This window comes from Inquilinus sp. NPDC058860 (assembly GCF_042743185.1).
Lineage (GTDB): Bacteria > Pseudomonadota > Alphaproteobacteria > DSM-16000 > Inquilinaceae > Inquilinus.
The window spans coordinates 1-48,163 of record NZ_JBHYMS010000055.1 but is presented as its reverse complement, the minus strand read 5'-3'; the positions used below and the strand labels follow the sequence as shown (position 1 = coordinate 48,163).

At 69.3% G+C, this 48,163-nt stretch carries 46 protein-coding genes and 1 tRNA gene; 24 read left to right on the top strand and 23 right to left on the bottom strand.

Annotated elements, in window-relative coordinates; translation table 11 throughout:
* Nucleotides 1-73 precede the first annotated feature (73 nt).
* From ACFW16_RS28700 to ACFW16_RS28690, 3 genes are all read right to left on the bottom strand, one after another.
* Nucleotides 74-880, bottom strand: coding sequence for a type I restriction endonuclease (locus ACFW16_RS28700; protein WP_380311594.1), 807 nt, complete (start codon nucleotides 878-880; stop codon nucleotides 74-76).
* 112 nt (nucleotides 881-992) lie between these two features.
* A complete protein-coding gene (locus ACFW16_RS28695; protein ID WP_380311592.1) occupies nucleotides 993-1,205 on the bottom strand; it encodes a GIY-YIG nuclease family protein in 213 nt (70 codons plus the stop codon).
* A gap of 148 nt (nucleotides 1,206-1,353) precedes the next feature.
* Nucleotides 1,354-1,446 (bottom strand) — tRNA-Ser (locus ACFW16_RS28690).
* Nucleotides 1,447-1,588: 142 nt separating this feature from the next.
* On the opposite strand from ACFW16_RS28690, the gene ACFW16_RS28685 reads away from it, so the two are divergent.
* From ACFW16_RS28685 to ACFW16_RS28655, 7 genes are all read left to right on the top strand, one after another.
* Nucleotides 1,589-2,368, top strand: coding sequence for an arginine deiminase family protein (locus tag ACFW16_RS28685; RefSeq protein WP_380311590.1), 780 nt, complete (start codon nucleotides 1,589-1,591; stop codon nucleotides 2,366-2,368).
* Nucleotides 2,369-2,440: 72 nt separating this feature from the next.
* Nucleotides 2,441-3,655 carry a glycosyltransferase family 4 protein gene (locus tag ACFW16_RS28680; protein WP_380311588.1) on the top strand — a complete coding sequence of 405 codons (1,215 nt, stop codon included), beginning with the start codon at nucleotides 2,441-2,443 and terminating at the stop codon, nucleotides 3,653-3,655.
* 10 nt (nucleotides 3,656-3,665) lie between these two features.
* Nucleotides 3,666-4,415, top strand: a complete 750-nt coding sequence (locus tag ACFW16_RS28675; protein WP_380311586.1) for a hypothetical protein — start codon at nucleotides 3,666-3,668, stop codon at nucleotides 4,413-4,415.
* A 243-nt stretch (nucleotides 4,416-4,658) separates the two neighbouring features.
* Nucleotides 4,659-5,492 carry a hypothetical protein gene (locus ACFW16_RS28670; RefSeq protein ID WP_380311584.1) on the top strand — a complete coding sequence of 278 codons (834 nt, stop codon included), beginning with the start codon at nucleotides 4,659-4,661 and terminating at the stop codon, nucleotides 5,490-5,492.
* Between the two features lie 389 nt (nucleotides 5,493-5,881).
* Nucleotides 5,882-6,670, top strand: a complete 789-nt coding sequence (locus ACFW16_RS28665) for a hypothetical protein (protein ID WP_380311582.1) — start codon at nucleotides 5,882-5,884, stop codon at nucleotides 6,668-6,670.
* Nucleotides 6,663-7,562, top strand: a complete 900-nt coding sequence (locus ACFW16_RS28660; protein ID WP_380311580.1) for a hypothetical protein — start codon at nucleotides 6,663-6,665, stop codon at nucleotides 7,560-7,562. Before ACFW16_RS28665 ends, ACFW16_RS28660 begins: the two co-directional genes overlap by 8 nt.
* 234 nt (nucleotides 7,563-7,796) lie before the next feature.
* Nucleotides 7,797-8,705 (top strand): hypothetical protein, encoded by a 909-nt coding sequence (locus ACFW16_RS28655; protein WP_380311578.1) that lies wholly within the window; start codon nucleotides 7,797-7,799, stop codon nucleotides 8,703-8,705.
* On the opposite strand, the gene ACFW16_RS28650 is transcribed toward ACFW16_RS28655, so the two are convergent.
* Together ACFW16_RS28650 and ACFW16_RS28645 are read right to left on the bottom strand one after the other, a co-directional pair.
* Nucleotides 8,706-9,719 (bottom strand): mitochondrial fission ELM1 family protein, encoded by a 1,014-nt coding sequence (locus tag ACFW16_RS28650; protein ID WP_380311576.1) that lies wholly within the window; start codon nucleotides 9,717-9,719, stop codon nucleotides 8,706-8,708.
* Nucleotides 9,710-10,432, bottom strand: coding sequence for a glycosyltransferase (locus ACFW16_RS28645; RefSeq protein WP_380311574.1), 723 nt, complete (start codon nucleotides 10,430-10,432; stop codon nucleotides 9,710-9,712). Before ACFW16_RS28645 ends, ACFW16_RS28650 begins: the two co-directional genes overlap by 10 nt.
* Nucleotides 10,433-10,649: 217 nt before the next feature.
* Here ACFW16_RS28645 and ACFW16_RS28640 point away from each other — a divergent pair, with 217 nt between their 5' ends.
* From ACFW16_RS28640 to ACFW16_RS28620, 5 genes are all read left to right on the top strand, one after another.
* Nucleotides 10,650-11,624 carry a lysophospholipid acyltransferase family protein gene (locus ACFW16_RS28640; protein WP_380311572.1) on the top strand — a complete coding sequence of 325 codons (975 nt, stop codon included), beginning with the start codon at nucleotides 10,650-10,652 and terminating at the stop codon, nucleotides 11,622-11,624.
* Nucleotides 11,625-11,711: 87 nt separating this feature from the next.
* Nucleotides 11,712-13,727, top strand: a complete 2,016-nt coding sequence (gene thrS / locus ACFW16_RS28635) for a threonine--tRNA ligase (protein WP_380311570.1) — start codon at nucleotides 11,712-11,714, stop codon at nucleotides 13,725-13,727.
* A gap of 40 nt (nucleotides 13,728-13,767) precedes the next feature.
* Nucleotides 13,768-14,256, top strand: coding sequence for a translation initiation factor IF-3 (gene infC, locus ACFW16_RS28630; protein WP_342234985.1), 489 nt, complete (start codon nucleotides 13,768-13,770; stop codon nucleotides 14,254-14,256).
* An 82-nt stretch (nucleotides 14,257-14,338) separates the two neighbouring features.
* The gene (gene mak / locus ACFW16_RS28625) at nucleotides 14,339-15,244 is read left to right on the top strand and encodes a fructokinase (protein WP_380311568.1); all 906 of its coding nucleotides are present in this window, start codon (nucleotides 14,339-14,341) and stop codon (nucleotides 15,242-15,244) included.
* Between the two features lie 116 nt (nucleotides 15,245-15,360).
* On the top strand, nucleotides 15,361-16,134 hold the full coding sequence (locus tag ACFW16_RS28620) for an adenylate/guanylate cyclase domain-containing protein (RefSeq protein WP_380311566.1): 774 nt from the start codon (nucleotides 15,361-15,363) through the stop codon (nucleotides 16,132-16,134).
* A gap of 6 nt (nucleotides 16,135-16,140) precedes the next feature.
* Here the strand turns inward: ACFW16_RS28620 and ACFW16_RS28615 are convergent, their stop codons facing one another.
* The 4 genes from ACFW16_RS28615 to ACFW16_RS28600 form a co-directional block, all read right to left on the bottom strand.
* The gene (locus ACFW16_RS28615) at nucleotides 16,141-16,935 is read right to left on the bottom strand and encodes an ABC transporter ATP-binding protein (protein WP_380311564.1); all 795 of its coding nucleotides are present in this window, start codon (nucleotides 16,933-16,935) and stop codon (nucleotides 16,141-16,143) included.
* Nucleotide 16,936: 1 nt separating this feature from the next.
* Nucleotides 16,937-17,857, bottom strand: a complete 921-nt coding sequence (locus ACFW16_RS28610; RefSeq protein WP_380311562.1) for an ABC transporter permease — start codon at nucleotides 17,855-17,857, stop codon at nucleotides 16,937-16,939.
* Nucleotides 17,858-18,056: 199 nt separating this feature from the next.
* Nucleotides 18,057-19,022 carry an ABC transporter substrate-binding protein gene (locus tag ACFW16_RS28605; RefSeq protein ID WP_380311560.1) on the bottom strand — a complete coding sequence of 322 codons (966 nt, stop codon included), beginning with the start codon at nucleotides 19,020-19,022 and terminating at the stop codon, nucleotides 18,057-18,059.
* A 124-nt stretch (nucleotides 19,023-19,146) separates the two neighbouring features.
* Nucleotides 19,147-20,649 carry an aldehyde dehydrogenase family protein gene (locus ACFW16_RS28600; protein WP_380311558.1) on the bottom strand — a complete coding sequence of 501 codons (1,503 nt, stop codon included), beginning with the start codon at nucleotides 20,647-20,649 and terminating at the stop codon, nucleotides 19,147-19,149.
* Between the two features lie 186 nt (nucleotides 20,650-20,835).
* Between ACFW16_RS28600 and ACFW16_RS28595 the strand changes: the two genes are divergently transcribed.
* A complete protein-coding gene (locus ACFW16_RS28595; RefSeq protein WP_380311556.1) occupies nucleotides 20,836-21,534 on the top strand; it encodes an iron-containing redox enzyme family protein in 699 nt (232 codons plus the stop codon).
* Between the two features lie 158 nt (nucleotides 21,535-21,692).
* Nucleotides 21,693-22,502 carry a class I SAM-dependent methyltransferase gene (locus ACFW16_RS28590; RefSeq protein ID WP_380311554.1) on the top strand — a complete coding sequence of 270 codons (810 nt, stop codon included), beginning with the start codon at nucleotides 21,693-21,695 and terminating at the stop codon, nucleotides 22,500-22,502.
* Between the two features lie 116 nt (nucleotides 22,503-22,618).
* Here the strand turns inward: ACFW16_RS28590 and minE are convergent, their stop codons facing one another.
* From minE to ACFW16_RS28565, 5 genes are all read right to left on the bottom strand, one after another.
* The gene (minE, locus tag ACFW16_RS28585; RefSeq protein ID WP_380311552.1) at nucleotides 22,619-22,897 is read right to left on the bottom strand and encodes a cell division topological specificity factor MinE; all 279 of its coding nucleotides are present in this window, start codon (nucleotides 22,895-22,897) and stop codon (nucleotides 22,619-22,621) included.
* The gene (minD, locus tag ACFW16_RS28580) at nucleotides 22,894-23,709 is read right to left on the bottom strand and encodes a septum site-determining protein MinD (protein WP_380311550.1); all 816 of its coding nucleotides are present in this window, start codon (nucleotides 23,707-23,709) and stop codon (nucleotides 22,894-22,896) included. Before minD ends, minE begins: the two co-directional genes overlap by 4 nt.
* A 23-nt stretch (nucleotides 23,710-23,732) precedes the next feature.
* The gene (minC, locus tag ACFW16_RS28575) at nucleotides 23,733-24,449 is read right to left on the bottom strand and encodes a septum site-determining protein MinC (RefSeq protein WP_380311548.1); all 717 of its coding nucleotides are present in this window, start codon (nucleotides 24,447-24,449) and stop codon (nucleotides 23,733-23,735) included.
* Nucleotides 24,450-24,751: 302 nt separating this feature from the next.
* Entirely contained in the window at nucleotides 24,752-25,453 is a 702-nt protein-coding gene (locus ACFW16_RS28570; RefSeq protein ID WP_380311546.1) for an RluA family pseudouridine synthase, read from the bottom strand.
* Between the two features lie 148 nt (nucleotides 25,454-25,601).
* Entirely contained in the window at nucleotides 25,602-26,180 is a 579-nt protein-coding gene (locus tag ACFW16_RS28565; RefSeq protein WP_380311544.1) for a histidine phosphatase family protein, read from the bottom strand.
* A gap of 116 nt (nucleotides 26,181-26,296) precedes the next feature.
* Between ACFW16_RS28565 and ACFW16_RS28560 the strand changes: the two genes are divergently transcribed.
* The 4 genes from ACFW16_RS28560 (at nucleotide 26,297) to ACFW16_RS28545 (ending at nucleotide 32,482) form a co-directional block, all read left to right on the top strand.
* Nucleotides 26,297-27,175: a polyphosphate kinase 2 family protein gene (locus tag ACFW16_RS28560; protein WP_380311543.1), complete on the top strand. Its 879-nt coding sequence runs from the start codon at nucleotides 26,297-26,299 to the stop codon at nucleotides 27,173-27,175.
* 7 nt (nucleotides 27,176-27,182) lie between these two features.
* Complete coding sequence (locus ACFW16_RS28555; protein WP_380311541.1) at nucleotides 27,183-28,448, top strand: FAD-dependent oxidoreductase; 1,266 nt, start codon at nucleotides 27,183-27,185, stop codon at nucleotides 28,446-28,448.
* Between the two features lie 42 nt (nucleotides 28,449-28,490).
* Nucleotides 28,491-30,800: a glycoside hydrolase gene (locus ACFW16_RS28550; protein WP_380311596.1), complete on the top strand. Its 2,310-nt coding sequence runs from the start codon at nucleotides 28,491-28,493 to the stop codon at nucleotides 30,798-30,800.
* 92 nt (nucleotides 30,801-30,892) lie between these two features.
* Nucleotides 30,893-32,482 carry an ABC transporter substrate-binding protein gene (locus tag ACFW16_RS28545; protein WP_380311539.1) on the top strand — a complete coding sequence of 530 codons (1,590 nt, stop codon included), beginning with the start codon at nucleotides 30,893-30,895 and terminating at the stop codon, nucleotides 32,480-32,482.
* Between the two features lie 58 nt (nucleotides 32,483-32,540).
* Here the strand turns inward: ACFW16_RS28545 and ACFW16_RS28540 are convergent, their stop codons facing one another.
* The 8 genes from ACFW16_RS28540 to ACFW16_RS28505 form a co-directional block, all read right to left on the bottom strand.
* Entirely contained in the window at nucleotides 32,541-33,563 is a 1,023-nt protein-coding gene (locus tag ACFW16_RS28540; RefSeq protein ID WP_380311537.1) for a GIY-YIG nuclease family protein, read from the bottom strand.
* A 264-nt stretch (nucleotides 33,564-33,827) separates the two neighbouring features.
* Entirely contained in the window at nucleotides 33,828-35,609 is a 1,782-nt protein-coding gene (locus ACFW16_RS28535; protein WP_380311535.1) for a dipeptide ABC transporter ATP-binding protein, read from the bottom strand.
* On the bottom strand, nucleotides 35,606-36,544 hold the full coding sequence (locus ACFW16_RS28530) for an acetamidase/formamidase family protein (RefSeq protein ID WP_380311533.1): 939 nt from the start codon (nucleotides 36,542-36,544) through the stop codon (nucleotides 35,606-35,608). Before ACFW16_RS28530 ends, ACFW16_RS28535 begins: the two co-directional genes overlap by 4 nt.
* A complete protein-coding gene (locus tag ACFW16_RS28525; protein WP_380311531.1) occupies nucleotides 36,534-38,156 on the bottom strand; it encodes an ABC transporter substrate-binding protein in 1,623 nt (540 codons plus the stop codon). Before ACFW16_RS28525 ends, ACFW16_RS28530 begins: the two co-directional genes overlap by 11 nt.
* Before the next feature lie 31 nt (nucleotides 38,157-38,187).
* A complete protein-coding gene (locus ACFW16_RS28520) occupies nucleotides 38,188-39,108 on the bottom strand; it encodes an ABC transporter permease (RefSeq protein ID WP_380311529.1) in 921 nt (306 codons plus the stop codon).
* Nucleotides 39,108-39,956 (bottom strand): ABC transporter permease, encoded by an 849-nt coding sequence (locus tag ACFW16_RS28515; protein ID WP_380311527.1) that lies wholly within the window; start codon nucleotides 39,954-39,956, stop codon nucleotides 39,108-39,110. Before ACFW16_RS28515 ends, ACFW16_RS28520 begins: the two co-directional genes overlap by 1 nt.
* Nucleotides 39,957-39,959: 3 nt before the next feature.
* Nucleotides 39,960-40,559, bottom strand: coding sequence for an ANTAR domain-containing response regulator (locus ACFW16_RS28510; RefSeq protein WP_380311525.1), 600 nt, complete (start codon nucleotides 40,557-40,559; stop codon nucleotides 39,960-39,962).
* A 2-nt stretch (nucleotides 40,560-40,561) separates the two neighbouring features.
* Complete coding sequence (locus ACFW16_RS28505; protein WP_380311523.1) at nucleotides 40,562-41,803, bottom strand: transporter substrate-binding domain-containing protein; 1,242 nt, start codon at nucleotides 41,801-41,803, stop codon at nucleotides 40,562-40,564.
* 165 nt (nucleotides 41,804-41,968) lie between these two features.
* Here ACFW16_RS28505 and ACFW16_RS28500 point away from each other — a divergent pair, with 165 nt between their 5' ends.
* Both ACFW16_RS28500 and ACFW16_RS28495 read left to right on the top strand, forming a co-directional pair.
* Complete coding sequence (locus ACFW16_RS28500; RefSeq protein WP_380311521.1) at nucleotides 41,969-42,208, top strand: hypothetical protein; 240 nt, start codon at nucleotides 41,969-41,971, stop codon at nucleotides 42,206-42,208.
* 76 nt (nucleotides 42,209-42,284) lie between these two features.
* On the top strand, nucleotides 42,285-42,578 hold the full coding sequence (locus tag ACFW16_RS28495; RefSeq protein WP_380311519.1) for a GYD domain-containing protein: 294 nt from the start codon (nucleotides 42,285-42,287) through the stop codon (nucleotides 42,576-42,578).
* Nucleotides 42,579-42,587: 9 nt separating this feature from the next.
* Here ACFW16_RS28495 and ACFW16_RS28490 read toward each other — a convergent pair whose 3' ends face one another.
* Nucleotides 42,588-43,886: an MFS transporter gene (locus tag ACFW16_RS28490; protein WP_380311517.1), complete on the bottom strand. Its 1,299-nt coding sequence runs from the start codon at nucleotides 43,884-43,886 to the stop codon at nucleotides 42,588-42,590.
* 136 nt (nucleotides 43,887-44,022) lie between these two features.
* On the opposite strand from ACFW16_RS28490, the gene ACFW16_RS28485 reads away from it, so the two are divergent.
* From ACFW16_RS28485 to ACFW16_RS28470, 4 genes are all read left to right on the top strand, one after another.
* Nucleotides 44,023-45,546 carry a serine hydrolase domain-containing protein gene (locus tag ACFW16_RS28485; protein ID WP_380311515.1) on the top strand — a complete coding sequence of 508 codons (1,524 nt, stop codon included), beginning with the start codon at nucleotides 44,023-44,025 and terminating at the stop codon, nucleotides 45,544-45,546.
* Nucleotides 45,547-45,612: 66 nt separating this feature from the next.
* Nucleotides 45,613-46,131 (top strand): hypothetical protein, encoded by a 519-nt coding sequence (locus tag ACFW16_RS28480; RefSeq protein ID WP_380311513.1) that lies wholly within the window; start codon nucleotides 45,613-45,615, stop codon nucleotides 46,129-46,131.
* Nucleotides 46,132-46,137: 6 nt separating this feature from the next.
* Nucleotides 46,138-47,031 (top strand): complex I NDUFA9 subunit family protein, encoded by an 894-nt coding sequence (locus ACFW16_RS28475; RefSeq protein ID WP_380311511.1) that lies wholly within the window; start codon nucleotides 46,138-46,140, stop codon nucleotides 47,029-47,031.
* Nucleotides 47,032-47,115: 84 nt separating this feature from the next.
* Nucleotides 47,116-47,985 (top strand): DUF1932 domain-containing protein, encoded by an 870-nt coding sequence (locus ACFW16_RS28470; RefSeq protein ID WP_380311509.1) that lies wholly within the window; start codon nucleotides 47,116-47,118, stop codon nucleotides 47,983-47,985.
* Nucleotides 47,986-48,163 lie beyond the last annotated feature (178 nt).

The window sequence follows — 48,163 nt, the reverse complement described above, 5'->3', positions numbered from 1 at the left end:
GCCGCCATTGCAGCAGGGGCGCGCCCCTGCTGCAATGGCATCACCAAACTGACCTGTCTCTATTTATCGTGTCTCATGTCAGGGGTGCAGTCCAAATCTCTTCGGGTGTCGTTGTCACAGTTTCTTCGTCCGAGCCGTTGTCGGCGACGTCCGGGATCTCGGGAGCCGACGCATTCAGGGCAGAGGACAGTCGCTCATTCACCAGGTCGCGGATCAAATTGGCGACCACTGCCGGCAGTATCTTGCCGAAGCTCTCCTTGATCGCCGGTGTGAGCCGTCCGCCATAAACCCGGGAAGCGAGCATGCGGACAAAATCTTCCGAAGGATCGCTGAATTCCTTTTCCAGCTCCTTCCTGAGCTGCGATTGCGTCTTGAGGTTGACTGCCTCTTGCACGATTTGATCGATATCAAAAGAGGATTTTCCAAATTTCTCGAGAATCTTTGCATCTGACGGTTTGATGGCTTCTATAGAAAATGTATAAAATGGCTTTTCGTCCATTTTGTTAGGGCGATCCACATCGGAGTAGAAGTGGTACACAACGCCATTCGTCAGGACCGCTAACCTGGCGTCCGTGACGCTAAAATATCGGAAGAGCTGGCTGGCGTGGTTGAGGCTCAATTCCGCGCTTGAAGGCTTGCATTCGATCAGGATCGAAATTTTCCCATCCATGCAAATGGCATAATCAACTTTCTCGCCTTTCTTGGTTCCGACATCCGCAGTGAATTCCGGAACAACTTCCCCAGGGTTGAATACGTCATAGCCCAATGATTGGATGAATGGCATGACGAGGGCTGTTTTTGCGGCTTCCTCTGTCAGTAGTATCTCTCTATGAGCGATAACTTTCTTCTGAAGGTCGACGAGGCGAGTGCTGAGATCCATTGGTGCCCCCTATCAAATCAAATTTTTAAATAATAACTGTCCTTCATCACGCAATCGGCGTGCAGTCCTCACCGCACGACGTCAATAGCCGAACGAAGTGGCCGATATGCCCTCATGCTTCGGTCCAGCCATGAGGGATACTACCACAAGCGCTTGCTGGCGAAAGCGTGGCCAGACCCCAACTGAGATAATGCTCAAAAGCTTCTGCCTTGGCTCGATCGCTAAACGCGATATAGGTCGTCAACCGCCATGGCTTGAATTTCGAAGTGTGGATCGACTTTCCTGAATTGTGGTCTTGAAGACGCGGCTTGAGGTCGGCGGTCACCCGACGTAGCGCTGGCTCTGTGTGGAAATGCTTTCAATGAGATAGACATAAAACAACGGCGGCCCTCCTCCGCTGAAGCTACGGAGGGCATCCTGCTTCGATCTGATGCCGAAACCAAATCCTGCGAAGCCCGAAGGGCGAAGCAGGATGGCGGAGGGGAAGGGATTCGAACCCTCGATACGGCTCAACACCGTATACCCGCTTTCCAGGCGAGCGCCTTCAACCACTCGGCCACCCCTCCGCTGGAGGCGCCGACAATAGCGAGGAGGGTCGGGGTCGGCAAGCGGAGTTGTATGCGGCTTCGCACGTCGCTTCCGGCATGGTCGCCCGCCGGGCCGCGCGATAGAGTCGGCGCCGCAAAACAGGGAAGCCGGGAGAAGAAAATGGCCGAGGTGTACCGGTTCGATCGCGCCCTGGCGCGCCAGCCCGCCGGCTCCGCCGTCGATGGGCTGCGCGCCGTCGACCGGGGTGCGCCGGACATGGCCCGGTTCCGGGCCGAGCACGCCGCCTATGTCGCGGCGCTGGAGCAGGCGGGCGTGGCGGTCGAGGTGCTGCCGCCGCTCGAGGGCTTCCCCGATTCCGTCTTCGTCGAGGACCCGGCGCTGACCTTCCCCGAAGGCGCCATCCTGCTCCGCCCCGGCGCGCCGTCGCGGCTGGGTGAGGCGGCGGAGATCGCGGCCGCCCTGGCCGCCCGGTTCGAGCGGGTGCTGGCGCTGGAGGCCGGCTTCGCCGAGGGCGGCGACGTGCTGGTGACGCCGCGCGCCGTGATGATCGGCCTGTCCGCCCGCACCGACGCCCGCGGCGCCGGGGCCTTGGCGGCCCTCCTGGCCGAGCTCGGCCGCAAGGCGGAGATCGTGACGCCGCCGCCCGGCGTGCTGCACTTCAAGACCGCCTGCTCGCTGCTCGACGGCGAGACCGTGCTGGCGACCGAGGCCCTGGCCGGCTTCTTCCCCGGGATGCGCGTGGTCCGGGTGCCGGAGGGGGAGGACGCGGCCGCCAATGCGCTCCGGGTCAACGACGTGGTGCTGGTCGGCGCCGGCTTCCCGCGCACCATCGAGGCGCTCGACCGGCTCGGCCACCGCGTGGTGCCGCTGCAGGTCGAGGAGACCGGCAAGCTCGACGCCGGCCTGTCCTGCATGTCGCTGCGCTGGGGAAGGCCCTGAAATTGGGGCAATGGCGCGCCTGCGGCCGCTGATGTAGGGTGCGCGCCCCGTTCGCCGGTACCATCGGATCCCGTGACCGCTCACCTTCCGCCCCACGACGCCGCGACCGACCCAGCGCCGACCCTCCCGGTCGACCTGCGCGGGCGCACCATCCTGCAGGTGCTGCCGGCGCTCGGCACCGGCGGGGCGGAGCGCGGCTGCGTCGACGTCGCCGCGGCGATTGAGGCGGCGGGCGGCAGGGCGCTGGTGGCCTCGGCCGGCGGCGCCATGCTGCGCGACCTGGCGCGGACCGGTGCGGAGCACATCGCCCTGCCGCTCGCCGGCAAGAACCCGATCACGATCTGGCGCAACATCCGCCGGCTCGAGGCGGTGATCCGCGACCGCGGCGTCGACCTGGTGCATGCCCGCAGCCGAGCGCCGGCCTGGAGCGCGCACGCGGCCTGCCGGCGCCTGGGCATCCCCTTCGTCACCACCGTGCACGCGCCGTACAACCAGCACAACGCGGCCAAGCGGCTGTACAACTCGATCATGGTGCGCGGCGACCGGGTGATCGCCATCTCCGACTACGTCGCGCGCTACATCGCCGACAGCTACGGCGCCGACCCGGCGCGGATCCGCACCATCCCGCGCGGCGTCGACCTGCGGCAATTCGCGATCGAGGCGGTCTCGGCCGAGCGGATGATCAAGCTGGCCCGCGCCTGGCGGGCGCCGGACGACCGGCCGGTGGTGCTGATGCCGGGGCGCCTGACCCGGTGGAAGGGCCAGGCCGTGGTGATCGACGCGCTGGCCCGGCTCGGCCGGCAGGACCTGTGCTGCCTGATCGTCGGCAGCGACCAGGGCCGCAGCGGCTACCGGCAGGAGCTGATCGACCGGATCGCGGCGAAAGGGCTGAACGGGGTGGTGCAACTGGTCGACCACTGCGACGACATGCCGGCCGCCTACATGCTGTCCGACGTGGTCGTGCACGCCTCGACCGACCCCGAGGGCTTCGGCCGGGTGGTGGTGGAGGCGATGGCGCTGGGCCGGCCGGTGATCGCGACCGATATCGGCGCCCCGCCCGAGGTGGTGGCCGAGGGCGAGACCGGCTGGCTGGTGCCGCCCGGCGATCCCGACGCCCTGGCCGCCGCGATCGACCGCGCCCTGTCGCTGTCGCCGGAGGAACGGGAATGGATGGCGGAGCGCGCGATCGCCACGGTCGCGGCGCATTACACCAAGGAGGCGATGACCGGCTCGACCCTGGCGGTCTACCGGGAGCTGCTGGGCGCCCCTGCGGCGGTCGAGGGCTGAGGGAATCGCGATGCTGCCGCTGCTCGCCAAGACCTACGCCCTGGCCGGGGCCCTGGCCGCGCCCGGCCGCACCCGCCGGATCATGGCGCTGAAAGATCGCCATCGCGGCGAACGCTGCTTCCTGCTCGGCAACGCGCCGTCGCTGCTCGACTTCGACCTGTCGAAGCTGGCCGGCGAGCAGTTCTTCGTGGTCAAGAAGGGCTACAAGGCGCTGGAGCACGGGCTGCCGGCGCCGATTCCCTACTATGTGCTCAGCGACCTGCGCGGCTGGGACCGGATCAAGGCCGACGTCTCGACCCTGCCGGTCGGCACCTATCTGGTGCGCGACACCATCGCCGCCCGGCCGGAGTTCCGGCCGCCGGCGGACCGGGTGGTGACCTTTCCCAGCTATCGCGGCGGCCTGCGCAAGCAGGGCTTCCGGCGCCATCCCTGGCAGGGGCTGGGCAATGATTCGACGGTGATCCTGTTCGCCGCCCAGATCGCCTGGTACATGGGATTCGCCGAGGCCTACATCCTCGGCGTCGACCTCGACTACGCCCAGGACACCACCTATTTCTACGCGGCGGGGCAGAGCGAGACGAATCAGTACGCCCGTCCCGAGGACGAGATCTATCGGCAGGAGTTCGGCGCCCTGCGCCGGGCGTTCGAGGCGGACGGCCGGATCCTGCGCAATGCCGGCCGCGGCGGCGCGGTGATGGGGCTGGAACGGGCCGATTACGACGCGGTCCTGGCGACCCCGAGGCCCCTCCGCGCCGGATGACGAGGCGGGAGGCCGGTGACCTGCATAGGAGCGTTTTCAGGCGAGGCAAGCCGGGTCGAGCCGCCGCAATCCCGCCTTGGCGGCGACGCTGATTAGCGGATTACTGACCAGAGCACCGGCATTGTGTGGAAATTGGTATCGCCTATACTTACGAGACCCCCTATGCTGGCCGCAACCAGGGACGTTCATAAAGAATCCAGCAACATGACTTTCGGGCTTGCCGCGGGCGGGCGCAGGTTCGCTGTGGTCACGACCTGCAGCGCCGCAGGATACGAAGCCTATGGGCGGCGCATGGTGGAGAGCTTCGATCGCCATTGGCCCGTCGAGGTGCCGCTTCTGCTGTACTGCGAAGGCTTCGCGCCCAGGCTGCCCGATGGCCGGATCGTGGTGCGCGACCTGATCGACAGCTCGCCGGAGCTGGCGGCGTTCAAGCATCGTCACGCCGACAATCCGCTGGCCCATGGGCTGACCCGGCGCCCGCGCTTCCGGCTGAGCTATGATCTGGCGAAGCTGCGCTTCAAGCTCGGCGAAAAGCGCTGGGGCGAAGGATACCGCTGGAACGCGGTGCGGTTCGCGCACAAGAGCTTCGCCATCTTCCACGCCGCCGCGGCGTCCGATATCGACGTGCTGATCTGGATCGATGCCGATACCCGATTCTTCGCCGACGTCGGCCGGGAAGAAATCGAGGGATTCGTCCCGGCCGACTGCTTCGTCGGCTATCTGCGCCGCCGCATCCATTCCGAGTGCGGCTTCGTCGCCTATAATCTGAGCCATCCGGCGACGCGGGAGATGCTCGCGGAATTCGAGCGGCTCTACACCCGGGACGAGATGTTCCGCGAATACGAGTTCCACGACTCCTACCTGTTCGACCTCGTCCGCAAGCAGACCGAGCGCCGGGGGCACAGGTCCTACGACATCGCCGAAGGCCTCGGCCTCAAGGTCCCGCATGTGCTGATCAACTCCCGTCTCGGCCGGTTCATGGACCACCTCAAGGGCGGGCGGAAGGAGCAGGGCAAGAGCCGCGTCGCCGATCTGGTCCTGGAGCGGCAGGAGGCGTACTGGCGCGAACCCGGCTGATCCGGGAATCGCCTGCGGGGCGCTGCCGCGGCAGGGCCGCGTGAAATCCCCGGGCCTGCCATCTTCGTGCCCTTCTGTTCCGCCATAAGGTGCAGTGCGGGCGGCGGGGCGCAAAGCGGATGTGATGCAGGGCGCAGTGTGGTATTTCTCGTGCCGCGAGCCTGCCGGTGAGTGGTGCTTCGGCAGCGGGAGGTGACAGACGATCGCCGCCGCGTCAAAGGAAACGGGATTTCGGGCAAGACGTCATGAGCGGTCATTCACTCAAGAGATTGTCCCGATGGTTCTTAAGACGATTGTCCTTCTCTGTTCTTCTGGAGAATTTGGCCGACTCTCGGGCGAGATCTGCCGTCAAGGACTATCGACTGAGGATTCGCGGCAATACGCCGGACATGGGGACGCCGGGAGTCCTGTTCTGCGGCTGTGACGACGGCTATTATAATAAATTCGCGTCGAGCTTCCTTCTATCCGCCGAGCAGCTGGCCGAGCCGCTCCACATTCATATCCATCTGTACGGCCCCAGCCAGGAAACCCTCGACCACATCGACCGGATGCGCCGGTCGATGTGTCATGTGAGGCTGTCCTTCACATGGGAGGACGATTCCTACCGGCGGCTGTCCCTGCCCGGGCCGGTCTATTTCTCGGCGGCGCGGTTCCTGGTCCTGCATCACCTGCTGCTGGCCTGCAAGGCGCCGATCCTGTGCGTCGACATCGACGGCATCGTCCGCCGGCCGCTGGGCCAGGTCTTCAGGATGATCGAGCGGGCCGACGTGACGCTGCATTTCCGGCTCGGCGAACGCAGGGTCTGGCGCCGGGTGATGGCCGGCGCCGTCGGCGTCAGCCATTCCAAGGAGGCGCTCGGCTTCTGCGAGAAGCTGGCCGCCGCCGTCTGGCAGGCGCTGCACATGCGGCCCAGCGACCATATCGACCAGCCGGTGATCTACTACCTCTATATCATCCGCCGGCGGCTCAAGCCGCGGATCCGGTGGCAGCACATGCCGGCCGGCCTCGTCGACGTCGCGTTCGGCGAGAACAGCTTCATCTGGTCGGCGAAGGGCGCGCTGAAGGAGGGGGCGGCCTTCTCCCGCGCGACCTCGGCGCTCGAAGCGAACTACGCGCTCGACCTCGATCAGCCCCATGCCATCTATGCCGAGGCTCGCGGCGACGGTACCCGTGGTTAGCCGGCAGTCCCGAATCTTCGTCTTCTGGGGTGTGACGATCGGCAAGCCCGGCGCCGCTCTGGCCGAAGGCGCGGCGCGCCTCGGCACGGTCCATATGAGCACGCCGACCCGGTTCGAGCCGGACGACGTCGCGATCCTCTGGGCGCCGTTCCGCGGCACGTTCCGCAGCGAGATCTATCGCCAGATCCGGGCGGCGGGGGGGCGGGCGATCATCGGCGAGAACGGCTGGCTGTCCCCGATCCAGGGCCGGAAGTACTTCCAGCTCGCGCTGCACGGCTGGAACGGCACCGGCGACTTCCCGGCCGGCGACGGCAGGCGCTGGGAGTCCTGGAGCATGCCGCTGCGCGACTGGCGGCGCGACGGCGACAGCATCCTGGTGGTGGAGCAGCGGCCGAAGGGCATCAATCTCGACCCCCGCGCCATGCCGCCCGGCTGGGCGCAGAGCGTCGCGCCCAGGACCAGCCGCCGGGTGGTGCGGCGGACCCGCTTCACCGAGGCGCCGCTGGACCGGCAGCTGGACGAGGCCTTCGCGACGCTGACCTGGACCAGCACGGTCGCGATCAAATCGATCATCCACGGCATTCCGGCCTTCTATTGCGGGCCGCATATCAATTGCGGCGAGCTGATGCGGCGCGGCCTCGAGGTCGACGATCCGATCTATCCGGACCGCGAGCCGGTGTTCCGCCGCTACGCCTGGATGCAGTGGACCGAGGACGAGATCCGGTCCGGCGAGCCCTTCGCGCGGCTGCTGTCGCTGCCGCATGACGGCCGGCCCGAGATCCTGATGGATCCCGATCCGGTCCCTTCGGCCTGGACCATGGCCGGACGGGTGCGGGCGGCGGTGGCGGGGCACAAGCCGCTGGCCCGCTTCGCCCAGCGCCTGATCGGGTAGGGGCATCGCCAATCGTCGGTCTCGCAGCGGATCGATGTCGGAATCCGGCGCCGTCGCGTCTCCGGCCCCGAGTGCCAGGCTTGTCCAACCGGCGAGTTGTCGGATACCGATCTATAATATGACAGCAGCGCTCCGCTTCTTCGTCTATCTGCCCTGCGACCTGGCCCTGTGCTTGCCCGGCGACCATCCGGTCCGCCGCCGGCTCGGCATGTCCTGACGCCGGGGTCTCGACGCATGCGCATCTTCATCGTCCTCGGCGACCCGCCGTCTCCCGGGCAGACCAACGTCAAGCCCTATGACGAGGTGGCGGCCGGGGCGCGCCGGCTCGGCCCGGTCACGATCGGCATGCCCGACCGCGACGCCGGCCCGGACGACGTCCTGATCTGCTGGTCGCCCTTCCTCGGCACCGACCGGCTGGCGGCGCTGCGCGCCATCAAGGCGGTCGGCGGCCGGGCGATCGTGATGGAGAATGGCTGGCTGTCGCCGATCGGCTCGCGGCGCTTCTTCCAGGTGGCGCTGGACGGCTGGAACGGGGAGGGGCGGTTCCAGCCGGGCGGGCCGGAGCGGTGGCGCGGCTGGGGCGTGCCGATGCAGGACTGGAGCCGCGGCGGCGAGCATGTCCTGGTCATCGGCCAGAAGCTGAAGGGGGCCGACCAGGATTTCCGGCGCATGCCCGAAGGCTGGGACTACAGCCTGACCCTGCCGACCCGGCGCCCGGTGGTGCGCCGGACGCGCAAGACGGCGGTGCCGCTGGAGGAGCAGCTGCGCGGCGCCTGGTGCACGGTGACCTGGACCAGCACGGCCGCGATCAAGGGCCTGATCGCCGGCGTGCCGGCCTTCTATTGCGGGCCGACCCTGATCTGCCACGAGCTGTGCCGGCGCGGCACCGATGTCGACCACCCGGCCTATCCGGAGCGCGAGCCGGTTTTCGAACGCCTGGCCTGGTGCCAGTGGATGCCGGAGGAGATCGCGACCGGCGAGCCCTTCGCCCGGCTGCTGGAGCTACCGCACGACCGGGTGCCGCAGGCCATCGCCGAGCCCTTCACGCTGCCCGCCGCGGTGACGCCGCGCGGGGCGCTGCGCGAGCAGCTGGACCATGCACGTCGGCGCTGGCGCCGCCGCCTGGCACGCTGGAAGGGCTGACTACGATCCGCGGCTCCGCCGATCGGCGGCGAGCCGGTCGCGGATGACGCCGGCGATGCGGCCGGCCTCGTCCAGCGGCGCATAGGCGTAGGGCTCGATCGCGCCGGCGAAGGGCCGGGTGACGCCCAGCGTCTCCTGCATGTCCTGATGGAAGCGGTGGAACTTCTCGAGATAGGGACCGGGCTTCTCGTCCAGCGGGATCGAGAACACCGGCGTCCCGGTCGACGCCGCCTCGCAGGTCATGGTGATCGAATCCACTGTCACCAGCACCGCGTCCGCGATCGCCAGGTACTGGAAATAGGGGTTCTCGCCGGTGCGGTCCCAGACGAAGCCGCGGTCGCCGGCCAGCGCCTGCTGCAGCCGCGGCAGCACGCTGGGATCGGAGCGGCGCGAGGTCGTGACCAGCAGGCTCCATCCCTCCGCCTGCAGCCCGCGAAGCTGGGCGACCAGGGCGTCGATGCGGTCGGGGGAGAAGGCGTAGCCGGGGTTGGGGCCGCCGATCATCACCGCCGCCCGGCGGCCGGGCAGGGCGCCGAAGCGCTGCTCCGCCGCCGCGCGATGGCCGGCGACCAGCGCCGCGTCGACGCGGTGCGGCGCGCCCACCATCGGCAGCACGTCGTCGCGGCCGTCGAACTCCGGCCGCCAGTCGTGCCGGCCGACGAAGCACAGGTCGAACCGGTCGAAGCCGACGGTCGGGATCTGCAGATGCACGGTGAAGATCGAGCCGCGGGACCGGCGCGTCGCCGCCATCACCGCGGGCTCCGCCTGACGGCCGCAGGAGATCGCGAGGTCCGGCCAGGGCGGCCGTATCCGGTTCAGATGGACGTTGTGGACATGGGTCCAGCGGCGGTCCAGGCGTCGGGCCAGCCCGGTCTTGGCCGGATCGGGACGCCGCACCAGCCGCGTCTCGGTCGCGGCGCCCAGCTTCTCGGCCACGCCGCGGCACTGGGCGATGGTGCCGGCCTTGCTTTCGCTGACGATCCAGCAGCGGATCGCGGAGGAGCTCAGCCCCAATGCTCGGCCACCCAGGGGGTGGGGCGCACATGCTTCGACCAGCGCCCCGGCCAATGCCCGCTGATTGCGTATTCCGGCTTCGGGTCGCCGTGGAACACCACGATCCGGGCCCCGTCCGGGCGGCGCGGGGTCATGAACCAGTTGAACAGGCCGAACGGGCCGCCGGGCATGCAGTGCTTCTTGAAGCTCACGCACCAGGCGTCGGGCCACCAGGTGATGTCGCCGATATGGTCGGAGACATAGGTCTGCGAGTTGCGGTAGCGGGCGAAGATCTGGCGGTGGTTGGCGACCAGGTTGTCCAGCACGTCCTGGTGCGCCCCGATCTCGAACCGGTAGACCGAGGTGTTGCCGACGCGGCGGTCCGGATGGGTCCAGTTGTGGATCACGCAGAACCGGCCCGGATGGTCGAAGAACGGATCCAGGCTGTCGACGATGACGATGTCGAGGTCCAGGAACAGCGTCGGCCCTTCCAGGTCGCCGAGCGGCTGGCCGAACAGCGTCACCTTGCGCCAGGGCAGGTTGCGGTGCGGCTCCGGCACCTGCAGAACCGGCATCGGGAAATGCTCGACATCGGGCGCGAGCCCGGTCGGGTCGTCGGTGAAGCAGACGAAACGGTGCGGCCGCGCCAAGTTACGGCTGACCATCGACTTCAGCCGATTGACGTATTCCGGCCCGTATTTCGGGCCCCATTTCGCGCAGATGACGTTGACCATTAGGACTTTTCCGTTCGCCTGACCGCCGAGTTAGCATGCGGGTCCGGTCCGGCTCAAGCGACGTGCCGCCGCGCCCGGCGGGTCGGCCATCTCTGCATGGCTCCCTCCAGCCGTCTCGAACTTGCCTTTGTCCGGCAACATTCCCAATTTCGGCGTTGAGCGAACCTCGATTCCCCGACGTCCTTCGATGACCGGATTGCGCGAGAGACTGAAATCATTGCGGAAGGCGTGGCCGCGCCTGGTGCGAAGCCATGTGGTGCATCCGCTGCAGGCGGTCGTGGCCTACAGCGCCTATGGGCTGCTGCGCTGCGTGCCGATCGACGTGGCCTCGAACGTTGGCTCCTGGCTGGCGCGAACCATCGGCATGCGCATCGGCGCCACACGGCACGGCGACCGCAACCTGCAGCTGGTGATGCCGGAGCTGACGGCGGCACAGCGGCGCCGGATCCTGGCGGGGATGTGGGACAATCTCGGCCGGGTGATCGGCGAATACCCGCATCTGCGGACTTTGGCGCGGACCGAGACGCGCCGGGCCGACCGGATCACCGTCGACGGGTTCGAGAATTACGAGGCCGCACGGGTCGGCGGCCGGCCGGTGATCATGGCGCTGGCTCATTTCGGCAACTGGGAGGCCGGGCCGATCGTCGCCAACCGTCACGGCGCCCCCCTGACCATCTTCGTGCGGCCGCTGAACAACCGGCTGGTCGACCGCTTGGTCCGCGGCGTCCGCAGTTCGCTCGGCACCGGGCTCCTGGAAAAGCGCATGGCCGGCAACGACGCCCGCCGGGCGCTCGGCATCCTGCGCAACGGCGGGGTGCTCGGCGTCATGGTCGACCAGCGCTACACCGGCGGGCTGAAGGTGCCGTTCATCGGCCAGGATGCGCTGACCTCGCCGGCCGCGGTCGAGATGGCCTACCACTTCAACTGCGCGCTGCTGCCGATGCGGGTGGAGCGCACGAAGGGCGCCCGCTACCGCGCGGTGATCGACCCGCCGCTCGACATCCCCCGCACCGGCGACCGCAAGGCCGATGTCGAGGAGGGCGTCGTCCGGCTGAACCGGGTGGTCGAAGGCTGGATCCGCACCCGGCCCGAACAGTGGCTGTGGCTGCACAAGCGCTGGCGCCTGACCCCGAAGCGGCCGATCAAGCCGCCGCGGGTGATGCGCCAATCCTCGCCGTCGCAGGCGACATGAGCGTGCGGCGGCCCGGACCGCTTGACAGGCCCCGCCTGCCCCCTACAGTGCCTCGCCCTCTCCGGACGACAGAACGTGGATAGACTCATGGCCGAGGTGTCGAGCCCTGGCGGCATCGCCATTACCCTGCCCGACGGCGCGGTCCGCCGCTTCGACCGCCCGATGTCGGGCGCCGACATCGCCGCCGACATCTCCAGGAGCCTCGCCAAGGCGGCGATCGCCGTGACCATCGATGGCAAGCTCATGGACCTGGCGACCGTGGTGGACCGCGACGCCAGGATCGGCATCGTCACCCGCAGCTCGCCCGAGGCGCTGGAGCTGATCCGGCACGACGCCGCGCATGTCATGGCCGAGGCGGTGCAGGAGCTGTATCCCGGCACCCAGGTGACCATCGGACCGGCGATCGAGAACGGCTTCTACTACGACTTCGCCCGCGACGAGCCGTTCACGCCCGACGATCTGGAGAAGATCGAGGCGAAGATGCGGCAGATCATCGGCCGCAACGCGCCCTTCGCCCGCGAGGTCTGGGACCGGACCGAGGCGATCGAGTTCTTCAAGGACAAGGGCGAGAAGTACAAGGCCGAGATCATCCAGGACCTGCCGGAGAGCGAGCCGATCTCGATCTACCGCCAGGGCGACTGGCTGGACCTGTGTCGCGGCCCGCATATGCCGGCGACCGGCGGGGTGGGGCAGGGCTTCAAGCTGATGAAGGTGGCCGGCGCCTATTGGCGCGGCGACCACCGCAACGCCATGCTGCAGCGGATCTACGGCACGGCCTGGCGCGACCAGAAGGAGCTCGACGCCCATCTGCACCAGCTGGAGGAGGCGGAGCGCCGCGACCACCGCAAGCTGGGCCGCGAGATGGACCTGTTCCATCTGCAGGAGGAGGCGGCCGGCAGCGTGTTCTGGCATCCGAAGGGCTGGACCCTGTTCCGCACACTCGAATCTTACATCCGGGCGAAGTTGGATGCCGCCGACTACCAGGAGGTGCGCACGCCGCAGCTGGTCGATTCCAGCCTGTTCAAGGCGTCCGGCCACTGGGACATGTATGGCGACAACATGTTCAAGGTGGCGATCGGCCAGAAGGAGGACGGTTCGCCGGAGCGGATGTACGGCATCAAGCCGATGAACTGCCCCTGCCATGTGCAGATCTACAAGCAGGGCATCGTCAGCTATCGCGACCTGCCGATCCGGATGGCGGAGTTCGGCTGCTGCCACCGCAACGAGGCCTCGGGCGCGCTGCACGGGCTGATGCGCGTGCGCCAGATGACCCAGGACGACGCCCACATCTTCTGCACCGAGGACCAGGTGACGGAGGAGGCGAGGCGCTTCTGCGAGCTGCTGGAAGAGGTCTATGACGACCTCGGTTTCGACAACGTCTCGGTCAAGCTGGCGACCCGGCCGGAGGTTCGCGCCGGCACCGACGCGATCTGGGACAAGGCCGAGAAGGGCCTGGCCGACGCGGTGACCGCCGCCGGCTGGGAGTTCGAATACGCGCCGGGCGAGGGCGCCTTCTACGGCCCGAAGCTGGAGTTCCACCTGAAGGACGCGATCGGCCGGTCCTGGCAATGCGGCACGCTGCAGCTCGACTTCGTGCTGCCGGAGCGGCTCGACGCCACCTATGTCGGCGAGGACGGGGCCAAGCACCGGCCGGTGATGCTGCACCGGGCGATCCTGGGCTCGCTGGAGCGTTTCATCGCCATCCTGATCGAGAACTATGCCGGCAAGCTGCCGCTGTGGCTGGCGCCGGTGCAGGCGGTGGTCACGACCATCACCAGCGAAGCCGACGGCTATGCGCAGGAGGTGCATGCGGCGCTGCTCGCCGCCGGCATCCGGGCCGAGATCGACCTGCGCAACGAGAAGATCAACTACAAGGTCCGCGAGCACAGCCTGAAGAAGGTGCCGTTGATGCTGGTGGTCGGAAAACGCGAGGCGGAGAACCGGAATGTGGCGCTGCGTCGCCTGGGCGGCGAGGCGCAGGAAGTCCTTGCCCTGGGCGAGGCGCTTCATAAACTTGGGGAAGAGGCGCGATCACCGTTGACATCCACGAGGGGGGAGGTGCAGACGGGGTCGCAGCAATTGACGGAGGCTATCCATAGCTAGACTACCGACGAATGCCCTGCCGACCCGCGAAGGGCCGAGGGTGAACCGCGAGATCGACTCGGCGCAGGTGCGGCTGGTCGGTGCGGATGGCGAGATGATCGGGGTCGTGCCCCTGCGCGAGGCTCTCTGGGCCGCCGAGCAGGCCGGGCTGGACCTTGTCGAGATCTCGCCGAATGCCGAGCCGCCGGTCTGCAAGATTCTCGATTACGGCAAATTCAAATTCGAAGCGCAGAAGAAGAAGAACGAGGCGCGAAAGCGGCAAAAGGTCATCGATGTCAAGGAGATCAAACTCCGCCCGAACATCGACGACAATGACTATAACGTGAAGATGCGCAGCGCGCGGCGCTTCCTCGAGGAGGGCGACAAGGTCAAGGTGACCATGCGCTTCCGCGGGCGTGAGCTGGCGCACCAGGAGATCGGCATGAACGTGCTGGTCAAGGTGCGCGACGAGCTGCAGGACCTGTCGAAGGTCGAGCAGATGCCGAAGATGGAAGGCCGGCAGATGATCATGGTGCTCGCGGCGAAATAGCCGCGGGCGCGCATGCGGACGGTGCGGTCCCGCAGCTTGGTGTGGGGCCCTTTTTCTGGCTTGAAGACGGGCGGAGGCGGGTATGCGGATCGGCGTCGATCTCGGAGGCACGAAGATCGAGGCGATCGCCTTGGACGATGCCGGGACGGAGCTGCACCGCCAGCGCATCCCGACGCCGCGCCACTATGAGGGCACGGTCCAGGCGATCCGCGACCTCGTCGGCGCGGTCGAAGCCGCGGTCGGCCAGCGCGGCACCGTCGGCGTCGGCATGCCGGGCGTGCTGTCGCCGCAGACCGGCCTGGTCAAGAACGCCAACTCCACCTGGCTGATCGGCAAGCCCTTCGACAAGGACCTCAGCGCCGCGCTCGGCCGCGAGGTGCGCTGCGAGAACGATGCCAACTGCCTGGCGGTGTCGGAGGCGACCGACGGCGCCGCGGCGGGGCTGGGGCTGGTCTTCGCCGTCATCATCGGCACCGGCACCGGCGCCGGCATCGCCGTCGGCGGCCGCGCCCATCGCGGCGGCAACGGCGTGGGCGGCGAGTGGGGCCACAACCAGCTGCCCTGGGCGACGCCCGAGGAGTTGCCGGGCCCGGACTGCTACTGCGGCAAGCAGGGCTGCCTCGAGACCTGGATCTCCGGCACCGGCTTCGGCAAGGACCATGTCCGCGTCACCGGGCAGGAGATCTCGACGCACGAGGTGGTGGCGCGGGCCGAAGCCGGCGATCCGGACGCCTCGGCCACGCTGGAGCGCTACATCGGCCGGCTGACCCGCGGCCTGGCCCATGTCGTCAACCTGCTGGACCCCGACGCCATCGTGCTCGGCGGCGGCATGTCGAATGTCGCCCGCCTCTATGACGAGGTGCCGAAGCGCCTGCCGCCGATCGTGTTCGGCCGGGAATGCGCCACGCCGATCCTGAAGGCCAGGCACGGCGACAGCAGCGGCGTCCGTGGCGCCGCGTGGCTGTGGCGGCAGGGCGAGACCGGCTGATCTCCGTATCCGGCGGTTGGGATTTTGTCCGTTCGTTCGCATTTTGTTCCCAATGGGCTCGCGGTCACGCCGCGGCTGCGGTATGATCCGGTCCCAACGCGTTGCGAGACCGATTCATGCCCCAGCCGGAACGCCGCCTGACCGCCATCCTCTGCGCCGACGTGGTCGGCTATTCGCGGCTGGTCGGGCGCGACGAGACCGGCACTCTGGCCCGGCTCGACGAAGCCCGCGGCATCCTGCGGACGGCGATCGAAGGGCAGGGCGGTCGCGTCTTCAACCTGGCAGGCGACGGGCTTCTGGCCGAATTCCCCAGCGCGTTGGCCGCGGTGCAGGCCGCGATCGTGGCCCAGGACAGGCTCGGTGTCTGGGCCGAAGGCCAGCCTGAGGACGACCGCATGCGGCTGCGCATCGGCGTCAATCTCGGCGACGTGGTGGTCAGCGGCGGCGATCTGCTGGGCGACGGCGTCAATGTCGCGGCGCGGCTGCAGGAGGTGGCGGTGCCGGGCGGCATCTGCCTGTCCGGCGCGGTCTATGAGCAGGTCCGCAGCAAGATCGAGACCGGCTTCGCCGATCTCGGCCCGCGGTCGATGAAGAACATCGCCGATCCGGTGCGGGTCTATGCCCTGCGGATCGGGCCGGGCGCGCATCGGATGGACCGGACGGCTTCGCCCGCCGCGGTCCCGCGGCCCGGCCGCGAGATCTTCGACCGGCTGCGCCGCCGGTTCCTCGGCGCTCTCGTCGTCGTGACCGTTCTGCTGATCATCAACCTGATGACCAACCCCACCGACCTCTGGGTGCAGTGGCCGGCGCTCGGCCTCGGCATCGCCGTGCTCCTGCCGGTGATCCGCCACCTGCTCTGGGGCCGGCCGCTGGACGCCGACGGCAAATAGCAGATCTCAGGCCAGCAGCAGGGCGTCGTCGTCGAGCTGCTCGCCGCGGACCTTGCTGAACAGCTTCAGCAGGTCCGGCACGTCCAGGCCGCTGCGGTCGTCATTGGCGACGTCGAAGGCGACCCGGCCCTCATGCAGCATCACCGTGCGGCTGCCGTGGTCGAGGGCGTGGCGCATCGAATGGGTGACCATCAGCGCCGTCAGCCTCTGCTCCTCGATGATCTTGCAGGTCAGCCGCAGCACGAAATCCGCGGTGCGGGGGTCGAGCGCCGCGGTGTGCTCGTCCAGCAGCAGGATCTTCATCCCGGCCAGCGTCGCCATCAGCAGGCTGACCGCCTGGCGCTGGCCGCCGGAGAGCAGGCCCATGGAATCGCCCAGCCGGTTCTCCAGCCCCAGTCCAAGCACCGCCAGCTTGTCGCGGAACACCGCGCGCCGTGGCCCGTCGAGCGAGGCGGCGAGGCCACGCGCCCGGCCGCGGGCATGGGCCAGGGCCATGTTCTCCTCGATCGACAGCCCCTCGCAGGTGCCGGCCATCGGATCCTGGAACACGCGGGCGACGAGGCCGGCCCGCTTCGGCGCCGGCCAGCGGGTGACGTCGACGCCGTCGATCTCGACCCGCCCGCGCTCCGCCACAGCGTCGCCGCTCAGCACGTTCAGGAGGGTCGACTTGCCGGCGCCGTTCGAGCCGATGACGGTGACGAACTCGCCGGCCGGGATGGTCAGGTCGAGCCCGCGCAGGGCCCGGTTCTCGAGCGGCGTGCCGCGGCCGAAGGTGACATGGACGTCCTGGACTCGGATCATCTCAGGCGCTCCGCCGGAACAGGGTCTTCAACGGGTTGCGGACACCCGGCAGCATCAGGGCGATGCCGACCAGCACGGCGGTCACCAGGTTGAGGTCCGAGGATTGCAGCCCGAGCCAGCCGGTGTTCAGCGCCAGCGCGATGGCGATGCGGTACAGCACGGCGCCGATCACGCAGGCCAGCAGCATCATCACGATCGAGCGGGTGCGGAAGATGGTCTCGCCCAGGATCACGGCGGCGAGGCCGCTGACGATCGTGCCGGTGCCGACGGTGACGTCGGCGAAGCCGGCGGTCTGGGCGAACAGGGCGCCGGCCAGCGCCACCAGCGCGTTCGACAGCGCCATGCCGACATAGATGTGCAGCGTGGTCGAAATGCCCTGCGCCCGCGCCATCCGCGAATTGGCGCCGGTGGCGCGCATGGCCAGGCCGAATTCCGAGGTCAGGAAGCGGCCGAGGGCCAGGCCGACGACCAGCACGATGATCGCCAGCACCACGACCTTCAGCGTCGCCCGTGCGGGCAGCCCGGTGCCCTCGATCACCGGCGACAGCCAGGCGAACAGGTTGATCACCGTGTCCTGGTTGATCAGGGCGACGTTCGGCTTTCCCATGATCCGCAGGTTGATCGAGAACAGCGCGATCATGGTCAGGATGCTGGCCAGCAGGTGCAGGATGCCGAAGCGGACGTTGAGCCAGGCGGTGACCAGGCCGGCCAGGGCACCGGCCGCCACCCCGACCAGCGTCGCCAGCACCGGGTCGAGACCTCCGACGATCAGCGTGGCGGTTGTGGCGGCGCCGAGCGGGAAGCTGCCGTCGACGGTGAGATCGGGAAAGTTCAGCACCCGGAAGGACAGGAACACCCCGAGCGCGACCAAGGCAAAGATCAGCCCGATTTCGATCGCGCCGAGAAAGGCGAACAGACTCATCGACACGTCCTGCGGAGCGGCCGACGGCGGCCGCGGACACGAGAAGGCCCCGATATACGGGCTCCGGCCGGATCTGTCATGTCCGGACGGCCCGATCGGGGCGCGAACGCGTAGGTTGGGTTCGCCTTGGCGAACCCAACACCTCGCCGGTCATGACGACGATGTTGGGTTCGCGGCCGCGAACCCAACCTACGGGAGGTCAGTTGATCACCTTCTTGGCGCGGCTCAGCACCGCCTGCGGGACGGTGACGCCCATCGCCGCGGCCGATTTGGTGTTCACGAACAGGTCGGTGCCGCTGGCGTTCTTGACCGCGATGTCGCCGGGCTTCTCGCCCTTCAGCACCCGGGCCACGACCGCGCCGGTCTGGCGGCCGACCTCGAAATAGTCGAAGCCGACCGAGGCGATGGCGCCGCGGGAGACACTGTCGGTGTCGCCGGAGAACACCGGGATCTTGTTCTCGGTGCCGACCGCGATCACCGCCTCGAGCGCCGAGACGATGGTGTTGTCGGTCGGCACGTAGATCACGTCGACCTTGCCGACCAGGCTCTGCGCCGCGCCCTGGACGTCGGCCGATTTGGACGCCGCAGCGGTGACGATCTCGACCTTCCACTCCGGCGCCATCTCCTGCAGCGCCGCGATCAGCGCCGCCGCATTCGCCTCGCCCGGATTGTAGGGCACGCCGATGGTCTTCACATTCGGCACGATCTCCTTGATCAGGTTCAAGTGGTCGGCCAGCGGAGACAGGTCGGAGATGCCGGTGACGTTGCCGCCCGGCTTGTCCAGGTTCTTCACCAGCTGGGCGCCGGCCGGATCGGTGACCGCGGTGAAGACCACCGGGATGTCCTGGGTCGCCGCGACCACGGCCTGGGCCGAAGGGGTGGCGATCGGCACGATCACGTTCGGGTTCTCGCCGACGAATTTCTGCGCGATCTGGGCGGCGGTGGCCGGGTTGCCCTGGGCCGATTCATACTGGAAGACGAGGTTGTCGCCGTCCTTGTAGCCGGCTTCTTCCAGCGCCTTCTTCACGCCGTCGCGGGCGGCGTCGAGCGCCGGGTGCTCGACGATCGCGGTGACGGCGACCGTGACCTTGTCGGCGGCGACGGCGGCCGAGGACAGCAGCGCCAGCGCCGCGCCCGCAGCCAATGCCAAACGGCTGATATGCATGAGGAGCCCCCCGTGTTTGTCTCCCCGGCTGACGTCGCCGGGCGTCTGTTGCGCATTAGCGCAGGCGGCCGGGGACCCGTCAAGGAACCGCCGCCCGCCTGCGTTTTGTCGGATTTGTGAGCCGCTAACCCAGGTCGAAGACGATGCCCTGGGCCAGCGGCAGCTCGCGACTGTAGTTCACCGTCGCGGTCTGCCGGCGCATATAGGCCTTCCAGGCGTCCGAGCCGCTCTCGCGCCCGCCGCCGGTCTCCTTCTCGCCGCCGAAGGCGCCGCCGATCTCGGCGCCCGAGGTGCCGATGTTGACGTTGGCGATGCCGCAGTCGCTGCCCGCAGCCGACAGGAAGGTCTCGGCCTCGCGCACATCGGTGGTGAAGATGCAGGAGGACAGGCCCTGCGGCACGTCGTTGTGCAGCATCAGCGCCTGGCCGAACTCCCGGTACTTCATGACGTAGAGGATCGGCGCGAAGGTCTCGTGCCTGACGATGTCGCTCTGCGCCGGCATCTCGGCGATCGCCGGGCGGACATAGTAGCCACCCTGCGGCGCGCCGGCCGTGACCTGCTCGCCGCCGGTGACGGTGCCGCCCTGGTCGCGGGCTGCCGTCAGCGCCTTCTGCATGCCGTCGAAGGCGGCCTGGTCGATCAGCGGCCCGACCAGCGTGCCCTGCTCCAGCGGGCTGCCGATGCGCACGGCGCCGTAGGCCTGCTTCAGCGCCGGCACCAGCTTGTCGTAGACGCTGTCATGCACGAACAGCCGGCGCAGCGAGGTGCAGCGCTGGCCGGCGGTGCCGACGGCGCCGAACAGGATGGCGCGGACCGCCATGTCCAGATCGGCCGAGGGGCAGACGATCATGGCGTTGTTGCCGCCGAGCTCGAGCAGCGAGCGGCCGAGGCGCCGAGCGACGCGCGGCCCGACCTCGCGGCCCATCCGGGTCGACCCGGTGGCCGAGATCAGCGGCACCTTCGGGCTGTCGACCAGCTTTTCGCCGATGCCGCGGCCGCCGATCAGGATCTCGGCCAGGCCGTCCGGCACGCCGCCGAAGCGCTCGGCCGCCTTGCGGAAGATCGCCATGGTGGCGAGCGCGGTGACCGGGGTCTTCTCCGACGGCTTCCAGATCACCGGGTCGCCGCAGACGAAGGCCAGCGCCGCATTCCAGGACCAGACGGCGACCGGGAAGTTGAAGGCCGAGATGACGCCGACCGGCCCCAGCGGGTGCCAGGTCTCGGCCATGCGGTGGCCGGGGCGCTCGGACGCGATGGTCAGGCCGTAGAGCTGGCGGGAGAGGCCGACGGCGAAGTCGCAGATGTCGATCATCTCCTGCACTTCGCCCAGGCCTTCCTGGAGGATCTTGCCGGCCTCGATCGAGACCAGCCGACCCAGCTCGGCCTTGTGCGCGCGCAGCTCCTCGCCGAACAGGCGCACCAGCTCGCCGCGGCGCGGGCCCGGCACGGTGCGCCAGTTCAGGAAGGCGTTGGACGCGCGCTCGATCGCGGCGTCGACATCGGCTTCCGTATGCTCGCGCAGGCGGGCGATCTCGGCGCCGTCGACCGGCGACCGGACGACCAGCGTGCCGCCGGTCAGAGCGTCGGGATCGAGCCCGAGGCTGCGGATGAGATCGTGCAGCTCCATGAAACACAACTCCGGAGAACGAGAGCGCCGAAGGCGCTGATGGGCGGCATTCGTATCGTCGCCCGGTCCGCGGGGCAAGCGTAGCGGCGACGGGCAGGGGGCGCGGGATGCACCACCAAAAATGGTATTGCCTTGCAGATTAAATAGTGTTTACGATTTGTTCGTATCCCATAAATGGTGATCCGGATGGGCGCGACATTCTTCGATGTGCTTCATGCCGAGGCTGTGGCCATGGTCGTCGCGGTGCGGCAGACCCGCAGCGCCCGCAGCCTGCTCGACGGTTCGGCCGGGATCGCGACCTATGCGAACACCCTGCGCGAAGCCTATCACTACCAGCACGCGCTGCAGCCGACCCTGGCCCTGGCGGCGGAACGGATGCTGGATCACGGCCGGCACATGCCGCTGGCCCTGCTGCTGCAGGAGAAGGCGAAGGAGGTGGCGGGGCTGGACCTCCGGCTGCTGGACGACCTCGAGGCGCTCGGCTTCAGCCGGGCGGATGTGGTCACCTCGATGCCGGCACCGCCGACCCAGGCCTGGATCGCCTGGTTCCGGTTCCTCGGCCGCAGCGACCATCCCGCCGGCTTCCTCGGCGTCGCCTATCTGCTCGAATATCTCGCCGCCACCTGCGCCGGGGCGGCGGTGGACGGCCTGCTGCGCACGGCGCGGATCGCCGGCATCCGCCGGGCGCTCGGCTTCCTGCGCAGCCGCGTCGAGGCCAGGGAAGGCCATGTGCGGACGCTGGCCGCGGCGTTGCCGGCGCTCGACGATCAGGCCGAGATCGACGCGGTCCTGACTTCGGCCCGGGTGACCCGGACGCTCTATGCCGGGATGCTTCGCGCGGTCGACGGCATGTCGGCGATGCCGGCCCGTCGCGCCCCGGGCTAGCCAGCCGAACGGCCATTGTAGGTTGGGTTCGCGGCAGCGAACCCAACATCGGCCGGCCCCCGGAACTGCGTTGGGTTCGCTTACCGCGAACCCAACCTACGTCGTGTCTCTCTTTGTGATAGAAGCATGGCCCGGACAATGCAGCCGGGGAGGGATCGATGCACGAGGGCGTTGCGCTCAACCGGGCGAACTGGGACGAGCGGGTGGCGGTGCATCTCCGCTCCACCTTCTACAATGTCGACGGCTTCCGGCGCGGCGAGACCGACCTGGGGCCGATCGAGGCAGCGGAGATCGGGGACATCGCCGGGCTGCGCGTGGCCCATCTGCAGTGCCATTTCGGCATGGACACGATGTACCTGGCCCGGCGCGGCGCCCGGGTCACCGGCCTCGACTTCTCCACCCAGGCCGTCGCCGCGGCCCGGGCGCTCGCGGCCGAGACCGGCAGCAGCGCCGAGTTCGTCGAGGGCGACGTCTACGATGCGCCGCGCCTGCTCGGCGAGGGCCTCCACGACCTTGTCTTCACCAGCTGGGGCACGATTATCTGGCTGCCCGACATCGCCCGCTGGGCACAGGTGGTGGCGGCGCTGCTGAAGCCCGGGGGCCGGCTCTACTTCCTCGACGACCATCCGGCGGCGAGGCCGCTCGACCAGGCCGGCCCGGAGGCGCCGATCGTGCCGACCTACACCTATTTCGGCGGCGCGCCGTTCGAATCCGACGCACAGGGCAGCTACGCCGACCGCGACGCCGTCTTCACCCACACCCGTTCGGTCGAGTGGATGCATCCGCTCGGCGCGATCGTCGGCGCGCTGCTGGCGGCCGGGATGCGGCTGACGGCGCTGCACGAGCATGACGCCACCGCCTGGCGGATGTGGCCGTGCCTGGTGCAGGGGGCGGACGGGCTGTGGCGGATGCCGGCGGACCGGCCGAGCCTGCCGCTCAGCCTGACCATCGAGGCGGCGAAGGGCTGAGCTGCGCCGTCGAGGCTGCTTTGGGGAGGAATCCGGCCGGATCGGCTGCGCCGGGACCGGAGCGGCGTCTCACCGGGGCCTTCCGCATCGCCCCTTCTGGGTGAGGCGGGCGGCGCTCAGCCCTGCGCGGCAATCCGGGCGGGGCCCTCCGGGGTCGGGATCTCGATATCGACTTCGAGCGTGGACACCGAGTCGCCGCGGTCGAGCTTGACCTGCACCTTCTCGCGGTCGACCGCGATGTGCTTGGCGATCACCGCCAGGATCTCCTCCTGCAGGATCGCCATCAGGTCGGACCGTCCGCCGATCACCGACCGCTCATGCGCCAGCAGGATCTGCAGCCGCTCCCGCGCCACGGGGGCGGAGTTGCGCTTGGTGAAGAAGCTGAACAGGCTCATGCGACCCTCCGGCCGAACAGCTTGGCGAAGATCCCCTTCTTGTCGCTCGGGACCGTCATCTCCAGAACCTCGCCCTTCAGGCGCTTCGCCGCGTCGGCATAGGCCCGGGCCGGGGCGCTCAGCGGGGCGTTGAGGGTGACCGGCGCGCCCATGTTCGAGGCCCGCAGCACCTCCTCGCTCTCCGGAATGATGCCGAGCAGCGGGATCGACAGGATCTCCAGCACGTCCTCGGTCTTCAGCATCTCGCCGCGCTCGGCCCGCATCGGGTCATAGCGGGTCAGCAGCAGGTGCTTCTCGACCCGTTCGCCCTTCTCCGCGCGCTCGGTCTTGGAATCGAGCAGGCCGATGATCCGGTCCGAATCACGGACCGAGGAGACCTCGGGGTTGGTCACCACCACCGCCATGTCGGCGTGGCGCATGGCCAGCACGGCGCCCTTCTCGATGCCGGCCGGGCTGTCGCAGATCACCCAGTCGAACTTCTCCTTCAGCTCGCCGATGACGCGCGACACGCCCTCCATGGTCAGGGCATCCTTGTCGCGGGTCTGCGACGCGGCCAGCAGCGACAGGGTATCGATCCGCTTGTCGCGGATCAGCGCCTGCGGCAGCTTGGCGTCGCCCTGGACGACGTTGATCAGGTCGAACACGACCCGCCGCTCCGACCCCATCACCAAGTCGAGATTGCGCAGGCCGACGTCGAAATCGACGACGACGACGTTCTGCCCGGTCTGGGCCAAGGCCGCGCCCAGCGCTGCGGTGGAGGTCGTCTTGCCGACCCCGCCTTTTCCGGATGTCACGACCAAGACCTTGGCCATATTCGCTCCTCTCCTCTAATGCCTCAGTCCAGGGCTGCCAGAACCATGGCGTCGCCGTCGAGCCAAGCCTGCACCGCCCTGCCGCGCAGCTTCGGCTCCATGTCGTCCGCGGTCTTGTAGAGACCGTCGATCGCCAGAAGCTCCGCCTCGAGCTTGCGGCAGAAGATGCGGGCGCTGCCGTTGCCGGTGGATCCCGCGATCGCCCGGCCGCGCAGCGTGCCGTAGACGTGGATCGACCCGCCGGCGATGATCTCGGCGCCCGAGGCGACCGAGCCCACGACCGTGACGTCGCCCTCCGGGAAGATCACCGACTGGCCGGAGCGCACCGGCCGGTCCAGCAGCAGCGAGGCGGCGGGCCGCGCCTCGGCGGGCGGTGCGGTCGCGGCCGTGGCGCCGTCCGGCACCTCGATCATCCCGGCGGGGCGGCTGCCGGTCATCAGCGGCGGCAGGCCCCAGGCCTCGGAGCCGAGCCAGGACGGGTCGGCGCCCTCGATCCCGATCAGGCGGATATCGCGCTGCTGCAGGTCCTCGATCAGCGCCGCCAGGTCCTGCTTGCGCATCGGCAGGGCCGACAGGTCGACCACCACGGGGCGGCCCTGGAAGAACGCAGGCGAGCGCTGGATCTGGGCGTCGAGCTCGGTGAGCCAGTCGGTGATCGGCGGTTCCGGCGCCAGGACGAGCGCCATGAAGGAGCGACCACGGAAGCGGATGGCGGGGCGGGTGCGGGCTGCTGTTGTCACGGTCAGGGGCGTAGCCGGGCGCGATCCGGCCGTCAACACGGGGGTTCGGGACCATTGAACCCGGTTCGATCCGGATATGCAACAGGTTGTGGTTCCCAGAGGCCTGAGGCGCCATGTGTTGTGTCCCGATCGGTCCTGTCGCGGCCGGTTTGCGAAGCTTTCGCTGCCCGCTCCGGTGGCACGGTCATCCGGCCGGGACCTGGCAGGGGCGTCCTCCGGGAACGGCAAGCAAGCGGGAGAGCCGGGCGACTCGGAGCCGGGAGCCGATGTGTCGGCCGCAACCGCGCCGGGGTGAGAGTCGCTCAGTCGGCCGTGCCGGCACCGAAGCGCCGCAGGGTCTTGGCGAGATGGGGCGGCGGCGGCGCCTCGGCGGTGACCGGCGGCTTCTTCGGGTAGAGCGGCACCGACACGGCGCGGGCGTGCAGGTGCAGCGGCGGGGCCTCGGGGCCCCGGCCGGCGGTGCCGTAGATCGCGTCGCCCAGGATCGGGAAGCCGGAGGCGGAGCAGTGCAGCCGCAGCTGGTGGGTGCGCCCGGTCAGCGGCCGCAGCTCCAGCCAGGCCAGGCCGCCGGCGCGGCCCAGCACGCGGAAGTCGCTCTGCGCCGGCTGGCCGGCGGGATCGACCTTCATCCACCAGCCGCGCTGCGCCGACCGCTTCGCCAGCGGCAGGTCGATGCGGCCTTCATCCTCGACCGGGCTGCCCTCGACCACCGCCCAGTAGGTCTTCGCCACCCGGCCGGAGGCGAACAGCTCGCCGAGCGTCGCAGTGGCCTTGCGGTGCCGGCCCAGCACCAGGCAGCCGCTGGTGTCCTTGTCCAGCCGGTGGGCCAGGGCGGGCGGCTGCGGCAGGCCGAAGCGCAGCGCGTCGAGATGATGGTCCAGCACCGGCCCGCCCTTGGGGCCGGCATGCACCGGCAGCCCGGCCGGCTTGTCGAGGATCAGCATCAGCCCGTCGCGATACAGCAGGCGGGCCAGGATCTCGGCGTCGGTCGGGGCGGTGATCATGCCGGCGTCATCGCACCGGGAGATGGCAAGCGCAATGGGAGCAGGAGAGGTTGTCGACAATTCTGCACCGTGATTGCGATGACAGGAAGGGCTGGAGTATCTTCGGATCACTTTAAAATTATGCTGTAACAGATTGATAAAGATGATGTTAGCCTATCGACCGCCAGCCGTGCAGAAGCCGCCGGTCCTCCGCCGCGAAGGCGTAGCAATGGCCGCCCTGGCCGGCGGGCTGGTCGGCGGCGCGGCTGATCGGCCGGCCCTGCAGATGGCACAGCAGCAAAGCCCCGACCCCGCCATGCGAGACGATGGCGATGTCGCCTTCGGCCGGTGCCCGGCGCAGGACCTCGTCGACCGCGGCGACGATGCGGCGCTGGGCGTCGGCGGCGCGTTCCCAGCCGCGCACGCTCTCCTGCGGCCGCGCGAAGAAGGCGTCGGCCATCGCCTCGAACTCGAGCTTCGGCAGGTAACCGGTTGATGATCGGTCGTTTTCGCCGAGATCCTGAAGCTCCATGACCGGCAGGCCCAAGACCTCGGCGAGGATGGCCGCACCGTCCCGGGCCTTGCGCTCGGTGCTGCAGAACAGGCTGCGCAGCCGCGGCGCCCAGCGCTGGTCCAGCACCGCCCGCATGCGGGCCCGGCCGCGCTCCGACAGCGGCCAGTCCGGCACCGGCACGGCCGGGTCGATCAGCACGTCGGGATGGGTGATGAAATGGACGTGCCGGCTCATGCGGTCCCCGCTGCGGAAGGCGCGGCATCATCTCCGATTTGCCAGACCGACGAAATTCCTGCCTCGATCGTGTGCGTCGCGCCGCCTCGGCGCGCATCGATCGGGGAGGGGAACGGATGGTCAAGCTGGGCAAGCTGGCGAAGCGGTACCGGATCGAGGACGGCGACGGCTTCCGCCTGAAGGACTGGGACCCGGCGGACACCGCCTGGCTGGACGACAAAGCGGTGGCGCAGGAGGCTCTGGCCCAGAGCGTCGCCAAGCTGGCGGAGATGCAGGACAAGCTCTACGCCCAGGACCGCTGGTCGGTGCTGCTGATCTTCCAGGCGATGGACGCGGCCGGCAAGGACAGCACCATCAAGCACGTGATGTCCGGGATCAACCCGCAGGGCTGCCAGGTCACGTCCTTCAAGCAGCCCTCGACCGAGGAGCTGGACCACGACTTCATGTGGCGCACCACCCGGCACCTGCCGGAGCGCGGGCGGATCGGCATCTTCAACCGCTCCTATTACGAGGAGGTGCTGGTGGTCCGGGTGCACCCCGACATCCTGGGCAGCCAGCACCTGCCGCCGAGGCTGGTGACGAAGAAGATCTGGAAGGAGCGGTTCGAGGACATCAACGCCTTCGAGCGCTATCTGGCCCGCAACGGCACGCTGGTGCTGAAGTTCTTCCTCAACGTCTCGAAGGAGGAGCAGAAGAAGCGTTTCCTGGAGCGGCTGGACGAGCCGGAGAAGCACTGGAAGTTCCAGCCTTCGGACGTGGCGGAGCGCCAGCTGTGGCCCGACTACATGAAGGCCTATGAGGAGATGATCCGGGCCACCGCCACGCCGCACGCGCCCTGGCACGTGGTGCCGGCCGACAGCAAATGGTTCACCCGGCTGGCCGTCGCCGCCGCCATCGTCGACGCGGTGGAGGGGCTGGACCTCGCCTATCCCAAGGTCGAGCCGGAGCTGGCCGACAAGCTGCAGGCCTCCCGGGCGGCGCTGGAGAACGAATAGCCCCATCGTGAACGTCTCTCTGTCGATCGCCGTCTGCGGCTGCGGCCCGGCCGGGCTGGCCGCCGCCTGCTTCCTGCACGATGCCGGCCACCGGGTGCGGCTGCTCGAACGCTTCGCGGAGCCGCGGCCGATCGGCGCCGGGCTGATGCTGCAGCCCGCCGGCCTGGCCGCGCTGGGCCGGATCGGCGCGCTCGACGCCGCCCTGGCCCTGGGGCAGCGGATCGACAGGCTCCATGCCCGCTCCGAGCCGTCGGGCCGGGTGGTGTTCGACCTGAGCTACGCCACGGTCGACCCGGCGCTGCACGGCCTGGCGATCCATCGTGCCGCGATCTTCCACGCACTGTGGCAGGCCGTGACCGCACGGCGGATCCCGATCGAGACCGGTGTGGAGATCGCGGCCCTTGCCGCCGGCGCCGGCGGCCGGCCGTGCCCGATCACCAGGGACGGCCGCCGCCTCGACGCGGCCGACCTCGTGGTCGACGCCACCGGGGCCGGCTCGGCGCTGCGGCCGCTCGGCGGCGGCCCGGTCCGGCCGCGCCCCTATGCCTATGGCGCGGTCTGGGCCACGGTCCCGGCGGCCGGGCTGCGGCCGGACCGGCTGGAGCAGCGCTTCCGCAGCGCGCGGGAGATGATCGGCCTGCTGCCGGTCGGCCGCGTGCCCGGCGACGACGCGCCGAAGGCGATCCTGTTCTGGAGTCTGAAGGTGGCGGACCATCCGGCGCTCCTGGCCGCCGGGATCGAGCCGTGGCGGCGGCAGGTGCTGGACCTGTGGCCGGAGATCGCGCCGGTCATCGCCGGCATCGCCGATCCGGCCCAGCTGACGCTCGCCCGCTATGCCCAGGCCACCCTCCGGCGTCCCTATGGCGACCGCATCGCCTTCATCGGCGACGCGGCCCATTCCACCAGCCCGCAGCTCGGTGCCGGAGTGACGATGGCGATGCTGGACGGGGCGGCCCTGGCGGATGCGCTGGCCGGGGCCGGGACGGTGCCGGAGGCGCTGGCCGCCTACGCCGCACGGCGGCGCCGGCATGTCCGCTTCTACCAGGTCATGAGCGCCCTGCTGACCCCGGCCTTCCAATCCGACCACCGCTGGATCGCGGGCCTGCGCGACCGGACCTTCCATCCGGTCGCACGGTTGCCCTGGCTCAAACGCCGCATGATGCAGACCTTCGCCGGCCTCTCGACCGGCCCCTTCGCCGCCGCGACGCCCGCCGCCTTGGCGGGACTCGCGGACGACGGCTCTGATCGCGCACTTCGAGGTAAGATGATATAAATATCAAATGTATATGGTGTCTTTTTGAAGTGATGAGTGAGCATGATCGGACGGATGATCGACATCGTGTCGCGGGCGGCGCTTGCCGCGCTGGCGATGCTGCTGTGTGGCGGGGGCCTCCCAGTCCTGGCGGCCGACGCTGTCGTCATCGCGGCCCCGGCGGGGACGTTCCGGATCGACCCGGCGACGCTGGCGGTGTCGTTCCGGCCCGCCGGCGGGGACGAGGCGGCGCTCGCCGTGCCGGCCATGGACCCGGGACAGGTGACGGACCGGACCAGCCAGGGCTGGCGGCTCGCGGCGGGCGGCGACGCCTTCACGATCGAGACGGCGGTCGAGGGCGAGGCGCTGCGCCTGTCGATCCGGTCCGACCGCCCGGCGACCCTGGCCTGGCCGCAGACAGCCGACCCGGCGGCGATCACCGCCTATGCGATGCCCTTCGGCGAGGGCAGCTACATCCCGGCCGACGACCCCGCCTGGCTCGACTGGCTGACCCGGCGCTACGAGCCCGCCGGCCTGACCGAGCAGCTGTCGATGCCGTTCTGGACCGAGCTGCGGGCCGGCGTCTCGATCACCTGGCTGGTGGAGACGCCGTTCAACACCTGGTTCGCCGTCGTCGAAGAAGGCGGCCGGCCGCGACCGGTGCTGGCGCACGACTTCACCCGCCTGGCGCCCGGCGCACCCTATGTCGTCCGCATCGTGCCGGGGCCGGCCGACCCGCTGGCGGGGGCGAAGGCCTATCGCGCCTGGCTGCAGGCGAGCGGGGGCTTCGTCTCGCTGGCGGACAAGATCGCGGCATTGCCGGATGTCGCCCGGTTGGGCGGCGCTCCGCACATCTATCTCTGGGGCAAGGGGCCGCTGAAGCCGGAGGATGTGCTGCAATGGCGCGCCTTCGTCCGGCTGGTCCAGCAGAAGAAGGACGATCCCGGCCATCTGGCCGGCCGGCTGTGGCAGGCCTTCGATGCGGAGGGCCGCCAGGCGTTCGAGGAGGCGTTCAAGGAGGCCGCCGGCACCGGCGGCTTCGTCTCGGCCTACAGCCGGGCGGCGCTGACCCGCGCGGTCAACGACGCCCTGCGCCGGGCCGTGCCGACGGCGCCGGTCGATCCGCTGCCGGGCGGGCACGATCCGGCGGCGGAGGCCGCCTGGGCCGCCGGCCCCCTGCGGGCTGCCCTGACCGAGGCCTTCGGTCCGCTGCTGGCGCCGCCGGAGCGCTGGGGCGGCGGGTTGTCGCTCGACACCGTCGCGGCGCTGCGGAACGCCGGTCTCACCCGTGCCTGGCTCGGCGTCGAGGATTGGCGCGACGCGCTGTGGCATCCGGAGGCGGTGGCCGCCGCCAAGGCCGCCGGCTACCTCGTCGGCGCCTATGACAGCTATGGCAGCGCCCATCCGCCGGACCTGCCCGACACCTGGCCGACGGCGCAGATGGGCGCCGATCTCGCCGCCGCCGGCTATGTCGACAGGAACGGCAAGACCGTCACCGGCTTTGCCGGCCGCGGCGTCTATGCCAGTGCCGTCGCGGCGGAGCCCTATGCGAGGCGTCGGATCGCGGCCGTGGCCAAGGCGGCGGGCCTCGACAGCCTGTTCCTCGACGTCGACGCCACCGGCCTGGTGTTCGACGACTACGCGCCGGGCCGCGAGACCAGCGAGGCGCAGGATGCCGAGGCGCGCCGCCGCCGCCTGGTCTATGCCGCGTCGCTCGGCCTGGTCGTCGGCAGCGAAGGGGGCTCCGCCCTGTTCGCGCCGCAGATCGCCTTCGCCCATGGCATGACCACCCAGCCCTTCGCCTGGATGGTGCCGGAGATGAAGGACAAGGCCTCGCCCTACTACCGCGGCAACTATTGGCCGCCGGAGTCGCCGTCGCTCTACTTCAGCCCGGTGAAGCTCAAGCCGGAGATGGTGCGGTTCGTCGCCGATCCGCGCTTCCGTTTACCGCTGTACGAGATCGCGCGGCATGACAGCGTGGTCACCTCCCATCACTGGGAATACGGCTCGCTGAAGTTCTCGGACCAGCGCGAGACCACGGCGCTGCTGCAGCTGCTCTACGGGGTGCCGCCGCTCTACCACCTGAATGCGGCGGAGCTGGACCGCGACCTGCCCGTGATCGCCGCCTATGACCAAGTGTTCCGGCCGCTGCACGAGCGGGTCTTCACCCGGCCGATGACCGATTTCGCCGTGCTGTTGCCGGATCGGCTGCTGCAGCGCTCGAGCTTCGGCGACGGCACCACGGTGACGGTGAACTTCGATGCGAAGCCGCGGGCGCTGCCCGGCGGGGCGACTCTGCCGGCGCAGTCGGCCCGCATCGAGGCGGCGGACCAGCCGCCCCGGACGGTCGAGATCGGCAAGGTCGTCAAATAGGCGGATGCGACAAGTCCTGAGCGAATCCGCCTAGTCGGCGCCACGGGGCCGGCCTACGATCGCCCTCGCACGTCAAACAGGGGGTGCATCCAATGAGAACAATCCTGCGCGGCGCCGTCGCCGCGATCCTGCTCGGCTGCGCGGCACTGCCGGCCCGGGCCGAGACGCCGAAGGACACGCTGGTCCAGGCCTACCGCATCGACGACATCATCACGCTCGATCCGGCCGAGGTGTTCGAGTTCTCGACCACCGAATACGTCAACCAGGTCTATGACCGGCTGATCTATTACAACGCCCAGGACCCGGCGAACTTCCTGCCCGGCATCGCCGAGAGCTGGACCGTCGCCGACGACGGCAAGAGCTACGCCTTCAGGATCCGGGACGGGGTCAAGTTCCACTCCGGCAACCCGCTGACGGCCGAGGACGCGGCCTATTCGATCCGCCGCGCCATCAAGCTGAACCTGTCGCCGGCCTTCATCGTCGGCCAGTTCGGCCTGACCGCGGACAATGTCGACGCCATGGTCACGGCGCCGGATGCGCGGACGCTGGTGTTCAAGACCGACAAGCCCTACGCGCCCAGCTTCGTGCTGAACTGCCTCAGCGCCACGGTCTCCTCGGTGGTCGATAGCAAGGTGGTGGAGGCGAATGCCAAGAACGGCGATTTCGGCCATGAGTGGCTGAACACCCATTCCGCCGGCTCCGGCCCCTATGAGCTCGGCGGCTGGAAGCCGAATGAGAGCCTGGTGATGAACCGGTTCGACGACTACTGGCGGGGCAAGCCGGGCTTCAAGCGGATCTTCTTCCGCCATGTGCTGGACCCGACCTCCCAGCTGCTGCTGCTGCAGAAGGGCGATGTCGACATCGCCCGCGGCCTGACCGGCGAGCAGCTCGAATCGCTGAAGTCGAACCCGGACGTGACGGTGCAGGAGGTGCCGCGCGGCACCCTCTGGTACCTGTCGATGAACACCCAGACCGAGCCGCTGAAGAAGGTCGAGGTGCGGCAGGCGCTGAAAACCCTGATCGACTACCAGGGCATGGCCGACAGCTTCATGAAGGGCCTGGCGGTTCCGCATGAGAACTTCCTGCCCAAGGGGTTCCTCGGCGCCCTCGACGACATCCCGTTCAAGCTCGACGTCGACAAGGCCAAGCAGCTGCTGGCGCAGGGCGGCTATCCGGACGGCTTCAAGATCAGCATCGACGTGCCGAACGGGTCGCCCTATCTGGAGATGGCGCAGTCGATCCAGGCGACCTTCGCCAAGGCCGGGGTGGAGCTGCAGATCATCGCCTCCGACGACAAGCAGCAGACCAGCAAGGTCCGGTCGCGCAAGTACCAGACCGCGATCGGCCGCTGGGGGCCGGACTACCAGGACCCGCACACCAACGCCCAGAACTTCGGCATGAATGTCGACAACGGCGACAACCCGCCGATGAAGACGACGGCCTGGCGTACCTCCTGGGACATTCCCGAGCTGACCAAGGAGACCGAGGCCGCGGTGCTGGAGACCGACACCGCCAAGCGCCAGGCGATGTACGCGGACCTGCAGCGCAAGATCCGCGACACCGGGCCCTACGCCTTCATGTTCCAGCAGGTCGAGGCGGTCGCCGCGCGCAAGAATGTCCAAGGCTTGGTCTGGGGACCGGGGACGGAGAACGACTTCTTCTGGCAGGGGAAGAAGGAGTAGCGGCTCAGGGTGGATTCGCTCCGGCGGACCCACCCTGCGCGATCCGCGATATGGCCGATCAACGCCTGCCGGGCGGCTTCCGGAACCGGCTCCAAAACAGAGCTTCCCGGGTCTCGAAATCCGGCGCTTCGTAGGCCGCGGTGACGAGGGCGGAGCAATGCGCCCGGCTGAAGTTGGTCGGCCCCTTGTTCATCAGCCGAAGATTGAACAGGCGGATGCTCCTGGCGACGTCCTCGTCTCGGAGAATTCGCAGCGGATCATCATTCCAGCGAGCATAGAGCGATATCTGATCGGATCCGCCCGGTTTGTAATGGAATTCATCAAACTCCGCTCCAATGCGCTCGGCAACTCGCGAGAGGCCACCGGGGGCCGTTTCCAACGGCGACTTCGCGCATTGGAGCCGAATTTCCGCGTCCTCGCCGTCACCGAAGACCGACAATACTTCCTGCCAAAACATGTTCAGACGGTAGAGAAAGTCCGGTCGCTCTTTTGTGCCTACTCCAAGAGCGGTGAGCGACCAGAAAGAGATTTCCGAACTTCTTGGAGATGGGATATGGTTTTCTATATAGTATCTCAGGAATGATAGATGCGGATCGATCGTGCATACCTTCTGAAGCCTGTCGAACGAGCGTAGAGACCGCGCGTCGATTGCTGAATCTTGAGCGCGGTCGACCCTTCTGTCTTCCTTGAACATCTTGTCCAGCCAGAGAGTCTGCTGGTCTATCGGCATGATCCCTTCAAAGTCGGACCCAGGCTGCGGAATGCTTGTGAAGGTAACGTTTCTCAAGCCGAAGCCGGCGCGCTCGAGTCGATAGATCAGTGAGCGCTCACTTTGATCGAGTTCGGATCTTTTGAGTTTCTGAAATCTGATCGTCCTGATGTCCTGATGAATTTTTCGGTGCTGCCCATATCGTCGAACCACGTCCGTGGCTTTCCCGATATAGAGTTCGTCATTCTGGAACTCCATAATATATATTCCGCATCTTCTGGTCCTTTTGAACAGATCGGCGACAGAAGGCCGGTTTTCAACATCATGCGCGGGCGTGAAATTTAGATCGCCTATATGATCATCGAGAACCATAATCTAGTCCTCTTCTGTTTCATGAAAATGACCAATACTCTGGTGCAACAGCGGACCGAAATTCGTTAGAGAAAAATTCGCGAGCTGGAGTTGATGGCGTTCCCGCTGTCGTGTGCCCGATATAGATAACCCTTCTCCCTAATTCTGTCATTGCCGGGCTTGACCCGGCAATCCAGAGAGCGTCGACAGTCTCTGGATGCCCGGATCAAGTCCGGGTATGACAGTGGCGGGGAAGGCGGATGAGTCTCCGCTTGAAGACAGGTGCTACGCCGCCTCTCGCGCCACCAGATGGCCGCCGCCGATATCGGCCAGGTCGACCAGCACCGGCGTGTAGCCGACCGGCCGCACCGGGCTCGGCACCTCGCCGGACAGGCGCTGGAAATGGTCGCGGCGGCGGCGCGGATCGGCGATCGGCACCGCCTGCATCAGCTTGCGGGTGTACGGGTGGCGCGGATCCTCGAAGATCTGGCGGCGGGTGCCGGTCTCGACGATCTGGCCGAGATACATCACCGCCACCCGGTGGCTGATCTGCTCCACCACCGCCATGTCGTGCGAGATGAAGAGATAGGCGAGGCCGAGATCGGCCTGCAGCTCGTGCAGCAGGTCCAGCACCCGGGCCTGGACCGAGACGTCGAGGGCGGAGACGGATTCGTCGGCGATGATCGCCTTGGGCGACAGGCTCAGCGCCCGGGCGATGCAGATGCGCTGGCGCTGGCCGCCGGAGAATTCATGCGGGTGGCGATTGCGCAGCTCCGGCGCCAGCCCGACCCGGCGGAACAGCCATTCGACGCGGTCGGCCAGCTCAGCCCCCTTGGTCAGGCCGTGGATCACCAGAGGCTCGGCCACCAGCTCGCCGACGGTCATGCGCGGGTCGAGCGAGGCGTAGGGATCCTGGAACACCATCTGGATGTTCCGGCGCAGCGGTTTCAGCGCGCCGGGCCCCAGGCCGGCGGCCTCGGCCCCGGCGATGCGGATCGAGCCGCGCCAGGGCACCAGCCCCATCAGCGCCTTGCCCGTGGTCGACTTGCCGCAGCCGCTCTCGCCGACCAGGGCCAGGGTCTCGCCCGGGTTCAGCGTGAAAGAGAGGTTCTCGACGGCGTGCACGCGCCTGACCGTGCGCTGCAGCAGCCCGCCGGCGATGTCGAAGCGGACGGTCAGGTCCTTCACCGCCACGACCGGCTCGTTCGCCGCTTGCGGCAGGGCAGGGGTGTCGGCGCGCAGCGGCGAGTCGCGGCCGGCCAGCTGGCCCAGCTTCGGCACCGCGGCCAGCAGCTGCCGCGTGTAGTCCTGGCACGGCGCCTCGAACAGCGGCACCACCGGGCCGCCCTCCACCACCCGGCCCTGGTTCATCACCACCACCCGATCGGCCATCTCGGCCACCACGCCCATGTCGTGGGTGATCAGGATCAGGGCGGTGCCGAACTGGCGCCGCAGGTCGCGCATCAGCTCCAGGATCTGGGCCTGGATGGTGACGTCCAGCGCCGTGGTCGGCTCGTCCGCGATCAGCAGCTTGGGCCGGCAGGCCAGGGCCATGGCGATCATCACCCGCTGGCGCATGCCGCCCGACAGCTCGTGCGGATGCTGCCGCAGCCGCCGCTCGGGCTCGGAGATGCGCACCGCCTCCAGCGCCTCCAGGGCCAGCCGCCGGGCCTCGGCGCCGTCCACCCGGCGGTGGGCGCGGATCGCCTCGGCGATCTGCCGGCCGACCGACATCACCGGGTTCAGGCTGGTCATCGGCTCCTGGAAGATCATCGCGATCTCGCCGCCGCGCACCCGCCGCATCTGCCGCTCGGACAGGGCCAGCAGGTCGCGGCCCTCCAGCAGCACCTGGCCGCCGGCGACCCGGGCCATGGGCTGCGGCAGCAGGCCCATGATCGACAGCGAGGTCATCGACTTGCCGCTGCCCGATTCCCCGGCGATGCACAGCGTCTCGCCGAGGTTCAGGTCGAAGCTCAGATCCTCCACCACCAGCTTCGGCCCCGCCGGCGTCGCGACCTGCGTGCTGAGGTTGCGGACGCTCAGCAGAGGCGTCGTCCCGCCGCTCATTCGAAGACGATGCGCGGGAAGTAGAACGACACCACCCAGTTCGGCTGGTCGACGATCTCGCTGATCCTGAGGTCGCCGCAGACCGAGCACAGCATGTAGGCGTCGACCGCCGCCATGCCGCGGGTGCGGCACAAGAGCTCGACCATCTCCGCCACCGCCATGCGCGCCCCCTCCATCAGGTCGGGGCCGATCCCGGTCGTCACCTCGTAGCCCTTGGCGTCCAGATGGCGCGTCACCGGGCCCGGCGTGGTGAAGCGCGGCATCCTCAGATTGGCGCCCTTCACCAGGTCGAGCGTGAGCGTCACCTTCATCGGGCTTTCGATGGCGGTGCCGCAGACCTCGCCGTCGCCCTGGGCGGCATGGGTGTCGCCGATCGAGAACAGCGCCCCCGCCACCTCGACCGGCAGCCACAGCGTCGCCCCGGCCGCCAGGTCGCGGATGTCGAGATTGCCGCCGACCCGCCGCGGCGGCACCACCGAGTGCAGCCCCGGCTCGGCCGGCGCCACCCCGATGGTCCCGGCGAAGGGCTTCAGCGGCACCTTCGCCAGGGTCGAGAACAGGGCCGGCGTGTCGGCCTGATAGCGCCAGAGATGCAGCGCCGGGTCCTTGAACTGGTCCGCCAGCAGCCCGAAGCCGGGGATGTTGGCGGTCCAGCCGAAGCCCGAGGGCGCGTAGTGGTCGAGCGTGATCTTCAGCGCGTCGCCGGGCTCGGCCCCGTCGACCAGGATCGGCCCGGTGACCGGGTTGACCTTGCCGAAGTCGAGCGTGGCCACGTCGGCGACCGTGCTGGCGGCGCTGAGCTGGCCGCCGGCGGCGTCCAGGCAGTCGAATTCCAGCGTCGTGCCCGGCGCGACCGTGGCCACCGGCGGGAAGGCGCGGTTCCAGCCGAAATGGTGGTGGGCGCCGTGGATGGTGTGGGTGTGGTTACTGGACATCTTTGGCGTACACGTTGTCGTAGTTGACCGGGATGTGGACCGGGTCGACGAACAGGGCGTCGTCGCCGCCCATCCGCTCGGACCGGATGGTGTAGCGCTGTTCGTTGAACACCGGGGCCCAGGGCGCGTCCTTCATGACGTCGAGGAAGATGTCGCGCCACTTGGCCTCGCGCTCCGCCGCCTTGGCCGGATCGGCGATCGAATCCGCCTCGGCCGCGCGCTTGTCGAGATCCGCGTTGCAGTACCAGGACCAGTTCCAGCCGCCGGGCACCGCGCCGCCGCAGCCCAGGATCGGGCCGTAGAAGTTGGACGGGTCCGGGAAGTCGGCGATCCAGGCCATGCCGCCCGACCAGATCATGGTCGACTGCTTCTCGTCGCCGCCGGCGGCGATGACGTTGGCCTGGGCCAGGGCCTTGATCTCGGCCTTGATGCCGATCTGGGCCAGGTCCTGCTGGATCGCCTGGGCGATGCGCGGCTGCGGGTCGGTGTTGGCGACGTAGAGATCGGTGGCGAAGCCGTCCGCCAGCCCGGCACCGGCCATGAGCTTCTTGGCGCCGGCGACGTCATAGGCATAGCCCTTGGTGTCGGCGGCGTAGCCCGGCATCGACGGCGGCAGCGGCTGGGTCGCCGGCTTGGCGCGGCCGTTGATGATGCGGATGATCCGGTCCTTGTTGATCGCCATGTTTACGGCCTGGCGCACCCGCACGTCGTCGAAGGGCTTGGCCTTGACGTTCATGGTGACGTAGCCGGTGTGCAGCTGGTTGCCCTGGATGATCAGGCCCTTGTAGGCGGGATCCTGGGTCACCTCGAGGAACTTGGCCGGCGGGATGCCGTCGCCGGCGATGTCGACCTCGCCGCGCTGCAGCCGCAGCAGCGCCACCACCGGCTCCTGCCCGACCTCGAACACGATCTTGTCGAGATGCGGCAGCCCCTTGTGGAAGTAGTTGGGGTTGCGCTCGAACACGATGCGCTGGCCCAGCGTCCATTCGGTCATCTTGAAGGCGCCGGTGCCGACCGGGTGCTTGCCGAAGTCCGCGCCGTACTTCTCCACCTCTTCCTTGGGAACGACATGCGAGAAGTTCAGCGCCATCTTGTGCAGGAAGGGCGCGTCCGGCCGGGTCAGATGGAAGACGACGGTGTAGTCGTCCGGCGCGGTGATGCCGCTCAGCTCCTTGGCCTTGCCGCCGGACACGTCCGCGAAGCCCTGGATCGAATCGAAGAAGCCGGCGCCGGGGCTCTGTGTCTCCGGCTGGACCACGCGGTCGAGCGAGTACTTCACGTCGGCGGCCTTCAGCTCGCGGCCGTTGTGGAACTTGACCCCGTGGCGGAGCTTGAAGGTGTAGGTCAGGCCGTCGGCCGAGACCTCGAAGCTCTCGGCCAGGTCCGGCACCAGCTCGGTGGTGCCGGGCTTGTAGTCCATCAGCCCGTCGAACAGGCTCTTGATCATCGACCAGTTCTGCCAGTCGTAGCCGATGGCGGGGTCGAGGGTGGTGACGTCGTCCTTGTAGGTGACCGTCATGGTGCCGCCCGGCTTGATGTCCTGGGCCATCGCGGGTGAGGCGAGGGCCAGGGTGAGGGCGGCGGCGCCGGCAAGAAGCATGGACCTCAGCATGAAACCTCCTGTGGTTCGGTGCGGTTGTCCGTCACCGCAGCTTGATCCTCGGGTCGATGAACGGGGCGATCAGGTCGGCCAGCAGGTTGCCCAGCACGATGGCGACGGCCGAGACCAGCGTCACCCCCATGATGATCGGGATGTCGACGCGCTGGATCGCCTGCCAGGTCAGCTGGCCGATGCCGGGCCAGCCAAACACGGATTCGACGACGACGATGCCGCTCATGAACAGGCCGATGTCGATGCCGATCATGGCGATGATCGGCAGCAGGGCGTTGGGCAGGGCATGCGCCAGCACCACGCGCCAGGCGCTCAGGCCCTTGGCCCGGGCCGTGCGCATGTAGTCCTGGCGCAGCACGTCCAGCATCGCGGAGCGCATCATCCGCGAATACCAGCCGGCCCCCAGCAGCCCGAGCGTGAGCGAGGGCAGGACAAGATGCGCGAAGCTGCCGTAGCCGCCGAGCGGGAACCAGGCGAGCTGCCAGGCGAAGACGTAGAGCAGCAGCATGCCGACGACGAATTGCGGCGCCGAGACGCCGATGAAGGAGGTCAGCATCAGCGCGTGGTCGGTGCTCGTATTGCGCCGCAGCGCCGCGACCACGCCCATGGTCAGGCCCAGCGCCAGCTCGCAGACGATGGCGCCGACCATCAGCAGCAGGCTGGCCGGCAGGCGGCTCATGATCAGTGTCGCCACCTCGGTCCGCTGCAGGTAGGAGCGGCCGAGGTCGCCCTGCAGCAGCGCGCCGAGATAGCGCAGATACTGCTCGTGGAACGGCCGGTCGAGGCCGAGCTGGGCGCGGATGCTGGCCACCACCTCCGGCGTCGCGCTGCGTCCGGCGATCTGCCGCGCCGGGTCGGCCGGCAGCAGGTACAGCAGCACGAAGGTGACCAGGCTGACCCCGAGCAGGATCAGCACGGCCTGGGCCAGGCGGCGGAGCAGATAGGCGCCCATCAGTGCCGGCCCTTCTGCGTCGGGTCGAGGATGTCGCGCAGCGCGTCGCCGACCAGGTTGAAGGCCAGGGCCAAGAGGATGATGGCGGCGCCGGGGATGAACACCAGCCAGGGCGCTGTCGAGAAATAGGTCTGGTTCTCGAAGATGATGTTGCCCCAGCTCGGCGTCGGCGGCTGCACCCCGATGCCGAGGAAGGACAGGGTGGCCTCCAGCAGCACCGTGGTGGCGATGCCGAGCGTGCCCCAGACGATGGTGGTGGACAGCAGATGCGGCAGGATGTGGCGCAGCAGGATGCGGGCGCGGGAGGCGCCGAGGCTCCATTCCGCCTCGATGAAATCGCGCTCCGCGATCGATCGGGTCTCGGTGTAGATGATGCGGGCGATCTGCACCCAGTTCACCATGGCGATGACCAGCGCCACGATCCACAGCGAGGGCCGGAAGATCGCGGCCAGCACGATCGCCAGCAAGAGGGCCGGGAAGGCCATCATCAGGTCGGTGAAGCGCATCATCGCGGCGCCCAGCCAGCCGCCGACGAAGCCGGCGACGACGCCGAAGAAGGTGCCGATCAGCACCGCAGCGCCGTTGGCGACCACGCCGATGATCAGCGAGGTCTGGGCGCCGTAGACCAGGCGCGAGAACATGTCCCGGCCCAACAGGTCGGTGCCCAGCCAGAAGCGGCCGTCCGGGGCCAGGGGGGCGCCCTCAAGCGTCAGCCCGTCGAACAGCTGCTCGTCGGGCGAAAAGGGCACGATCCAGGGCGCGAGGAGGGCGGCGGCCACCACCACCAGGATGACGAGCAGGCCGAACAAGGCGAGCCTGCGGCGCAGCAGCTGGCTGAGGATCGCCACGGCTCAGCCTCCGCGCCGGCCGGCGGCCGGGTCCGGGACGCCGGCGGCGAGGTCAAGGCAATGCTCCTCGATGCTGCGCCGGCGCTGCATCGCGGCGCTGCGGATCTCGCGGAAGGCATCCGCCTCACTCAGCCCCCGCTGCGCCATCAGCGTCAGGATGGCGCGCACCACCACGGGCCGCAGGCGAAGCCGGGTCTCCAGGTCGGCGATCCGGGCCTCGCGGTCGCGGCGCTGGGCGAAGCCGTGCCCGGCGATCACCAGCGCGCTGAACACGCCGCCGGAGGCGACCGGCTTCAGCAGATGGGCGGTGGCGCCCTGGGCCAGCACCCAGTCCAGCCGGCCGGGCGCCTCCGACCCGATCAGGGCGACCAGCGGCATCGGCGGCGAACCGGCCGGCCAGGGGAACTGGCCGTCATGGGCGGTGTCGGCGTCGAACAGCACGAAGTCGGCGGCGAGGTCGGCCTCGGCCAGCGCCGGCCAGGCCGGCCGGGCGGCGATGCCCAGCCGCTCGAGCTGGCGCAGCACCGCGTCGGCCGCGGCGTGCGGCCGGTGCAGCACCACGGCGCTGCGGCCGCGGAAATTGGGGGTGGGGACGCGGCGCATGCTCACTTCACCCGCTTCAGCCGCGGGGCGGCGCCGGGCTTGAGCACCCGACGGGCCAGGGCCGCGGCGTCGAACTCGACCAGATAGGGGTCCGGCGCCACCGGCGCCGCGGCGCGGTCCAGGATCTCAAAGCCGCCATCGGCCCCGATCCGGCCCAGGCAGGGCGTCAGCGCCGCGTGGTTGGTGCGCGGGTCGATGCCGAGCGGCCCCAGCGGCGTGGCAAAGCGGCGGGCGTGCAGCACCGGGCGCAGCGCCTCCGGCGCGTCGGTGCCGGCCTCGCGGATCGCCTCGGCCAGCATCCGCACCGCGGCATAGCCGCCGGCGAGGAAGGCCGAGCTGCGCCGGCGGGCGCCGAAGCGCTGCCGGACCCTGTCGCGGAAGGCCCGGTTCTCTGCCGTGTCCACGCCCTCGAAATAGATCGCGCTGCTGAGATGGCCGATGCCGGCCGGGCCGATCAGCCCCAGCTCGCATTCGGTCAGGTTGCAGCTGACGATCGGGCAGCGGTCCGGCCCGAAGGCGGGGTCGCTGTCGGCCAGCGCCCGATAGGCGCGGAAGAAGGCGTAGCTCGACGGGCCGATCAGGTTGTTCAGGATGAAGTCCGGCCGCTTCTCCTGCACCTCCTGGACCAGCCGGCCGACATCCTCGCTGCCGATCGGCAGATAGCGTTCGGCCAGGACCTCGCCGCCGCAGGCGCCGATCAGCTCGCGCGCCACGCGGCTGACCTCCCAGCCCCAGATGTAGTTCGAGCCCAGCAGGGCGGCGCGGGTGCCCCAGCGCGGCAGCACATGCTGGAACAGCGGCACGATGTGCTGGTTCGGGGCGGCGCCGGTGTAGATCACGGCCTCGCTGCTCTCGAAGCCCTCATAGGGGCAGATGTACCAGAGCAGCGCGTCGTGCTTCTCGATCGTCGGCAGCACCTCCTTGCGCGACAGCGAGGTGATGGTGCCGACGATCTGGCGGCAGCCGCCCTCGCGGATCGCCGCCTCGCACAGCGTGTGATAGCGGTCGATCACGCCCTCGGGGTTGGCGGCGACGGGGGCGAGGGTGAAGCCGAACGCATCGTCGGCGTTGACCTCCTCCAGCGCCATCAGGGCGCCGTCCAGCGCCTCGCGCCCGATCGCGCCATAGGGCCCGGTGGTCGAATAGAGAAGACCGATCGCGTAGATCGCCCGCACGTGCCGCCTGTCCCCTGAACGCATGAAGCCCCATCGCCTGCCGTCGCCGGCCTGCGGATGGGGCTTCATTGCCGCTCCTGCCCGTCGGGCAAGAAGAATGTCGTGTTGTTGGCTCCAGGATAAGGCCCGGCCGATTTCTGTCAATTGCGATGCAACATTGCGTCTGACGGCCGTGGAAGGGTGGCGGCGGGATCGGGGCTGGCTTCTTCTCTGTTTCGAGATATGATCCCGAATATGAGAGATTCGCCATCGCAGCTCCTCGCCGGACTCGGCCACAACGGCGGACCGCCGCTGGAGGAAGAGCATCCGGATTCCGCGCCGTCCTGGCGGCACTTCTGCTGGAAGAAGGCCCATGCGGCCGCGTGGAAGACGCCGCCGCGCGAGGTGGCGCTGCGCCGCCTGGCCCGGGCCGAGGAGCTCGGCATGAGCTATCGCGACTACACGCTGGCGATCCTGGAGGGGCGCCACCTGTAGCCCTGTGGTCTGTGATAGACTCCCGTTGCCGGCCCGCGAGGCGCAGGCTCCTCCCGGCGCCGGAGAGGATCATGCGATGTCAACCTATGTCATGCTCGGCAGTTGGACCGAGCTGGGGATCCGGAACGTTTCCGACTCGCCGAAGCGGCTCGACGCAGCCAAGGCGCTGCTCCAGGAGATGGGCGGCCAGTTCAGGGCCTTCTATATGACCATGGGCGATCACGATTTCGTGCTCGTCTACGAGGCGCCGGACGACGCCGTCGCGGCCCGCTTCACCCTGCTGACCGGCCGCCAGGGCTTCATCCGGAGCAAGACGCTGAAGGCGTACCCGGAGGCGGCCTATCGCGAGGTCATCAACTCGCTCGGCTGAGTCGGCGGGTCAGCCCGACAGCGACGGCGCCGCGGCGCGGCGGAACCGCCGCCCCACCAGAAGGGCGATGGCGGCGGCGGCGGCCAGGCTCGCGGCCAGCACGCCCATGCCCGCGGTGAAGCTGCCGGTCGACTCCCTGATCCAGCCGACGGCGTAGGGTCCGACGAAGCCGCCGAGATTGCCGATCGAGTTGATCAGGGCGATGCCGCCGGCCGCGGCGGTGCCGCCGAGGAACACCGGCGGCATGGTCCAGAACGGCCCGAGCGTGGCGTAGATGCCGATCGCGGCGACGCCGAGGAAGACCAGCGACAGCACGTTCGAGGTCGAGGCGATGCTGCCGGCGAAGCCGATGGCGCTGACCAGGGCGGGCAGGGCGACATGCAGCACGCGCTCGCCGGTGCGGTCGCTGTGCCGGCCCCAGACCAGCATGGCGCCGGCGCTGACCAGATAGGGCAGGGCGATGATCCAGCCGGTCTGGACGGTGGTGAAGCCCATGCCCTTGACGATCTGCGGCAGCCACAGGCCGATGCCGTAGAGCCCGATGACGATGCCGAAATAGACCAGGCCCAGCAGGATCACCCGCGGATCGGCCAGGGCAGGCCACAGATCGTGCAGCGGCGGATGCGTCGCGGCGGCCCGGTCGCGCGCCAGGTCGGCGGCGATGGCGGCGCGCTCGGAATCGTCGAGCCAGCGCGCCTTCGCCGGCCCGTCCGGCAGCCACGCCAGGACCAGAAGGCCGAGCAGGCAGGCCGGCAGCCCCTCGATGATGAACAGCCACTGCCAGCCCTTGAGGCCGAACCAGAGATGCGTGGCGTCGAGGATGAGGCCGGAGACCGGGGCGCCGACGGCGCTGGCCAGCGGCACCGCGGCCATGAACAGGGCGACGAAGCGGGCCCGCCGCGCCGCCGGGAACCAGTAGGTCAGGTACAGGATCATGCCGGGCAGGAACCCGGCCTCGGCGGCGCCGAGCAGGAAGCGCAGGATGGTATAGCCCCAGATCCCCTGGACGAAGGCCATGGCGGCCGAGATCAGCCCCCAGGTCACCATGATCCGGCAGATCCACAGCCGCGCGCCGACCTTCTCCAGGATCACGTTGCTCGGCACCTCGAACAGGAAGTAGCCGAAGAAGAACACCCCGGCGCCCCAGCCGAAGACATAGGGCGAGATGCCGAGATCGGCGTTCATGGTCAGGGCCGCGAAGCCGACATTCACCCGGTCGAGGAAGCTGACCAGGTAGAGCAGGATCATGAAGGGGATCAGGCGCAGGCTGACCTTGCGGTACAGCGCCTCGCGATCGGTGTCCGGCACGTCTGTCCTCCCCTTCGGCCACGCGGCCCTGCGACTCGCTGGCGAGGGTAGGAACGGATCGCCGATCGAGGAAGCCAAAACCGGTGATCCTGCCTATAACGGGATGTGATCCGGGGAAAACGGACGGGAGGCGATGATGGGGGAACTGCGCTGGTCGGCAGCGGCGGAGGCGGCGGCCGAGGTCGCCGCGGCCTGGGGACCGGGCGAGCCGGGCGGCGGCGTCGCCGTGTTCGACGCGCGGGAGATCCGGGCCGAGGCCTGCGGCGGGGTCGACAGCCTGGCCGGCGGCAACGCCTTCTCCGGCGACACCGTGGTGCGCTACGCCTCGGTCACCAAGCATGTCTTCGCGGCGCTGGCGCTGTGCCCCCATGAGAGGTTTGACGGCGGCGGCATCGGCCTGGACGACCCGCTCGGCCGATTGCTGCCGGGGCTGCGCGGCGACCTGGCCGCGGTCACGGTCGGCCGCGCTCTCGACATGACCGGCGGCCTGCCGGACCTGCGCGAGACCCTGTCGCTGCTCGGCGTGCCGCAAGGGGCGGCGGTGGGGCGGGAGGAGAGCCTCGATGTCCTGTATCGCCTGACCGGGCTGAACTTCCCGTCTGGGCGCGAGATCTCCTACTCCAACACCGGCTACCGGCTGGTCGACGCGGCGCTGCTGCGCCGGGGCCTCGGCTTCGCCGGGCTGGTGCGCGACCGCATTGCCGAACCGCTCGGCATCGGCTTCCGCGTGCCGGAGACCTGGTTCGACCCGATCCGCGGCCTCGGCCCCGGCTACTGGAAGGACGTGAGCGGCGCCTGGCAGCTCGCGTCTTCCGGCCAGCACCTCTCCGCCTCCGGCTGCCTGACCGGCAGCCTGCACGACCTGGTGCGCTGGCAGCAGGCGGTGCTGGCGGATCGCGGGCCGGGGCAGGGCGTGCTGGCCCGGCTCGGCGCGCCGCGCCATCTCGCCGACGGCCGGCCGACCGAATACGGGCTCGGCCTCGCCTGGTCGCGGCTCGGTTCGCGGCGGCTGGTCGGGCATGGCGGATCGCTGCTCGGCTACAAGACCTACTTCCTGCTGGACCCGGAGCAGGGCGTCGGCGCCGCCGTGGTCTCCAACCGCGAGGACACGGTCTCGCACGGCACGGCGCTGAAGCTGATGGCGGCGCTGCTGGGCGAGGGTCTGCCGCAGCGCGGTGCCGCGATCCCGGACGGGCTCTACGTGGCGGAGCAGGGGCCGGAATGGCTCGAGCTGAAGGACGGCGTCGCCAGCTTCCTCGGCACCGGCGAGACGCTGTATCGCGGAGAGGACGGCTGGTCGGTCTCGCTGTCCGCCCATCTGCCGATGCGGCTGCGCTGGACCGGCGAGGCTGTCGAAGGCGAGATCGGCCACGCCGCGCGCCGCTTCCGCCCGATCGCTCCGGACGGCGTGCTGGACCGGGTGCAGGGCGAATGGCTGTGCCCGGAGCACCACGCCGCCTTCACCATCGCCGGCGAGCGGCTGGAGATGGGCACCGGCCCGATCCGGTCTTCGGCGGCGCTGGTGCCGCTGGGCGGCGGCCGGCTGCTGGCCGAGGGCCGGGACGAGCCCTGGCCGAAGCGGATCGGCCTGGCCTTCGAGGGCGACACCGTCCGGCTGGCGCTCAACCGCAGCCGGATCCTGCGCTTCCGTCACGGCTAGGAACGCGGAACGGGGGCCTGCCGCGTGCCGTTTCCTGGGCGGAGGGGCTGCCGAGGAGACGATGCGATGCAGCAGGCCCGTCAATGGAACGTCACCGCGCTGTTCGATTCGCGGAAGGATGCGGAGGATGCGGTCGAGCGGCTGATCGCCACGCGCATCCCGAAGGACCGGATCCGCCTGGTGCCCGGCACCGAGATCGACCCGAAGGGCGATCCCGATGCCTGGGACGAGGATGTGCCGACGCCGCAGCAGCGCCTGGGCATCCTGGACTCCCTGCGCGGCCTGTTCTTCCCCGACGACGAGCGCTTCACCTATGGCGAGCACCTTCGCCGCGGCTGCACCATGGTCTCGGTCCAGGTCACGGATGCGGAGCATGACCGCGCGCTCGACATCCTCGATGACGAGGGCACGGTCGACATGGATGCACGCGAGGACCGCTGGCGCGCCGGCGGCTGGGCCGGCCCGGTGGTGCCGCTGACCGCGGCCAATGAGGACGATTCGGTCTGGCGCCGCGACGTCGACCGCAGCCGGCCGCGCGTCCGCTCCTATGTCGGCGGCGCGGCGGCGGTGAACACCGGCGGCTGAGCGCTGATGGCGCGGCCGCTGGTCACGGTGTTCGGCGGCACCGGCTTCCTCGGCCGGCGCGTGGTGCGGCATCTGGCGGAGCAGGGCTTCGCCGTCCGGGCCGCGTCGCGGCATCCCGGCCGTGATCCGCCGCCAGCCGGCACGGTCGAGCCGGTGCGGGCGGATGTGGCCGACGACCGATCGGTGGCCGCGGCCGTCGCCAGCGCCCGGGCGGTGGTCAACGCCGTCAGCCTCTATGTCGAGCAGGGCGGAACGACCTTCCGCGCCGTCCATGTCGACGCCGCCGCGCGGGTGGCGCGAGAGGCGCAGCAGGCCGGCGTCGCAACCCTGGTGCATCTCTCCGGCATCGGCGCGGATCCCGCCTCGCGCTCGCCCTATATCCGCAGCCGCGGCGAGGGTGAACGGGCGGTGCGGGCGGCCTTTCCGGGTGCCATCCTGATCCGGCCTTCCGCCATCGTCGGGCCCGACGATGGGCTCCTGGTCCCGGTGGCCCGGATGCTGCGCCGGGTGCCGGCCTTTCCGCTGTTCGGCCGTGGCCGGACCCGGCTGCAGCCGGTCCATGTCGAGGATGTCGCGGCGGCGATCGTCCGGGCGATGGCAGGGCAGGGCGGCGTCACCTACGAGCTCGGCGGCGGCGGCGTGTACAGCTACCGCGAGCTGATCGAGCTCGTCGCCCGGCATGTCGGCCGCCGGCCGCTGCTGCTGCCGGTGCCCTTCGCGGCCTGGCAGGCGCTGGCCCTGATCGCGGAGCAGCTGCCGCGGCCGCCGATCGCGCGGAACCAGGTCGAGGTGATGCGGTTCGACAATGTCGCCGATCCGGCCTTGCCCGGGTTCCCAGCCCTCGGCATGGCGCCGCTGTCGGCCGAGCAGGTCCTGCCCCTGGCCGTTCCCTTCCGCTGAGGGTTCACGTCCCCCGCGGATCGCGCCATGATCCTCTGGCCGGGGCCTGGAAGGGGCGGCCGCCGGCGGAGCGGAGGAGATCCGATGAAACCGACCATCGCCGTCATCGCCCCCGGGGCGATGGGCAGCGGCATCGCCCGGCGTCTGGCCGACCATGGCGCGACCGTGCCGACGCTGCTCGACGGCCGCAGCGCCGCCACCGTGACCCGAGCCAAGGCCGCCGGCATGCAGGCGGCCGACGAGGCGGCGGTCGCCGCCGCCGACATCATCCTGTCGATCGTGCCGCCCGGCGAGGCGATGGCGCTGGCCGAGCGGCTGGCACCGGCCCTGCGGGCCGCGCCGCGCAAGCCGGTCTATGTCGACTGCAACGCCGTGAACGTCGAGACCGTGCAGGCGATCGCCGCGGTGATCGCGCCGACCGGCGCCGGCTTCGCCGATGGCGGCATCATCGGCGGGCCGCCCGCGCCCGGCGGACCCGGAGGGTCCGGGCCGGTGCTGTACCTGGCCGGGCCGGAGGCGGCGCGGCTCCGCGGGCTCGGCGATCTCGGCCTGCGCATCCGCGTGCTCGACGGGCCGGTCGGCGCCGCCTCGGCGCTGAAGATGAGCTATGCCGGCATCAACAAGGGCCTGACCGGGCTGGCCGCCGCCATGATCCTGGCCGCCGACCGCGCCGGCGCCGGCCCGGCGCTGCATGCCGAGCTGGCGGACAGCCAGCCGCAGCTGCTGGCGAAGTTCGAGCGGTCGGTGCCGGACATGTACGCCAAGGCCTATCGCTGGGTGGCCGAGATGCGCGAGATCGCCGATTTCCTCGGCCCCGACGACCCGGCCCGGCTGATCTACGAGGGCATGGCCGGGCTGTATGAGAGGCTGGCCGCCGATGTCGCCGGAGAGAAGCGGGACGTCGCGGCGCTGGACGCCTTCCTGGCGACCGGGAAGACCGACGCGGCGGCGTGAACCTTCTTGTCTCCCTCCCCTTGCGGGAGGGGGAAGGAGAGAGGTCTGCGCGCGCACCATTCGCGTGCGAATGGTAAGGGAACCGGCTCGTCCAGGTTGATTGCCGCGACAAGGGCTGCGGCGAGTTGAGAGAACCCCCTCCCCCTAACCCCCTCCCGCGAGGGGAGGGGGGACTGCC

Coding starts and splice junctions, on each gene's coding strand:
- ACFW16_RS28700 (WP_380311594.1), bottom strand. CDS start 880: ATGGATCTCAGCACTCGCCTCGTCGACCTTCAGAAGAAAGTTATCGCT.
- ACFW16_RS28685 (WP_380311590.1), top strand. CDS start 1,589: ATGGCCGAGGTGTACCGGTTCGATCGCGCCCTGGCGCGCCAGCCCGCC.
- ACFW16_RS28675 (WP_380311586.1), top strand. CDS start 3,666: ATGCTGCCGCTGCTCGCCAAGACCTACGCCCTGGCCGGGGCCCTGGCC.
- ACFW16_RS28665 (WP_380311582.1), top strand. CDS start 5,882: ATGGGGACGCCGGGAGTCCTGTTCTGCGGCTGTGACGACGGCTATTAT.
- ACFW16_RS28655 (WP_380311578.1), top strand. CDS start 7,797: ATGCGCATCTTCATCGTCCTCGGCGACCCGCCGTCTCCCGGGCAGACC.
- ACFW16_RS28645 (WP_380311574.1), bottom strand. CDS start 10,432: ATGGTCAACGTCATCTGCGCGAAATGGGGCCCGAAATACGGGCCGGAA.
- thrS (WP_380311570.1), top strand. CDS start 11,712: ATGGCCGAGGTGTCGAGCCCTGGCGGCATCGCCATTACCCTGCCCGAC.
- mak (WP_380311568.1), top strand. CDS start 14,339: ATGCGGATCGGCGTCGATCTCGGAGGCACGAAGATCGAGGCGATCGCC.
- ACFW16_RS28620 (WP_380311566.1), top strand. CDS start 15,361: ATGCCCCAGCCGGAACGCCGCCTGACCGCCATCCTCTGCGCCGACGTG.
- ACFW16_RS28615 (WP_380311564.1), bottom strand. CDS start 16,935: ATGATCCGAGTCCAGGACGTCCATGTCACCTTCGGCCGCGGCACGCCG.
- ACFW16_RS28610 (WP_380311562.1), bottom strand. CDS start 17,857: ATGAGTCTGTTCGCCTTTCTCGGCGCGATCGAAATCGGGCTGATCTTT.
- ACFW16_RS28605 (WP_380311560.1), bottom strand. CDS start 19,022: ATGCATATCAGCCGTTTGGCATTGGCTGCGGGCGCGGCGCTGGCGCTG.
- ACFW16_RS28600 (WP_380311558.1), bottom strand. CDS start 20,649: ATGGAGCTGCACGATCTCATCCGCAGCCTCGGGCTCGATCCCGACGCT.
- ACFW16_RS28595 (WP_380311556.1), top strand. CDS start 20,836: ATGGGCGCGACATTCTTCGATGTGCTTCATGCCGAGGCTGTGGCCATG.
- ACFW16_RS28590 (WP_380311554.1), top strand. CDS start 21,693: ATGCACGAGGGCGTTGCGCTCAACCGGGCGAACTGGGACGAGCGGGTG.
- minE (WP_380311552.1), bottom strand. CDS start 22,897: ATGAGCCTGTTCAGCTTCTTCACCAAGCGCAACTCCGCCCCCGTGGCG.
- minD (WP_380311550.1), bottom strand. CDS start 23,709: ATGGCCAAGGTCTTGGTCGTGACATCCGGAAAAGGCGGGGTCGGCAAG.
- ACFW16_RS28570 (WP_380311546.1), bottom strand. CDS start 25,453: ATGATCACCGCCCCGACCGACGCCGAGATCCTGGCCCGCCTGCTGTAT.
- ACFW16_RS28565 (WP_380311544.1), bottom strand. CDS start 26,180: ATGAGCCGGCACGTCCATTTCATCACCCATCCCGACGTGCTGATCGAC.
- ACFW16_RS28560 (WP_380311543.1), top strand. CDS start 26,297: ATGGTCAAGCTGGGCAAGCTGGCGAAGCGGTACCGGATCGAGGACGGC.
- ACFW16_RS28550 (WP_380311596.1), top strand. CDS start 28,491: ATGATCGGACGGATGATCGACATCGTGTCGCGGGCGGCGCTTGCCGCG.
- ACFW16_RS28545 (WP_380311539.1), top strand. CDS start 30,893: ATGAGAACAATCCTGCGCGGCGCCGTCGCCGCGATCCTGCTCGGCTGC.
- ACFW16_RS28540 (WP_380311537.1), bottom strand. CDS start 33,563: ATGGTTCTCGATGATCATATAGGCGATCTAAATTTCACGCCCGCGCAT.
- ACFW16_RS28535 (WP_380311535.1), bottom strand. CDS start 35,609: ATGAGCGGCGGGACGACGCCTCTGCTGAGCGTCCGCAACCTCAGCACG.
- ACFW16_RS28530 (WP_380311533.1), bottom strand. CDS start 36,544: ATGTCCAGTAACCACACCCACACCATCCACGGCGCCCACCACCATTTC.
- ACFW16_RS28525 (WP_380311531.1), bottom strand. CDS start 38,156: ATGCTGAGGTCCATGCTTCTTGCCGGCGCCGCCGCCCTCACCCTGGCC.
- ACFW16_RS28520 (WP_380311529.1), bottom strand. CDS start 39,108: ATGGGCGCCTATCTGCTCCGCCGCCTGGCCCAGGCCGTGCTGATCCTG.
- ACFW16_RS28510 (WP_380311525.1), bottom strand. CDS start 40,559: ATGCGCCGCGTCCCCACCCCCAATTTCCGCGGCCGCAGCGCCGTGGTG.
- ACFW16_RS28505 (WP_380311523.1), bottom strand. CDS start 41,803: ATGAAGCCCCATCCGCAGGCCGGCGACGGCAGGCGATGGGGCTTCATG.
- ACFW16_RS28500 (WP_380311521.1), top strand. CDS start 41,969: ATGAGAGATTCGCCATCGCAGCTCCTCGCCGGACTCGGCCACAACGGC.
- ACFW16_RS28495 (WP_380311519.1), top strand. CDS start 42,285: ATGTCAACCTATGTCATGCTCGGCAGTTGGACCGAGCTGGGGATCCGG.
- ACFW16_RS28485 (WP_380311515.1), top strand. CDS start 44,023: ATGGGGGAACTGCGCTGGTCGGCAGCGGCGGAGGCGGCGGCCGAGGTC.
- ACFW16_RS28480 (WP_380311513.1), top strand. CDS start 45,613: ATGCAGCAGGCCCGTCAATGGAACGTCACCGCGCTGTTCGATTCGCGG.
- ACFW16_RS28475 (WP_380311511.1), top strand. CDS start 46,138: ATGGCGCGGCCGCTGGTCACGGTGTTCGGCGGCACCGGCTTCCTCGGC.
- ACFW16_RS28470 (WP_380311509.1), top strand. CDS start 47,116: ATGAAACCGACCATCGCCGTCATCGCCCCCGGGGCGATGGGCAGCGGC.